Annotated in this window: 53 protein-coding genes, 4 tRNA genes and 3 pseudogenes (2 of these 60 only partly in view); 30 read left to right on the forward strand and 30 right to left on the reverse strand. The window is 68.7% G+C overall.

Annotation, left to right across the window (positions count from 1 at the left end):
- A protein-coding gene (locus AB0I38_RS00280; RefSeq protein ID WP_358459399.1) for an acyltransferase domain-containing protein crosses the window boundary here: on the reverse strand, positions 1-620 show its 5' portion. 358 nt of this gene lie to the left of the window's left edge; the window shows 620 of its 978 coding nt (coding positions 1-620); the start codon lies at positions 618-620; its stop codon lies off the left edge, out of view.
- 208 nt (positions 621-828) lie between these two features.
- Between AB0I38_RS00280 and AB0I38_RS00285 the strand changes: the two genes are divergently transcribed.
- Positions 829-1,584 (forward strand): hypothetical protein, encoded by a 756-nt coding sequence (locus AB0I38_RS00285; RefSeq protein WP_358459402.1) that lies wholly within the window; start codon positions 829-831, stop codon positions 1,582-1,584.
- 59 nt (positions 1,585-1,643) lie between these two features.
- Here AB0I38_RS00285 and AB0I38_RS00290 read toward each other — a convergent pair whose 3' ends face one another.
- From AB0I38_RS00290 to sigJ, 6 genes are all read right to left on the reverse strand, one after another.
- Positions 1,644-2,081, reverse strand: a complete 438-nt coding sequence (locus AB0I38_RS00290) for a hypothetical protein (RefSeq protein ID WP_358459405.1) — start codon at positions 2,079-2,081, stop codon at positions 1,644-1,646.
- Between the two features lie 10 nt (positions 2,082-2,091).
- Complete coding sequence (locus AB0I38_RS00295) at positions 2,092-3,159, reverse strand: DUF6745 domain-containing protein (RefSeq protein ID WP_358459408.1); 1,068 nt, start codon at positions 3,157-3,159, stop codon at positions 2,092-2,094.
- Between the two features lie 116 nt (positions 3,160-3,275).
- Positions 3,276-4,208, reverse strand: coding sequence for a MerR family transcriptional regulator (locus tag AB0I38_RS00300; RefSeq protein WP_358459411.1), 933 nt, complete (start codon positions 4,206-4,208; stop codon positions 3,276-3,278).
- Between the two features lie 73 nt (positions 4,209-4,281).
- Positions 4,282-4,749, reverse strand: coding sequence for a hypothetical protein (locus tag AB0I38_RS00305; protein WP_358459414.1), 468 nt, complete (start codon positions 4,747-4,749; stop codon positions 4,282-4,284).
- Complete coding sequence (locus tag AB0I38_RS00310) at positions 4,733-5,533, reverse strand: PAS domain S-box protein (protein WP_358459417.1); 801 nt, start codon at positions 5,531-5,533, stop codon at positions 4,733-4,735. Before AB0I38_RS00310 ends, AB0I38_RS00305 begins: the two co-directional genes overlap by 17 nt.
- 54 nt (positions 5,534-5,587) lie before the next feature.
- Positions 5,588-6,472: an RNA polymerase sigma factor SigJ gene (gene sigJ / locus AB0I38_RS00315; RefSeq protein ID WP_358459420.1), complete on the reverse strand. Its 885-nt coding sequence runs from the start codon at positions 6,470-6,472 to the stop codon at positions 5,588-5,590.
- 105 nt (positions 6,473-6,577) lie between these two features.
- Between sigJ and AB0I38_RS00320 the strand changes: the two genes are divergently transcribed.
- A complete protein-coding gene (locus AB0I38_RS00320) occupies positions 6,578-7,339 on the forward strand; it encodes an SDR family oxidoreductase (RefSeq protein ID WP_358459423.1) in 762 nt (253 codons plus the stop codon).
- A gap of 19 nt (positions 7,340-7,358) precedes the next feature.
- Here the strand turns inward: AB0I38_RS00320 and AB0I38_RS00325 are convergent, their stop codons facing one another.
- Positions 7,359-7,952, reverse strand: a complete 594-nt coding sequence (locus AB0I38_RS00325) for a CGNR zinc finger domain-containing protein (RefSeq protein ID WP_358459426.1) — start codon at positions 7,950-7,952, stop codon at positions 7,359-7,361.
- Positions 7,953-8,070: 118 nt separating this feature from the next.
- Between AB0I38_RS00325 and AB0I38_RS00330 the strand changes: the two genes are divergently transcribed.
- On the forward strand, positions 8,071-8,523 hold the full coding sequence (locus AB0I38_RS00330; RefSeq protein ID WP_358459429.1) for a VOC family protein: 453 nt from the start codon (positions 8,071-8,073) through the stop codon (positions 8,521-8,523).
- A gap of 46 nt (positions 8,524-8,569) precedes the next feature.
- Positions 8,570-9,457 (forward strand): pyridoxamine 5'-phosphate oxidase family protein, encoded by an 888-nt coding sequence (locus AB0I38_RS00335; RefSeq protein ID WP_358459433.1) that lies wholly within the window; start codon positions 8,570-8,572, stop codon positions 9,455-9,457.
- A gap of 91 nt (positions 9,458-9,548) precedes the next feature.
- Here AB0I38_RS00335 and AB0I38_RS00340 read toward each other — a convergent pair whose 3' ends face one another.
- Positions 9,549-10,703: an RNA-guided endonuclease InsQ/TnpB family protein gene (locus tag AB0I38_RS00340; protein ID WP_358459436.1), complete on the reverse strand. Its 1,155-nt coding sequence runs from the start codon at positions 10,701-10,703 to the stop codon at positions 9,549-9,551.
- A 55-nt stretch (positions 10,704-10,758) separates the two neighbouring features.
- Here AB0I38_RS00340 and tnpA point away from each other — a divergent pair.
- A pseudogene (tnpA, locus tag AB0I38_RS00345) lies at positions 10,759-11,157 on the forward strand (IS200/IS605 family transposase).
- Between the two features lie 482 nt (positions 11,158-11,639).
- Positions 11,640-11,864, forward strand: a complete 225-nt coding sequence (locus AB0I38_RS00350; protein ID WP_358459439.1) for a hypothetical protein — start codon at positions 11,640-11,642, stop codon at positions 11,862-11,864.
- Between the two features lie 84 nt (positions 11,865-11,948).
- Here the strand turns inward: AB0I38_RS00350 and AB0I38_RS00355 are convergent, their stop codons facing one another.
- The 3 genes from AB0I38_RS00355 to AB0I38_RS00365 form a co-directional block, all read right to left on the reverse strand.
- Positions 11,949-12,386, reverse strand: a complete 438-nt coding sequence (locus AB0I38_RS00355; RefSeq protein ID WP_358459442.1) for a hemerythrin domain-containing protein — start codon at positions 12,384-12,386, stop codon at positions 11,949-11,951.
- Positions 12,387-12,464: 78 nt separating this feature from the next.
- Positions 12,465-13,649, reverse strand: a complete 1,185-nt coding sequence (locus AB0I38_RS00360) for a globin domain-containing protein (RefSeq protein WP_358459444.1) — start codon at positions 13,647-13,649, stop codon at positions 12,465-12,467.
- A gap of 60 nt (positions 13,650-13,709) precedes the next feature.
- Complete coding sequence (locus AB0I38_RS00365) at positions 13,710-14,153, reverse strand: RrF2 family transcriptional regulator (RefSeq protein ID WP_358459447.1); 444 nt, start codon at positions 14,151-14,153, stop codon at positions 13,710-13,712.
- A gap of 84 nt (positions 14,154-14,237) precedes the next feature.
- On the opposite strand from AB0I38_RS00365, the gene AB0I38_RS00370 reads away from it, so the two are divergent.
- Positions 14,238-15,395: a DUF5685 family protein gene (locus tag AB0I38_RS00370; protein WP_358459450.1), complete on the forward strand. Its 1,158-nt coding sequence runs from the start codon at positions 14,238-14,240 to the stop codon at positions 15,393-15,395.
- Between the two features lie 33 nt (positions 15,396-15,428).
- Here AB0I38_RS00370 and AB0I38_RS00375 read toward each other — a convergent pair whose 3' ends face one another.
- Positions 15,429-17,744 carry an excinuclease ABC subunit UvrA gene (locus tag AB0I38_RS00375; RefSeq protein WP_358459452.1) on the reverse strand — a complete coding sequence of 772 codons (2,316 nt, stop codon included), beginning with the start codon at positions 17,742-17,744 and terminating at the stop codon, positions 15,429-15,431.
- 62 nt (positions 17,745-17,806) lie between these two features.
- Here AB0I38_RS00375 and AB0I38_RS00380 point away from each other — a divergent pair, with 62 nt between their 5' ends.
- Positions 17,807-18,796: a helix-turn-helix transcriptional regulator gene (locus AB0I38_RS00380; protein WP_358459455.1), complete on the forward strand. Its 990-nt coding sequence runs from the start codon at positions 17,807-17,809 to the stop codon at positions 18,794-18,796.
- A gap of 106 nt (positions 18,797-18,902) precedes the next feature.
- Here the strand turns inward: AB0I38_RS00380 and AB0I38_RS00385 are convergent, their stop codons facing one another.
- On the reverse strand, positions 18,903-19,772 hold the full coding sequence (locus AB0I38_RS00385; RefSeq protein WP_358459458.1) for an ATP-grasp domain-containing protein: 870 nt from the start codon (positions 19,770-19,772) through the stop codon (positions 18,903-18,905).
- Positions 19,773-19,923: 151 nt separating this feature from the next.
- Between AB0I38_RS00385 and AB0I38_RS00390 the strand changes: the two are divergent.
- Positions 19,924-20,067: pseudogene (locus AB0I38_RS00390) on the forward strand (MerR family DNA-binding transcriptional regulator); the annotation flags it as partial.
- Here the strand turns inward: AB0I38_RS00390 and AB0I38_RS00395 are convergent.
- Entirely contained in the window at positions 20,044-20,592 is a 549-nt protein-coding gene (locus AB0I38_RS00395) for a hypothetical protein (protein WP_358460805.1), read from the reverse strand. The pseudogene AB0I38_RS00390 and the gene AB0I38_RS00395 sit on opposite strands and share 24 nt — an antisense overlap.
- 1 nt (position 20,593) lies before the next feature.
- Between AB0I38_RS00395 and AB0I38_RS00400 the strand changes: the two genes are divergently transcribed.
- Genes AB0I38_RS00400 through AB0I38_RS00410 form a run of 3 tightly spaced genes read left to right on the forward strand, consistent with a single transcriptional unit; the run spans position 20,594 to position 21,680 of the window.
- Positions 20,594-21,034, forward strand: coding sequence for a hypothetical protein (locus AB0I38_RS00400; protein ID WP_358460808.1), 441 nt, complete (start codon positions 20,594-20,596; stop codon positions 21,032-21,034).
- Between the two features lie 23 nt (positions 21,035-21,057).
- A complete protein-coding gene (locus tag AB0I38_RS00405; RefSeq protein WP_358459461.1) occupies positions 21,058-21,282 on the forward strand; it encodes a type II toxin-antitoxin system VapB family antitoxin in 225 nt (74 codons plus the stop codon).
- On the forward strand, positions 21,279-21,680 hold the full coding sequence (locus AB0I38_RS00410; RefSeq protein ID WP_358459464.1) for a PIN domain nuclease: 402 nt from the start codon (positions 21,279-21,281) through the stop codon (positions 21,678-21,680). Before AB0I38_RS00405 ends, AB0I38_RS00410 begins: the two co-directional genes overlap by 4 nt.
- A gap of 73 nt (positions 21,681-21,753) precedes the next feature.
- On the opposite strand, the gene AB0I38_RS00415 is transcribed toward AB0I38_RS00410, so the two are convergent.
- On the reverse strand, positions 21,754-23,049 hold the full coding sequence (locus AB0I38_RS00415) for an alpha/beta hydrolase family protein (protein ID WP_358459467.1): 1,296 nt from the start codon (positions 23,047-23,049) through the stop codon (positions 21,754-21,756).
- A gap of 542 nt (positions 23,050-23,591) precedes the next feature.
- On the opposite strand from AB0I38_RS00415, the gene AB0I38_RS00420 reads away from it, so the two are divergent.
- Both AB0I38_RS00420 and AB0I38_RS00425 read left to right on the forward strand, forming a co-directional pair.
- On the forward strand, positions 23,592-24,692 hold the full coding sequence (locus tag AB0I38_RS00420; protein WP_358459470.1) for a sensor histidine kinase: 1,101 nt from the start codon (positions 23,592-23,594) through the stop codon (positions 24,690-24,692).
- Positions 24,689-25,369 (forward strand): response regulator transcription factor, encoded by a 681-nt coding sequence (locus AB0I38_RS00425; RefSeq protein WP_358459473.1) that lies wholly within the window; start codon positions 24,689-24,691, stop codon positions 25,367-25,369. Before AB0I38_RS00420 ends, AB0I38_RS00425 begins: the two co-directional genes overlap by 4 nt.
- Positions 25,370-25,507: 138 nt before the next feature.
- Here the strand turns inward: AB0I38_RS00425 and AB0I38_RS00430 are convergent, their stop codons facing one another.
- Positions 25,508-27,955: a non-reducing end alpha-L-arabinofuranosidase family hydrolase gene (locus AB0I38_RS00430; protein WP_358459476.1), complete on the reverse strand. Its 2,448-nt coding sequence runs from the start codon at positions 27,953-27,955 to the stop codon at positions 25,508-25,510.
- A 782-nt stretch (positions 27,956-28,737) separates the two neighbouring features.
- Between AB0I38_RS00430 and AB0I38_RS00435 the strand changes: the two genes are divergently transcribed.
- A complete protein-coding gene (locus tag AB0I38_RS00435) occupies positions 28,738-29,316 on the forward strand; it encodes a dihydrofolate reductase family protein (RefSeq protein ID WP_358459479.1) in 579 nt (192 codons plus the stop codon).
- Here the strand turns inward: AB0I38_RS00435 and AB0I38_RS00440 are convergent.
- Entirely contained in the window at positions 29,298-30,008 is a 711-nt protein-coding gene (locus tag AB0I38_RS00440) for a helix-turn-helix domain-containing protein (protein WP_358459482.1), read from the reverse strand. The two genes, AB0I38_RS00435 and AB0I38_RS00440, sit on opposite strands and share 19 nt — an antisense overlap.
- Before the next feature lie 264 nt (positions 30,009-30,272).
- Between AB0I38_RS00440 and AB0I38_RS00445 the strand changes: the two genes are divergently transcribed.
- Positions 30,273-30,614 (forward strand): hypothetical protein, encoded by a 342-nt coding sequence (locus tag AB0I38_RS00445; RefSeq protein WP_358459485.1) that lies wholly within the window; start codon positions 30,273-30,275, stop codon positions 30,612-30,614.
- A gap of 416 nt (positions 30,615-31,030) precedes the next feature.
- Positions 31,031-31,690, forward strand: coding sequence for a hypothetical protein (locus tag AB0I38_RS00450; RefSeq protein WP_358459488.1), 660 nt, complete (start codon positions 31,031-31,033; stop codon positions 31,688-31,690).
- Between the two features lie 37 nt (positions 31,691-31,727).
- Here AB0I38_RS00450 and AB0I38_RS00455 read toward each other — a convergent pair whose 3' ends face one another.
- From AB0I38_RS00455 to AB0I38_RS00480, 6 genes are all read right to left on the reverse strand, one after another.
- Positions 31,728-33,140: a GOLPH3/VPS74 family protein gene (locus tag AB0I38_RS00455; protein ID WP_358459491.1), complete on the reverse strand. Its 1,413-nt coding sequence runs from the start codon at positions 33,138-33,140 to the stop codon at positions 31,728-31,730.
- Between the two features lie 634 nt (positions 33,141-33,774).
- The gene (locus tag AB0I38_RS00460; RefSeq protein ID WP_358459494.1) at positions 33,775-33,984 is read right to left on the reverse strand and encodes a hypothetical protein; all 210 of its coding nucleotides are present in this window, start codon (positions 33,982-33,984) and stop codon (positions 33,775-33,777) included.
- 124 nt (positions 33,985-34,108) lie between these two features.
- A tRNA-Phe gene (locus AB0I38_RS00465) sits at positions 34,109-34,182 on the reverse strand.
- Positions 34,183-34,187: 5 nt separating this feature from the next.
- Positions 34,188-34,262: transfer RNA gene (locus tag AB0I38_RS00470), tRNA-Asp, on the reverse strand.
- A gap of 81 nt (positions 34,263-34,343) precedes the next feature.
- Positions 34,344-34,416: transfer RNA gene (locus tag AB0I38_RS00475), tRNA-Glu, on the reverse strand.
- Positions 34,417-35,976, reverse strand: a complete 1,560-nt coding sequence (locus AB0I38_RS00480) for a metallophosphoesterase family protein (RefSeq protein WP_358459497.1) — start codon at positions 35,974-35,976, stop codon at positions 34,417-34,419.
- A 33-nt stretch (positions 35,977-36,009) separates the two neighbouring features.
- On the opposite strand from AB0I38_RS00480, the gene AB0I38_RS00485 reads away from it, so the two are divergent.
- Both AB0I38_RS00485 and AB0I38_RS00490 read left to right on the forward strand, forming a co-directional pair.
- On the forward strand, positions 36,010-36,360 hold the full coding sequence (locus AB0I38_RS00485; protein ID WP_436838699.1) for a metallopeptidase family protein: 351 nt from the start codon (positions 36,010-36,012) through the stop codon (positions 36,358-36,360).
- A 109-nt stretch (positions 36,361-36,469) separates the two neighbouring features.
- Positions 36,470-37,768 (forward strand): MFS transporter, encoded by a 1,299-nt coding sequence (locus AB0I38_RS00490; protein ID WP_358459500.1) that lies wholly within the window; start codon positions 36,470-36,472, stop codon positions 37,766-37,768.
- Here AB0I38_RS00490 and AB0I38_RS00495 read toward each other — a convergent pair whose 3' ends face one another.
- On the reverse strand, positions 37,769-38,068 hold the full coding sequence (locus AB0I38_RS00495; RefSeq protein WP_358459503.1) for a PspC domain-containing protein: 300 nt from the start codon (positions 38,066-38,068) through the stop codon (positions 37,769-37,771).
- A gap of 92 nt (positions 38,069-38,160) precedes the next feature.
- Here AB0I38_RS00495 and AB0I38_RS00500 point away from each other — a divergent pair, with 92 nt between their 5' ends.
- On the forward strand, positions 38,161-39,315 hold the full coding sequence (locus tag AB0I38_RS00500; RefSeq protein WP_358459506.1) for an acyl-CoA dehydrogenase family protein: 1,155 nt from the start codon (positions 38,161-38,163) through the stop codon (positions 39,313-39,315).
- Positions 39,316-39,372: 57 nt separating this feature from the next.
- Positions 39,373-39,448: transfer RNA gene (locus AB0I38_RS00505), tRNA-Lys, on the forward strand.
- A gap of 137 nt (positions 39,449-39,585) precedes the next feature.
- Here AB0I38_RS00505 and AB0I38_RS00510 read toward each other — a convergent pair.
- Both AB0I38_RS00510 and AB0I38_RS00515 read right to left on the reverse strand, forming a co-directional pair.
- Complete coding sequence (locus AB0I38_RS00510) at positions 39,586-40,338, reverse strand: site-specific integrase (protein WP_358459509.1); 753 nt, start codon at positions 40,336-40,338, stop codon at positions 39,586-39,588.
- 186 nt (positions 40,339-40,524) lie between these two features.
- Positions 40,525-41,055: a GNAT family N-acetyltransferase gene (locus AB0I38_RS00515; protein ID WP_358459512.1), complete on the reverse strand. Its 531-nt coding sequence runs from the start codon at positions 41,053-41,055 to the stop codon at positions 40,525-40,527.
- 1,077 nt (positions 41,056-42,132) lie between these two features.
- Between AB0I38_RS00515 and AB0I38_RS00520 the strand changes: the two are divergent.
- Positions 42,133-42,372: pseudogene (locus AB0I38_RS00520) on the forward strand (hypothetical protein); the annotation flags it as partial.
- Here the strand turns inward: AB0I38_RS00520 and AB0I38_RS00525 are convergent.
- Complete coding sequence (locus AB0I38_RS00525; protein WP_358459515.1) at positions 42,299-42,865, reverse strand: hypothetical protein; 567 nt, start codon at positions 42,863-42,865, stop codon at positions 42,299-42,301. The pseudogene AB0I38_RS00520 and the gene AB0I38_RS00525 overlap by 74 nt on opposite strands.
- Positions 42,866-43,223: 358 nt before the next feature.
- Positions 43,224-44,099: a polysaccharide deacetylase family protein gene (locus AB0I38_RS00530; RefSeq protein ID WP_358459518.1), complete on the reverse strand. Its 876-nt coding sequence runs from the start codon at positions 44,097-44,099 to the stop codon at positions 43,224-43,226.
- Positions 44,100-44,149: 50 nt separating this feature from the next.
- On the opposite strand from AB0I38_RS00530, the gene AB0I38_RS00535 reads away from it, so the two are divergent.
- From AB0I38_RS00535 to AB0I38_RS00570, 8 genes are all read left to right on the forward strand, one after another.
- Positions 44,150-44,515, forward strand: coding sequence for a MerR family transcriptional regulator (locus AB0I38_RS00535; RefSeq protein ID WP_358459521.1), 366 nt, complete (start codon positions 44,150-44,152; stop codon positions 44,513-44,515).
- Positions 44,516-44,924: 409 nt separating this feature from the next.
- Complete coding sequence (locus AB0I38_RS00540; protein WP_358459524.1) at positions 44,925-45,218, forward strand: hypothetical protein; 294 nt, start codon at positions 44,925-44,927, stop codon at positions 45,216-45,218.
- A gap of 937 nt (positions 45,219-46,155) precedes the next feature.
- Complete coding sequence (gene lanL / locus AB0I38_RS00545) at positions 46,156-48,906, forward strand: class IV lanthionine synthetase LanL (protein WP_358459527.1); 2,751 nt, start codon at positions 46,156-46,158, stop codon at positions 48,904-48,906.
- Positions 48,907-48,910: 4 nt separating this feature from the next.
- Entirely contained in the window at positions 48,911-50,605 is a 1,695-nt protein-coding gene (locus AB0I38_RS00550; RefSeq protein WP_358459530.1) for an alpha/beta hydrolase family protein, read from the forward strand.
- Positions 50,606-51,000: 395 nt separating this feature from the next.
- Positions 51,001-51,132 (forward strand): hypothetical protein, encoded by a 132-nt coding sequence (locus AB0I38_RS00555; protein WP_358459533.1) that lies wholly within the window; start codon positions 51,001-51,003, stop codon positions 51,130-51,132.
- Positions 51,133-51,202: 70 nt separating this feature from the next.
- Positions 51,203-52,255 (forward strand): radical SAM protein, encoded by a 1,053-nt coding sequence (locus AB0I38_RS00560; protein WP_358460767.1) that lies wholly within the window; start codon positions 51,203-51,205, stop codon positions 52,253-52,255.
- Positions 52,233-53,939 (forward strand): ABC transporter ATP-binding protein, encoded by a 1,707-nt coding sequence (locus AB0I38_RS00565; protein ID WP_358459536.1) that lies wholly within the window; start codon positions 52,233-52,235, stop codon positions 53,937-53,939. Before AB0I38_RS00560 ends, AB0I38_RS00565 begins: the two co-directional genes overlap by 23 nt.
- Positions 53,936-55,663, forward strand: a complete 1,728-nt coding sequence (locus tag AB0I38_RS00570) for an ABC transporter ATP-binding protein (protein ID WP_358459539.1) — start codon at positions 53,936-53,938, stop codon at positions 55,661-55,663. The genes AB0I38_RS00565 and AB0I38_RS00570 overlap by 4 nt, the downstream gene beginning before the upstream one ends.
- Here AB0I38_RS00570 and AB0I38_RS00575 read toward each other — a convergent pair whose 3' ends face one another.
- A protein-coding gene (locus AB0I38_RS00575; RefSeq protein ID WP_358459542.1) for a hypothetical protein crosses the window boundary here: on the reverse strand, positions 55,664-55,675 show its final stretch. Its footprint extends 1,875 nt past the window's final position; the window shows 12 of its 1,887 coding nt (coding positions 1,876-1,887); its start codon lies beyond the right edge, outside the window; its stop codon occupies positions 55,664-55,666.

The raw sequence follows: 55,675 nt of genomic DNA on the forward strand, positions 1-55,675 counted from the left end.
AAGTCGGGGATGTGCAGCTGCAGGGCGGGGTCTCCGGGACCGAGCGGCAGGGCCGCGGCGACCGCTTGCCCGGTGCGCCCGCCCAGCGTCCCGCGCTGGAACTGCAGGCGTCCCAGCTGGTAGAGCTCGCCGCGGAAGTGCAGCTTGATCCAGAAGGGCTGCAGCACGCCGCCGGTGCCGTGCCGCCTGCGGTGCAGGGCGAGGTTGCGGCCGAGGTCGGCCAGGGTGTGCCGCGACACGTCGGCCGGCACTCCCCTCTCGCGGTGGTAGGCCCGAACGTAAGGAAGCGTGGCGGCGAACACGTAGGCCGGGAAGTAGCGGCCGATCGGGCCCAGCCCCGCCGGCAGGTAGGGCAGGTCGAAGGCGTCGCCGATCGTCCCGATGGCGGCCGTCATCCGGTGGACGCAGCGTCGCAGCAGCCACCACAGCTCCGGGTCGGCCCGCAGCTCGCCGGCCAGCGCGACGAGCTCGTTGACGTCCTCGTGCGGCACGGCCAGGTCGAGCAGGGTGCTGGGGTCCGGCAGGACGATCTCGACCTCCGGGGAGTCGCCGGCTTCCACGCCGGCCAGCCAGCCCGCGGTCCGCGGGTCGGAGCGGAGCAGGTCAAGCGCGTTCGCCACTCGGGCCCCCTTTTCGTTCGACCTTCTAGGTTTACCGGAGGTTGACGGGTGCTTAAACCGCGCATCACCGACACAGAGGAAAGGCGCCCGGAAAGGTCCATTGGTCCGCATTCGGAACCATATAAAGGGCTCTGTACGTCACACTCACGCAAACTTCGTGACTCCTGATCCTGGTGAGGCCAAAGTGACATTAGGCAGATCCTTGGTAGTGGCCGTACTCGCCGCCATGGCCTTCGGCGTCGAGGGAGCCGCGGCGAGCGGTGCGGCCCGTCCCGAGGGCGAGGCGCCGGCGGCGGCGCCCGCCACGGTCGCGACGCCCGCCGAGACCGGCGAGACCCGCGCCGACGAGCCCGAATGCGTACGGGTCAAGGGCGCGGCGGCCTGCGTGGGAGACGACGAGAGCAGCCGGCCGGGCGTCTCGATCGAGGACACGAGGAACGACCGGCTCCATCCCGCGGTCGAGTACTACCTGAACGGCTACCTGGGCACGAAGTACGTCATTCACAATCTCGCCCGCGAAGGCGAGATTCGCGGAAGCCGCGAAATCGGCAAAACCATCACGTTCAGAGCGGCACTGTACAAAGGCGACAGACGGGTCAAGGTCAGCCGATGGAAGACAGTCCGCGACGTCACCAAATATCCAGTGAAAAGAGATACACGCGTCACCCCGGCCGGCGCCCGGGCCAGGTCCGCGATCTGCGTGTCGACGAGAGGCGCCGCCAGCACCTGCTTCGCCGAGAAGAACACGTTCGTCTTCGCGTGTGACACGGGCGCCGACGAGCACCAGGCGCGGGCCGAATACTTCGTCGGCGGCGACCCGACGGCCCGCTACGAGATCCACCAGCTGGCCGGGGTCAACACCTGCGGGAAGGCCGAACACGGTGACCTCGCCATCAGCATGTACCGCGCCTCGGTGTTCGACGACGACCACCAGGTGGCCACCAGGCTGTACAAGTACAACTAGGAATCAGAGCCCGCTGGTGTGATCGCGGCACGCTGCCGGCGAACCAGCGGGCGACTGAATCAGTCCGCGACGACGCGCGCCCGCTGCCCGTCGCGCTCGCGCTGCCGCCGGACGACGTACGTCCCCGGCGCGCAGCCCGTGGCACCGTGCTCGGGATGCAGCAGGTAGGCCGGGGCCGAGGTCTCGAAGACCCCGATCGCTAGCCATTCGGAGTCCATCACGCGAGTCGTCCACCGGCAGGTGCCCGGGTCGGCGACGAGCGTGTGCGGATTGCCCCCGGCCGCTCCGCGGAGCAGTTCGACCCCTTCCGGGGGCACGTCCGTCCAGCCGCGGTCCGGCCAGAACGTCACCGACGACGCGACGACGGCGTACGGGATGACGATGAGGTCGCCCTGGGCCTGGAGCCCGTCGACGACGGGGATGCGGACCGACCGTTCGAGGTGGTCGAGCACGGCGAGTCCGGTCTGCTGGGAGAGCGAAGCGAGAGTCACAGTCATGGAATTCACCTCAGGTTCGTCGGAGGAGCAGGGAGTACTGCGCGGCGGACAGCCCGTAGGTCCAACCGGCGGCCTCGACGGGATCGTCGAGGAAACCCGGCACGGTCAGCCCGTACTTCCGGCGATGCCCGTCGCGTTCGACGGACCCGTTGACGGTCAGGAGCACCCTCGTCTCCGCGCGCATGTCGAAGAGCCATAGTTCGGAGCCGGGATTGCCGGGGTCGGGCGCGGTGGCGACCAGCCGGAGCCCGGCCCCGTCGATGTAGGCCTCCCAGCCGATGCGCTCGATCGCGCACCGCCTGACCTCGACGTTGGCCTCCCGCGCGATCCGCTCGACACTGGGATCCGTGATCACCCAGGCGGGCACCCGGGTCCCGTGCCAGACGTGGACATCCCACCCGTCCGAGTAACGCACCGCGGGGCCGTCCGCACAGTACGGGCGTACCTCGCCGTCATCTCCCCACACCTCCGTGCGCAAGGCGACGGGCCGCTCGGAGATGACGCACACGTCTTCGCGGGGCCACCACCAGCCGCATATCCCGGTCACCGCCGCCCAGAGATCGAGCCGCCGGGTCTGCTCGGGGGTGAAGACCACGCCGGCCGCCCTGCGCAGGGCGTCGTAGTGGGCTATCCAGGAGGCGCACTGCACTCCGTACCAGGTGCCCCTCTGGTGCGGGGCGTTGTGCGCCGCCCGGAGCGGCATGGTGAGCGAGCTGTCAATGGATCGTGAGAGCGAGTGGCGAACCTGCTCCCGGATCAGCTGATCCAGCGGCTGCTGGACCCACTTGACCTGGACGTCGAGTTCGTGGCACAGCTTCCTCATCAGGAACGCGAGCTTGGCCGGCACCGGCCATTCGGACACACGCTCGATGGTCTCGGCGGGCCGCGGGCGCACACCCGGAGGCATGGTCGCCAGGGCCATGACCGGTGACGAGACCCAGTGGAACCGTGGCGGAGCGAGGCCGATCAGGAGGTAAAGCTCGGAGATGGCGGCCTCTGCGGCCGGACGGTCGGCGGGCAGCGTCGACAACGCCCGGCCCAGCCATTCTTCGCGAATTTCGGCAGCTTCCCGCTGCACGAGAACGCTCACCATATGAGGGTGGCGTCGTCCTTTCCGATGATCATACGAAAAATAGTGACAGATCACCCGAGCGTCTGTCCACCGGTCCGGCGCCCGTCAACGAGTGGGCCCACCTACTCCCGGGCCCGCAACGCCCGGATGAACCAGTCCAGCACCGGCGTCAGGCTTTCCGGCGCCGGCCAGCCGTTGACCACCGCCAGCAGCCGCAGATACACCTCTCTGCGCGGGTCGTTCGCGCTCTCCAATCGGGCCAGCAGGTTGCGGCGCAGGCCGGCGTCGTCGGGGCAGCCGAAGACGCGCGCGTACTCGGCGGTGACCGCCGCGACGACCGGATCGGCCCGGCGTGAGACGGGGTCGATGCCGGCCGCGAGCGCCGGGGCGACGTGGTCACGGACCATCGCCGCGGAGTCACGGCGCAGCATCCGGGTGTCGCCCTGGGCCCGCTCGGCCGCATGGTGCTCAGCGAGGTGCCGGACACTGGCGCGGAAGTCCGGGTCCTGGGAGAGCTCGGCGAGCTCCACCCACGCCTCGACCTGCTCGGTCTCGGGATCGTCGGGCAGCTCGGGGGTCATCGAGCGGCTGATCCCGGCGAATCCGGCGCCGTCCTCCAGGCCGCCGAAAACGGCGTCGAGGAATTCGCCGATCAGCCGCCGTCGTTCGTCCTCCGAAAGCCTCGCCAGCTTGTGCATGAGATCCGTCTCCTCAGAGTCTGCGCCGCGTCTGGCCACCGCCGTCAGCACCGCGCGCCGCTGACGCAGGGTGCGGATCTGCACCGCCAGGGCGTCGGCGTGCGCGGCGGCGACCTCGGGAAGCGAGATCTCCCGGTTCAGGACCCTGCGGATCGCGGGCAGGCCCACTCCCAGGTCGCGCAGCGTTCGTACGAGGTCCAGGCGGGCGACGGCGTCGCCGCCGTAGAGGCGGTGACCGGCCGGGCCACGGTCGGTCGGCGGCACGATCCCGCTGTCGGAGTAGAACCTGATGGCCTTGACCGTCAGCCCGGTCCGCCGGGCCAGATCACCGATCGAGTAGAGCGTGTCGCCGTGCATGCCCCCACCTTCGCGCCTCCCCTTACGGGAGCCGCAACTCCCCTGGCCGGGACCGGAGCGCGTACGCCGCGCGTCACTCCGGCGACCGGGCGCGGGACGAGCGCCTGATCGGGAACGGCCCGGTCGGCTCGGAGGCGGGCGACGGGGAGAGCCCCGCGGCGACGAGCTGGGCCCGTAACGCGGCCACAGTGCGTTCCAGGGCGCGGATCTGCGCCTGGAGCCGGCGGATCTGGTCGCCCATCGCGGTGGCGGTGGTCTGTTCGGCGATCAGGTCGGTGCTGAACTGTGCGGCCTGACTCTGCACGCGGGCCACCTGCTGCTCCATCTGGGTGAGCGCGGCTTCGTAGATCGTCTTCGCGCGGGTGAAGGCTTCGGCGTCGACCTTGGAACGCTCTAACTCGGCCTGGCGCTCGGCCTGCTGCAGCGCGGTCTGCTGCGTCTTCTTGTTGGCGTCGGTCGCGGAGCGGAACGCGAGGTAGGCCACGCCCAGCGGGACGATGGCGATGGCGAGCTGGACGATGATGTCACTCAGCCCGGACACTGCGACCTCCTGCTGGTCGGATGACTCCTGTGTAGGTGATGCCGTCGTCGCTGTGCCAGGCGTTGACCGTGAGGGTCATCGCGAACTCCGTGCCGTCGCGGTGCAGGCCCGCCACCGGGATGACGCGCCCGGCCAGGTCGGAGCGGCCGACGGAGCACACGCGGGACAGAGCGGCGGCGTGCTGTTCGCGGAAACGGGACGGCATCAGGATCGTCAACGGCCGCCCGACCGCCTCTTCGGTGGTCCAGCCGAACATGGTCGCGGCCTCAGGGTTCCACGACCGGATGATTCCGGCGGCGTCGGCGACGATGACCACCGCCGCGTCGGTCGCGTCGCCCGGCAGCCGATCGACCACGACGGCCTCGGGCCAGGTGGCGATCAGCGCGATCCAGCCGCCGAAGGCGAGCCACACGGCGCCGCCGACCCAGCCTCGCGGATTGTCGCCGGTGAACGTCGAGATCAGATAGATCAGGCCGTACAGCAGGAGGAGGGCGGTGGCGACGGCGAAGGCCACCCGGTCGGAACGCATGAACATCTGCACCAGGCACAGCGCGCCGGTGAGGCCCCAGACCACCGCCCAGACCTTCAGCGGAGCGACAGAGGCCAGCGTGGCGTAGCCGGGAGTGCCGAGCTGCTCGACCGGCACGAACTCCAGAGACGCGGCGATGACCAGACCCAGCAGGCCGACGAACGCCAGCGAGGCTCCCCGCCGTCCGATGCGCCGCAGCACCCGAGCGGCGGTGCGATGGACCAGGGGTGGTCCGGCAACGTCTCCATTACTCACAGTTGCCAAACTAGTGCATGCAGTTAACTTTAGATGGGTTTCAGCCCCTCGTCGTCAGTCGTCGAGCCCGGGGAGAGCGAGCCGGTGGAGGCGCTCCGGGTCCGCGATCACGTCGATCTCCACGATCCTGCCGTCCGTGACGACGAAGCCCATGACCGACAGCGGGCGTCCGCCCGCGGCGACCACGACCCCGGCGGCCCCGTTGACCAGCGCCGGCCGGACGAACGGGGAGAACCGGCCGAAGGTGACCGCCTGTTCGGCCACGGCCCGTGCGCCGCGGATCGTGACGGTGTGGCGGGCGCGCCCCGCGCCTCCGTCGGACCGGAGCACGACGCCGGGGTCGAGCACGGCGACGAGCGCGTCGAAGTCCCCGTCGCGCGCGGCGGCGAAGAAGGCGTTGACGACGTCGCGCTGACGGGTGAGATCGGGGTCGGGCGCCGGCGCCTGCCCCCGCACCCGGCGGCGGGCGCGGCTCGCCAGTTGCCTGGCCGCGGCCGGCGACCGCTCGATCATCGGGGCGATCTCCTCGAACGGCACGGCGAACATGTCGTGCAGCACGAAAGCCAGCCGCTCGGCCGGCGACAACGTCTCCAGCACCACCAGCAGCGCCAACCCGACCGAGTCGGCCAGCAGCGCCTCTCGCTCGGGGTCGGCCCCGTCCTCGACGCTGATGATCGGGTCGGGCAGGCGTGCTTCGAGAGGTTCCTCGCGCCGCTGCTCGCGCGAACGCAGCACGTTCAGGCACACGCGCGCGACCACCGTGGTCAGCCACGCGCCGAGGTTCTCCACGCCGCCGGTGTCGGCGCGGGCGAGCCGCAGCCAGGCGTCCTGCACGGCGTCGTCGGCCTCGCTCACCGAGCCGAGCATCCGGTAGGCCACCGCTCGCAGTTGCGGCCGATGCTCCTCGAAACGTTCGGTCAGCCAGTCGCGCTCGTCCACCGTGTCACGTTCCTTCCTCGCCGCGGGTCGTAACAGTAGACCCGCGGAATCCGGTGGATGTGACCGGAAGCCCGGCGCTCCGTACGGAACGACCTTGGAGAAGCGATGACGTCACCCATTCTGATCACCGGCGGCACGGGCACGCTCGGCCGCCTTGTCGTCCCGCTCCTACAGAACGCCGGTCACGACGTGCGGGTGCTCAGCCGGCGTGGTCACGCGCCCGGCGACGGCATCGAGTACGTAACCGGTGACCTGCTCAAGGACGAGGGGATCGAGCCCGCGGTGGACGGAGTCGAGACCGTCCTGCACCTCGCGGGCGGCCCCAAGGGCGACGACGAGGCGGCCCGCGCCCTGGTCCGGGCCGCGTCGCGCGCCGGGGTGCGGCATCTGGTGCACATCTCGGTGATCGGGGCGGACCGGGTCCCGCTGGGCTACTTCACGTCCAAGCTGGGCGCGGAGCGGGCCGTGGCCGACTCCGGGCTGCCGTGGACCACGCTGCGTGCCGCCCAGTTCCACGACCTGGTGCTGAAGGTGGCGCAGGGCATGGCGAAGCTGCCGGTGATCCCGGTCCCGGGCGGGCTCCGTTTCCAGCCGGTCGACGCGCGGGAGGTGGCCGAACGACTGGTGGAGCTGACGCTCGGCACACCGGCCGGCCTGGTGCCCGACCTGGCCGGCCCCAGGGTGTACGGCATGGCCGAACTGATCCGCGGATACCTGCGGGCGCGCGGCCGGCGCAGGCCGATGATGCCAGTCCGGATGCCGGGCAAGGTGGGCCGCGTCTACCGGGCCGGCGCCAACCTGACCCTCGAAGGGGCCACCGTGGGCAAGCGCAGCTGGGAGGACTTCCTGGCCGAACGGCTGCGCTGACCCACCGGCCGGCCGGGGCTCAGGGCTTGCGTACCTTGGCGTAGTGGCGGGCCGCCCGCGCGCGGTTGCCGCAGCCGGGCGAGCACCACTCGCGTCGCGACGAGTCGCGGACGAAGTACAGCACACAGCCGGGGCCGTGACAGGCGTGGATCTCGTGGCGTAGTGGCCCGCCGAAGAGGCGGATCGCGTCCTCGGCGAGCGCGGCGAGGACGGCCGCGACCGGCCGGCCCGCGGTGCCCACCGTCACGTGCGGCTCAGGGGCGATGCGCAGTTGGGGCCATCGCGGAGCCTGTCGCGCGTGGCGGTTGAGCGTCGCGACCGCGTCGGGGTCGGCGTCCTGCCCGGCCACGGCGGCGTCCGCCAGTAGCCGGATGGCGTCGCGAAGCTCCCGGCCGGAGATCAGGTCGCCGTCGGTCACGCCGCGCAGGTCGGCGTCCGAGAGGGTGACCGCGAGGCGTGCGCGCACGTCTCGGAGCCAGGCGGCGAGGTGCTCGGCGGTCTCCAGACCGTCGCGGGGACGGCCGCGCACCGCGTAGACGGTGTTGCCGAACTCGAGCGGCAACGGCTCACCCAGGACCGGGGCACCACCGTCGGCGAGATTGGCCACATCCATTTTCTCATGGTATCGGCATGTTGACTCCGTTAGAGCCATAGGGCATTCTAGCGTCACATCCCTCCGCTAGCCATTAGAAATGGCTGACGTCTCTCCCATGAGCTCCTGGAGTCGCCACATGAGCACGCCCACTCTGCAGACCGGCCACGTCGGGTTGAACGTGACCGACCTCGCCCGCTCGACCGCCTTCTACTGTCAGGTCTTCGGCCTGGAGGTCATCGGCGCGCAGACCGACGGTGACCGCAGGTTCGCCCTGCTCGGCCGCGAAGGCGCCCTGCTGATCACGCTGTGGCAGCAGAGCGACGGCACGTTCGCCACCGGCCTGCCGGGGCTTCACCACCTGTCGTTCCAGGTGGCCGACATCGACGCGGTCCGCCGCGCCGAGACCACCCTGCGCGAGCTCGGCGCCGAGCTGGTCTATGACGGGATCGTCCCGCACGCCGAAGGCGCGAGCTCCGGCGGAGTGTTCTTCACCGACCCGGACGGTATTCGCCTGGAGATCTTCACCCCGGCCGGAGCGGGCACCGCACCGGCCCCCACGCAGGGCGCGCCGACCTGCGGCTTCTTCTAACCACCCACGCACCTGACCCGGCCCCACGAGCCACAAGGAGTCCCCGATGTTCCACGCGGGCGAACGCGCGGTACGGCACCGCGCCGGCCTCACCGCCGACGGCCGGGGATCGGCCACTGTGGGCGCCGTCATCCCACCGGTGGCCGCCGAGTTCCTCAGCCGGCAGCACCTGCTGGTGATCGCGGCCGCCGACGACAGCGGGGCGGTCTGGGCCGGCGCGCTCACCGGCCCGCCCGGGTTCGTCACCACGCCCGACGACCGCACCGTCGTCGCCGACCGGCTGCCCGGCGACGGCGACCCGCTCGCCGGGCGGTTCGCCACCGAACAGGACATCGGCATGCTCGCCATCGAGCCGGCCAGTCGCAAGAGGATGCGGGTCAACGGCCGAGCCCGCGAGGACGGCGGCCGGCTCACGGTACGCACCGAGCAGGTGTACTCCAACTGCCCGAAGTACATCCAGACCCGTACGGTGACCGAGACCGAGGTCCAGGCGGCGAGCAGGACGGCGCGCGTCACCCGCGAGCCGACCCCCGCCCAACGGCGGTGGATCACCGCGGCCGACACGTTCTTCGTCGCCACCCACGCCGCCGGCCTGGGCTCCGACGCCTCGCACCGCGGCGGCAACCCCGGGTTCGTCACCCTGACCGGCGACCGGCGGCTGACCTGGCCCGACTACACCGGCAACTCCATGTACATGACCTTGGGCAACCTCGCCCTCGACCCGCGCTGCGGCCTGCTCTTTCTCGACTGGGAGGGCGGTCACACCCTGCACCTGACCGGCCGCGCCCGCATCGACTGGGACCCGGACCGGGCGGCGGCGGTGCCCGGTGCGCACCGGCTCATCGACTTCGACATCGAGCAGGTGGTCCAGATCACCGGCGGCCTCTCGCCGCGCTGGTCGTTCGGTCAGTACTTCCGCTTCAATCCCGCCTGAGGGGCGAGCGTCTGTCGTAGTCAGCTTCTCAGCCCTGAAGGGCTGAGCTTGCAGTTCCTCGCCGTCGGTGGTTTCGACGGTCTGGTCCGCGTCAGGCAGCGTGACTCACTGCCCAGCTGGTGACACCGCGTGCGGCGATGTTACGAGCTGCGTTGACGTCGGCGTGCTCAGCGAAGCCGCACGACGTACAGGCGAAGCGGGCCTGGCCGGGCCGGTTGTCCTTGTCCACGTGCCCGCAGGCCGAGCAGGCTTGCGAGGTGTAGGCCGGGTCCACCCAGACCAGGGCGACACCGGCGCGGGCCGCCTTGTAGGCGATGAAGTGGCCGAGCTGGTGAAACGACCATGAATGCAGCGTGACCCGCTGGGGGTTGCGGAGCCGTACCCGGTCGCGGATGCCCTGGAGATCTTCCAGGGCGATGCCTCGCCCGGTGCGTGCAGCCTCGGTCACGATGCGCTTGGCGATGGTGTGGTTGAGGTCGGCGGCGAAACGCGCTTCCTGGCGGCGGCGTTTCTTCAGCAGCCGTTTCGCGGACTTGGTCTGCTTGGTCTGCAGGCGGCGGCGCAGCTCCCGGTGGCGGTGGCGGACCGCGTTCAGGGTCTTGCCGCTGTGGCGGACACCATCGCCGGTGCCGGTGGCGGTGGTGGCGATGTTGGCGATCCCCAGATCCACCCCGGTGAATCCGTCCGGCGCGCGCACCGGCACGTCCGGCAGGTCGCAGGTGGCGATGAGGAACCACATGCCATCGCGGTGGACGAGGTCGGATTCGCCTTTGCGGTGAGCGGCCAGCATGGTGAGCTGATCGGGCGAGGCGGTGAACGCCACGCCCTTCATCCGGCCGCATGTGGTCCAGATCGACACCGTGCGGGCGTTCAGCTGCCAGGACAGGCAGCGGTCGTCGAACGGCTGGGCCGCGCCGGGGCGAAAGACGATCGGCCTGGCCTGGACCCGTTCACGCCGGGCGGAGCCGGGCCTGCCCAGATGGCCGTTGCGCAGGTTGGCGTGCAGGGTGGCGTAGGCGTCGGCGACCTTCTTGATGACATGCTGCGCGGCCTGAGCCGCCAGCCCGTACCTGTCCTTGACCTGCCCGTAGGCGTGCTTGCGCAGATCGTAGTTGCGAAACACCCGCCGGTCGTGGGCGAGCGCCGCCACCCAGGTGGCCGCGTCGTTGGCCGCGCGCAACGTCGCCTCGAGCGCCGCCGCCTGTTCAGGTGTCGGCAGCAGCTTGACCTGCACCACCAGCTTCATCTCGAACACATTATCGCCAAGCCCACGCCGCCGGATCGGAAAACCGAACCCCGGCATGAGAAGAGGCCGAAGCGTCGTCCGCGCGCTTCACGCACATATGGCCTTCACCCCGAAAGTGTCGGCAGGTGTGTTCACCGACGAGATTCCGCCTCGCCGCGAAGACATCATGATCGAGGTATGCGACAGTTTCGGGGCGGAGCCGGCCGAGTTCAACGGCGAGGAAGATCACGTGCACCCTGCTCGTGCACCACCTGCCCAAAGTCGCCCTCTCGGCGCTGGCGAACAGCATCAAGGGCGTGTCCGCCCGGCTTCTGCGCAAGGAGTATCCGGCAGACATCCGTAAGTACCTGTGGGGCGGGCATTTCTGGTCGCCGTCGTACTTCGCCGCCTCCTGCGGCGGCGCACCACTATCGATCATCAAGAGTACATCGACAACCACAAACGCCCGGGCTGAGCCACTCGACGGCCACCCGTCACCACACCGCCCGGCCCCTGACAGCCCTCCCGCGCTGTCGTTTCCTCCCAGGCGTGAACGCCCGGGGTTCCACGCCAGATCACGCTGAAAATGCCGGTCAAGCCTCGTTGAAACCTCAACCACACCTCGTGATTTATCCCGATCTGGGTGTTAGCGTCCGAATTGAGGAAGAAGCCAATGGGGGAGGCATCATGACAAGGACGTGGGGCGGCTGCGGCCGTCGCTGGCGTCGCCGTCGCTTCTGCCACCGTAGGCGCTGGTGGGGCGGTGGCTGGGGCCACTGGAACAACTGGGATAACTGGGATAACTGGGACGACTGGGGTGGTTGGTAGACCAGCCCCGGTTGTCGCGAGTCGAGGCGGCCTCCGCTCAGGCGCCATCCTGATGGCGCCGATGAGGAGGCCGCCTCGGCCCTTCCTCGGTGACTTGCCCGGATCCACGGAGTAGGGCGAGACTGCGGTGTGCACGACGAAGAGCAAGCCGCGCAGGTCGTCGACGAGTTGAGAGACCGGATCTACACGGCGTTGCGCGACGGTGGTCTGGACGTCGAGCACATCGTTGAGCTGGCCTGCCTCCTGGAGGAGTGGGAGGTGAGCACCCCCGCCACGAGGGAAGTCCTCGAACGTCCTCTCGCCCAGCTCACAGGGGCCGACCTGACACGACTGGGTGAGCGTCTGCTCAAGTAGGCATGGATGCCGGCGTTGCCGTCTGGCGATGCGCGAGCGCCGGAGCCCACGTTGTCGCGCCGGTAGGTCAGCTGTCACCCCCGGTCACCGGGCGGGCTCGGTGGTGATGCGCTCCCAGGCGGGGATGGGGAGCATGATGACCGCCGCGGGGAACAGTCCGTGCTCCTCCTTGTCGATGTGCCGCTGCAGCAACTCCAGCGCTCCCAGCACTCGCGGCCAGTCCGGCGACGCGCGGTCGATCCCCGTGAGCACGCCGTGGATGTCGGTGTGCTCGCCGCACAGCCGTTCGACCTCGTCGGCCAGCGACCCCTCCGCGCGCAATTCGGCGAACAGGCCGCGCTCCTCGTCGGCGGTGTGCGGGAGCAGCTCGGCCAGCAGCGGGTCGAGCAACGGGAGGGCCTCGTCGTACCGGGTCGCCCTGATGGCCCGGCGCAGCGCGCCGGCCAGCTCACTGATCCGCACATGCTCCTCGGAGAGCCTGCCGATCAGTGGGAAGTCCCGGCACCCGCAGTAGTTGCACATCCTGGCCTCGATCCGTCGTCCTGCCTCTTGCAGGGTGCCAGCCGCCGGATCGGGGCCAGTAGGGTCGTTGGTCCCGGTTCAGGAGGCCGGAAGCCACAGGTCAGGGCCGAACACCTCGTAGTGGATGTCCCGCGGCGCCACTCCTGCCCCGATGAGCTGGGCCCGCGCGTCCCGCATGAACGGCAACGGACCGCACAGGTAGACGACCGCGCTGGCGGGGATCTCGACGTCGGTCAGGTCCATCCGGCCGTCCTCGCCACGGTCGCCGTCCTCGTACCAGAAGATCTTCTCGCCGCCGGGCAGCGCGGCCGTCAGCGACTCCATGTCGTCGCGCAGCGCGTGGTCGGACGCGGACCGGTCGGCGTGCAGCAGCAGCACGCGGCGGGTGCTGCCGGTGTCGGCCAGGTGCTGGAGCATCGCGGTGATGGGGGTGCAGCCGATGCCGGCCGAGGCGAACACCAGCGGCGCCTCGCCTCCGGCGAGCGTCACGTCCCCGAACGCAGCCGACAGGATCAGCTCGTCGCCCTCCTTGACGGTGGCGTGCAGCAGGTTGGACACCTCGCCCTCGGGTGCGCCCTCGCCACGCACCCGCTTGACGGTGATCCGCCGCAGCCCGTTGGCGCCGTATCCGGACAGCGTGTACTGCCGCAGCTGGCGCACTCCGTCGGGCATCAGCACCTGGACGCTGACGTACTGACCGGGGAGCGCGGGCGGGACGGGCTCGTCGCCGATGGGCGCGAGCAGGAGCGACATGACGTCGGCGGTCTCCTCGCGGCGCTCGGCGACCCGCCACGGCCGCCAGGTGCGACCCTCATGCGCGCCGGCGTGGGCGTAGATGCGGGCCTCCATCGCGATCAGGGCGCCGGCCATCAGCCAGTAGACCTCGTCCCAGGCCGCGGCGACCTCCGGCGTGACGGCCTCGCCCAGCACCTCGACGATGGCGGCGAAGAGGTACTTGTGCACGATCACGTACTGGTCGTCGGTGATGCCGACGGCGGCGTGCTTGTGCGCGATGCGGGCGAGCAGGGCGTCGGGACGCTCGTTCGGGTTGGCCAGAAGTGCCCCGGCGAACGAGGCGATGGACCCGGCCAGCGCCCTGCGCTGCTCGCCGCTGCGCTGGTTGCCGCGGTTGAACAGCCCGTCGAGCAGTTCGGGACGGTCGCCGAACATCGTCTCGTAGAACCGCGTGGTGATCGTGTCGAGCGACGCGCCCACGGCGGGAATGGTGGCCCTGATGATCGCGGCGCTTTCCGCGGACAGCATGGGGAACCTCCAGATAATTGGCATCTGGAATGCATATTAAGTGGGCCGGTGGCCGGTCCCTCACCCGGGAGGGGCGGTCAGCGTGAGCAGCACCGGCCCGGTCGGCTCGGCCACCAGCTCGGCGACCGTGAGCCTGTCAAGCGAGGCGTAGAAGGCCTCCTGCGCCTGGCGCAGCGCGCCGCGCAGGCGGCAGGCCGCCCGCAACGGGCACGGCATCAGCGCGTCCTCGCACCCCACCACCTCGTGCTCGCCCTCCAGGCGCCGCACGAGCGAGCCCACCGTGACGCCACGCCCCTCCGCGGTCAGCTGCAGCCCACCGCCGCGCCCCCGCCTGGCCTCCACCAGCCCCAGCTCGCTCAACCGCGCCACCGCCTTGGCGGCATGTGTGTACGGCACCGCGAGCGCGTCGGCGACCGCCCGCGTGGTCAGCAGCTCGTCACCGCGCACCACGGCCAGGCGCATCACGATCCGCAGCGAGATGTCGGTGAAGGCGGTCAGGCGCATGCCCCCAAGGTAGGCGCTCGCACCACCATGCTCCTACCGGCCCGATGCTACGGTTGGCTCCGCAATACGCACATAAGGGGACGCATGTTCGGCATTGTCCGCCCGTGTCGGCATGTCATGCGCGAGGGGCTCTACGCGGACTGGATGGGCCACCTGTGCGGGCTCTGTCTGGCGCTCCGCGACGAACACGGACAGTTGTCCCGCCTGGTCACCAACTACGACGGCCTGCTCGTGTCCGTCCTCACCGAGGCCCAGTCCCCTGCGTCCGCGCCACGCCGCCGGGCGGGCGCGTGCGCGCTGCGCGGCTTCAAGGGCGCCGACGTGGTCGAGGCCGAAGGGGTACGGCTGGCAGGCTCGGTGTCGCTGCTCCTGGCCGCCGGAAAGATGCGCGATCACGTGGCGGACGGCGATGGCGTCTACGCTCGCCGCCCGGTGGCCGCCGGCGCCACCCGCCTGGCGCGCCGCTGGTCCTCGGCCGGCACTGTCACGGCCGGCACGCTGGGGTTCGATCCCAGCCCTCTGACAGGGGCGGCCCGTCGCCAGGCCCTTCTGGAACGCGGCCGGGCGGCCTCGGGGAGCGCCGCGACGCCCGGGTTACCGGAGTTGACGAGGCCCACCGAGGACGCCGTGGCCGCCGCGTTCGCGCATACCGCGGTGCTCACGGGAAGGCCGCACAACCTGGAGGCCCTGGAAGCGGCCGGGCGCGGGTTCGGGAGGCTGGCACACCTGATCGACGCGGTGGAGGACCTGGCCGACGACCGTGCGTCCGGGGCGTACAACCCGCTGGCCGCCACCGGCACTGACCTGGACCAGGCGCGCCGTCACTGCGACGCCGCGCACGCCGATCTGCGCGCCGCCGTGGCCGAGCTGGACCTGCCGCGTCCCGGACTGACGCGGGCCCTGCTGGTACGGGAGACCGGCAGGGCCGTCTCCCGAGCCTTCGCCACCGCCGGGACGCACGGCGCCGGCCACCCGCCCGGACACGCGCCTGGACCTGATCCCGGCGCGCCGCCGGATGGACGGCCACCGAAGCGGGACCCCGGCGGGCTGCTGTCGCTGGCCTGCGCCGCGCTGACCTGCTGCACGTGCGGCCTGTATCGGCCCGCCTGGGACGAGGAACATGAGAACTCCTTCTGCCAGCGTTGCGACTGCTCCGGCTGCGACTGCTGCGGCAACTGCGGCTCGTGCTGCCCCGGCGAGGACGGCTGCGGCTGCGACGGCTGTGGCTGCGACTGCGGCTGATCGCAGCGGAGACAGGTCAGCCCCCACGCACGCTCAGTGAACGGACGGCCTACGCCCGGGGCTCCAGGGCGCTGATGTGCCCCGAACCGCCTCGGCCCAACTCCGGCCCGCCCGATCGTGGGCCGCGAGGGCTCGTGCCGTCGGCGTGCCGGCGTCCCGCGGGTAGCCCGCGACGGGGCCCTCGTAGAGGACGGTCCCGCCGTGCCTGCCGGGCCCCGGCCCCAGGTCGATCAACCAGTCGGCGTGGCGGACGACGTCCAGGTCGTGCTCGATCACCACCACGGTGTGGCCCTGCTCGACCAGCGCGTCCAGCACGTGGAGCAGGGTGTCGATGTCGCTGGGATGCAGGCCCGTCGTGGGCTCGTCGAGCAGGTAGGCGGTGGGCCGTTCGGTGTCGCGCAACTCCTTGGCGATCTTGACGCGCTGGCACTCCCCTCCCGAGAGCGTGGTGAGCGCCTGGCCCAGCCGGAGATAGCCGAGACCGACCTCTGACAGGTGCCGCAGGGCCTTGACGATGTGGTCGTCGGGCAGCCGGTCCCTGGCCTGGTCGACGGAGAGAGCCTCGACGTCGGCGATGGACAGCCCGTCGACGGTGTGGGCGAGCACCTCGGGAACGAAGCGCCGCCCCTGGCAGACCTCGCACACGGCCTCCTGACCGTCCATGAAGGCCAGGTCGGTGTGCACGATCCCGAGGCCGCCGCACTCGGGGCAGGCCCCTGCCGAGTTGGCGCTGAACAACGCGGCGGGCACCCCGCTGTGCCGGGCGAACAGCTTGCGGATCGCCGGTGCGACGCCGGTGTAGGTGACGGGCGTGGACCGGCGGTTGGTGCTGACCGGCCGCTGGTCGATGACGGTGACCTCGTGCTGCTCGACCAGCTCGGCGGCGAGGCTGGACTTCCCGGAGCCGGCGACGCCGGTGAGGGCGGTCATCACGCCGACGGGAATGCCGGTGGTGACATGCCGCAGGTTGTTACGCGTCGCGTCGGTGATCGTGATCGTCGCCTTTGCCGTACGCGGAGTGCGTCTGGCAGGCCGGGGCTGGGAGAGCGCGCGACCGGTGTGCGTGTCGGCGCGCCGGAGCTCCTCGAAGCCGCCCTGGAAGACGAGCCTGCCTCCATCGGCCCCGGCGCCGGAACCGATTTCGATGATCTGGTCGGCGACCGCCATCACGGCGGGGTCGTGCTCGACGACGAGGACGCTGTTGCCGCTGTCGCGCAGTCGTCCGAGCAGTCTCGTCACGGACTCGACGTCGGTGGGATGCAGCCCGACCGTGGGCTCGTCGAACACGTAGATCATCTCAGTGAGGCTGGAGCCGAGATGTTTCACGATCTTGACGCGCTGGGACTCGCCGCCCGACAGTGTCGTGGTCGCGCGCGCCAGGGTGAGGTAGCCCAGCCCGATGGCGTCCATGGCGTCCAGCCTGGAGACCAGCGCGGACACGACGGGGGCGACGTGCGGCGCGTCGATGCCCCGGATGAGTTCGGCGAGCTCGGCGACCTCCAGGTGGGACAGCTCGCCGAGCGTGTGTCCCAGAACGGTCGCGGAGCGGGACCGCTCGTTGAGCCGGTCCCCACCGCAGTCCGGGCAGACCTCGGACCGGGTGAACCGGCGGATCGTCTCCTGCTTGCGCTCGGAGGTGTTGTCCGAGGTGTGCAGGTAGATCCGCTCGAATCGCTCGACGACCCCCTCGTAGTCCTTGGGCGGCCGGTGCCCCAACCCGGCCGCCGCCTCGCCGCCGTAGAGCAGCGCGTTCCGCTCGGCCTGGCTCCACTCCCGCAGTGGCGTGTCCGGGGTGAAGGACCCGATGTCGGCGTACTTGGCGTACCAGTAGCCCCCGTCACCGAAACCGGGCAGCCGAATCGCGCCCTGCTGGAGTGACTTGTCCAGGTCGAGGAAGCGCTCGACGGCGGAGGCGACGATCTCGCCGAGTCCCGAGCACCTCGGGCACATCCCAGCCGGGTCGTTGAACGAGAAGTGGTTCGACTCCCCCACGTGGGGCTCGCTGAGTCGCGAGTACAACAGCCGCAGGTAGGTCCAGGTATCGGTGATCGTGCCGAGCGTGGAGCGCGCGTTGCCGCCGATGCGCCGCTGGTCGATCACCACCACCGGTGAGAGCCCGCTGATGTGCTCCACGTCGGGACGGGTCCACTTCGGCAGCCGATTCCGGGTGAACGGCGGAAAGGTGTCGTTGAGCTGGTAACCGGCCTCCGCCGCGATCGTGTCGAAGACCAGCGACGACTTGCCCGCCCCCGACAGGCCGGCGAAGACGACGAGGTGGTTGCGTGGGACCTCCACGTCCACGTGGCGGAGGTTGTTCGTACGGGCGCCCTTGATGGAGATGTTGCGCATGCTCCCGACGGTAGGACCAGATGTGGCCGGATTCTGACCGCAATTGCGCCCATGATGGGGTCATGGCCGATGTGACCGAACGCATGCTGGCCCTGCTGTCGACCCTGCAGACGGGCCGGCCGTTCAGCGGGGAAGAGTTGGCCTCCCGGCTGGCGGTGAGCCCGCGGACCGTCCGCCGTGACGTCGAACGACTCCGGGGCTACGGCTATCCCGTTGAGACACAACCGGGGCCCGGTGGCTACTACCGGCTCGTGGCGGGCCGGACGATGCCTCCGCTCGTCCTCGACGACGACGAGGCGATCGCGGCGCTGCTCGGTCTCGCCACTCTCGCCTCCGCGGGCTCGGACGAGGACGGGACTCTCGACGACGCGGCCACCCGTGCCTACGGCAAACTCGACCAGTTCCTCCCGGCGCGGCTACGTCCACGCGCGACCGCGTTGCGCGCCAGCCTGGAGACCGGCCGGCAACGCGCACCCGGCGTGAACACGGAGGTCCTGGCCGGCCTGGCCGAGGCGATCACCGGCCGGGAGGTCGTGTCGTTCGACTACACGGACCAGCACAAGAGGTCGAGCCGGCGACGGGTGGAGCCGCACCGGCAGGTCCACCTGCATCTGCGCTGGTACCTCCTGGGCTGGGACCTGGACAGATCCGACTGGCGGGTGTTCCGCCTCGACCGTGTCACCGACCTCGTACGCACCGGCGTCCGTCACTCCGCCCGCAGGTTGCCGGCCGACACGGCCCTGTCGTACCTCCGGCAGGGCCTGAACGCCGACCGTCGTCGCGTCCAGTTCGTCGTGCAGGCGAAGCCGCACGAGGTCGCCGACGCGTTGAAATATCAGGACGCGCAGATCCAGCGCGTCGACGAGCAGGAGACCCGGGTCACCGTCTGGCTCGACTCCTGGGAGTGGCTCATCCTCCACCTCGCCTTCCTGGACGCCGACTTCTCCATCATCGAGCCCTCGGATTTCCGCGACGCCTGTGCCGCCTTCGCCCGTCGCCTGCTCACCGCCGGCGGTCCGCCTGCGAATCCGAACGGTGACCTGACTTCATAGAGGCCATCACAGATGATCAGCCGGGACCTGCACGCCGCGGGGAGCACCGCTGTGACGGATGGCCCCTGTATCGGCCGTGAACCAGCCTGGCCCGCGGGCAACCGGATCATTTCGGATCGGCCGCCAGCAGGTGAGGGAGGAGGTCGGCTGGTTCGGCGCCGCGGGGCCAGTCGCTGACCTGGCCATCGCCGACCTCGATCACCCGCCACGCGCCGTCGGCCCGCCGTACCAGGTCCGTCGTCACGAACCGAGCGCCCAGCTCGCGAACCGCACTCCGTACGTGCCCCAGGTCCGAGGGGGCCTCAACTGCCTCGCCGGGGGTGTCGGGATGCGGGCCGGCGACGACCGGCTCCCCGTCTACCCACCAGATCCGGGTCTCGGAGCCCGAGAAAAGTTCGAAGCGGCGGATGACGAGCCCGCCCGCCAGGTACTCGCCCTGCAACTCCACGAACCGCGCCGCCACCCGGGGCAGCGCGGCCAGGTCAGGGGCGTAGCAGGCCTCCAGCCACTCCCGCTTGCGCGACTTGACGTAGTCCTTCACCACGAAGCCGCCCTCGCCCAGGCCGGTGACCGCCCGGGCCAGTTCCCGCGGGCCGGGCGGCGCCTCCCCCGGCGTCATCGGCACGACGACCGTCTCCGGGGTCAGCTCGCGGAAGCAGTCGATCCACCCGGGAAGCTCATGACCCGACCGATACGCACGCCAACCGGTCAGCAGCCGGCAACCACGCCGCCCGAGCGCCTCCTCCAGCGCGTGGTACGCCTCGACGTCCAGCATCCAGCCGCGATACCACACCGGCCCGAACCCCTGCGGCACCCGTGCCACCGCGTCCGCGACCCGTCCCAGAGTGAGCGCGTCATGGTCGACCAGCGCGACCTGGCCGCCGAGCTCCCGGACGGCTCGCGCCTCGCCCTCGAAATGCCCATCGACCTTGCGCGGCCGCAGCGGATCGGCACAGAACAGGAATCCCACCACCATGAACACAAACTAGAAGCCCCGCCACCCGGCCTGCCATCCATATAAAGATCTTGCGACCGGTACGAACGCGGCGTCCCCCGGCCAGCCTGCCGGAGCGCAGCCGGGCAGCCGGCTTGACCTTGACGTAGCGTCAACGTGTCCAATGAGGGGCATGAGGATCGGCGAGCTTGCCGCGCTGGTCGGGGTGTCCATCCGGACCGTACGCCACTACCACCACCTGAAACTCCTCCCCGAGCCCGAACGCCTGGCCAACGGCTACCGGGAGTACCGGTTACGGGACGCGGTGACTCTCGCCCGCGTACGCCGGCTGGCCGAGCTGGGCCTGTCGCTGGACGAGATCCGCGACGCCCTGGCCGACGACCAGGGCCGGGAGCTGCGGGACATGCTCCTGGAACTGGACGCCGACCTGGCCCGGCAGCAGCAGGCGATCGGCGTCAAACGGAACCGGCTGGCCGCGTTGCTGGCGGAGGCGGACTTGCATCCCGACTCGACGGTGTCGTCCGACATGGCGGCGGTGCTGCGCGATCTCACCGCCGAGGGCTCGAAGTCCGCGGCGATCGACCGCGAGTTGCTGGCTCTGCTGGACACCGTGGCCGACCCGGCCGACCGGGCCGAGTTCATCGAACTGTTCCGCCCGCTCACCGAACCCGACGCGGTCGCGCGGGGGCACGCCCTCTACGCCCGGTTGGACGAGCTCGCCGACGCCGGCCCCGGCGACCCCCGCGTCACCACGCTCGCCGCCGACCTCGCTGCCTACCTTCCGGACGAGATGGCGGCTGCGATGATCGCGAGCCTGCCCCACCCGCGCGCAGACCACCACGATGGCGATCTTCCTGTTCGCGATGATCGTGGAGCTGGTGGGCGCGGAGATCCTGCTGCGGGCGTTCGGCGCCCCGGTCGGCCTGCGCACCGTGATCCTGGTTGTCGACGCCTACACGGTTCTCATCGTGCTCGCGGTCATCGCGGCCTGCGTCACCCGGCCCCATGTCGTCTCCGCCGACGAGGTGCGCATCCGCTACGGCGCGTTCTTCGACCTGCGCGTCCCGCGCGAGCAGATCGCCCGAGTGCGACATGTCCGCAACTACAACGAGAACGGCACGGTCAAGGTGGAGGACGACCGGCTGGCCGTGGCGGTGGCCTCCCAGACCAACCTGATCCTCGAACTGACCGAACCGATCACCGCCGTCCACGCGCTGCGCTCCCGCCCTGAACCCGTGCCTCGAGAATCGCCAGGGCCAACTCCCCCTGATATACTGATCTGAATTCGTATATACAAGGGGGTGGCATGACGAAGACCCTGATCGATCTCGATGACGAAGCCTTGGCCGAAGCCGCGAAGTTGCTCGGCACCTCATCCAAGAAAGACACCGTGAACGCCGCTCTACGAGAGATCGTCGATCGGCGCAGGCGAGCAGCGGCTGTGGCTCGCATGCGTGCGATGGTGGCCGAGGGAGAGATCGACTTCTCAGCCATTGACAAGGGTGACGGCGCACAGCAGGCCGTTGCGTGACAGAGGTCTACCTCATCGACACCAGCGCCTTGGTCCGCTTCTACCGTGGTCAGGTCGGTGCGGAATGGGACCAGACAGTCTGCGCCGGACTCGTCGGCATCTGTGAGCCGGTCAGGCAAGAGTATCTTCGGGCCGTCGGCGGCCGACCGGCCTTCTACGAGGCCGGCAACCTCCTTCAAGAGACCTTCCCGCACTACGGGATCCCTGATTCCGCTTGGCACGAGACGAGCACGTTGCAGCGCGAATTGGCCGACAAGGGGTGGCACCAATGCGCTTCACCGGTCGATCTCCTCATGGCGGTGACGGCTCGGCATCACAAGCTCACCGTGCTGCATGCCGACGCCGATTTCGAGACCATCTCCCGCCTGACTGGACAGCCGGTGCGCTGGATCAGCTAGGGCACCTCACACATGCTGCGCGACGACGACGAGAGGGTGGCCGCCTGCGCGCTGGCCCGCACCGGGCAGCGTCCTACTGGCAGGTTTTCGTCTCGGGCGAGCAGTGCTTGACCTCGGGGTAGCGGGTCGACGGCTTGTTCAGCAGGGGTTGGGCTTTCTTGCGCAGGTGCAGGTCGAAGAAGGCCGCGACGTACCTGCGGGTGATGTCCATGGCGCGGACACCGGGAATGTCGGCGCCGACGTCGATGCCTAGCTGGTCGACCAGCACACCCAGGTCGGTGAAGGAGGTGTGCTCCGCCCCGGTCACCAGGAGCCAGCGCTTCCAGCCGTTCATCTGCTTCCAGTCGCGTTCCCAGGTGGCGGCCGCCTCTCCCTCCCCCGGGGTGTAGGTGGCCGGCTTGCCCAAGAACAGGAACGGCCGCGCCAGTCCGCCGTCCGGGATCCGGACCTCTGTGGTGCCGTCCATGTTGATGCCGGCGCGTATCCGGGAGTCCTTGAGCATGGCCGCGATGGTGCTCGCTCCTCCGACGGAGTGACCGGCCATGGCGATCCTGGAGGTGTCGATCAGGCGAGCGCCCTTCCACTTCGACCGCGACCCGGTCAACTGGTCGAGCACGAAGGAGACGTCGGCCGCCCGGCTGTTCGCCAGCTTCTCCCACCATGCCGGATTCTTGTCCATCTCGCAGGTGACGCAGGTGGTCACCCGTCCGTCGGGGAAGGTGGTGGCGACATTCTCGTAGGTGTGGTCGATCGCGACCACCACATGGCCTCGGCTGGCCAGATCCTCGGCCAGTGCCGTGAGTTCGGTCCGGGGCTTGCTGTGGCCGGGGGAGAGCACGACGAGGGGTAGACCGTGCTTACGACCTGCCGGCTTGGCGTCGGTGAAGGCGTTGGTCCGCGTCTTGCTCAGCGTGTCGGCCGGCACGCTGGTGATCTTCCCGCTCTTCAGAAGGAGCTCGGATTCCTTGGGTGTCATGTACGGGGCCCGCTTACGGCCCGGCGACTTGGCCGGGTACCACAGGGAGGCCATGAGCTCCCGGGCATTCACCGAAGGGACCCAGGGGTCGGGGCGGGAGGTGTCTTTCAGGTACAGGGACGTGGTGCCGACCGGATGCGAACCGGTCGGCTTGGGCAGGTAGGTTGTGCTGCTCATCGTCGTCGAAAGGCCGGCCGAGGCAGGCGCGGACCGCGCGGACGCGGCCGACGTGATCGACGTGGTCGCCACGAAGGCGAGCACCCCGGCGGCGACCACACCGCCGCGCAGGATCCGGGAGATGCCCCGCTCGGTGGCGGCCGCCCCTCCCCCGGCGGCGTGCGCCGGGGCACCCGCGCCGCCGTACCGCCTGCCTGTGTCCACTGGCTCTGTCACATGCCCCATGAACGTGTCCGTCCTTCCGATCGAAAGGGCCGCTCAGGCGGGAAGTCCCGCGGCGGCCTGATGGCAGGGACGAGGCTAGATGCGGCTGATGTCCATGCGCGTCGGCCGACGTACCCATATCGGATACCTCCAGAGAACGACCCGCCTGCGGTGTCATCCCTGCGATGTACTCCCAGCGGACACCGCCGTGGTCACTGAAGCCGATGTGCGGCGGACCACGTGAGCGCGACAATGTGCCGGTGGCAACAGACGAACGACGGCTTTGGCGGCAGTACGTGCGGGACATGTTGCGTCCGGAACCGCGAACCGTCCGTCCGTCTCGCAGGGCTCTCACCGCCGACGCACTGCTCGCGATCTTCCTGACCGTCATCGCGCTGATGGCGGCGGCAGGACTCCAAGGCCCGTTTCATAGAGTCGACGTGCAGTCACACCCTCTGGCCGAATGGCTGCAACTGCCGTCTCCCCCGGTGGTGCCCTCTCCTCCGGTGGTTCCGTCTTCTCCGGTGGTTCCGTCTCCTCCGGAGCTACCGGGCGTGAGGACCGACGTCCAGCCGTCCGCCCCTGCGCGGATCGACCCGCCGCATGGCGCCGTCTCCGAGGAGCCGCCCCTGCTCCTGGTGGCGCTGACCGCCTTGCCGCTGGCGGCCCGGCGCCGGTATCCGCTCACCACCTTCTGGGTGGTGGTGTTCGCGGCGCTGGCCACGAACGGCGGTCAGACGTGGATCACCGTGCTGACTTGCGCGATCGCCGGCTACAGCGCCATCGCCCACAGCCGCAACCGAGTGCCCGCGGTGGCCGGCCTCCTGCTCGCGGCCGTGCTGGCCGGTGCCCTGGACCGAGACCTCGCGTCCAGCCTTCCCAGTCTTCCCAGTTGGCTGGGGCCTTACGTCGTCCTGCTGAGCGCCGGGGTCTGCGCGAGCATCGTCCGCTTCCTGCGGCGGAGCCGGGATCGGCTCACCGAACTTCAGCAGGCCCAGGAGGACGCCATGCGGCAGGCAGTCGAGGCCGAGCGTTCCCGGATCGCCGCCGAACTCCATGATGTGGTGACCCACAATGTGAGTGTGATGGTGATCCAGGCGGGCGCGGCGCGCAAGGTGATGGACGTCGAGCCGGAGCTGTCCAAGCAGGCACTGCTCGCGATCGAAAGCAGCGGTCGAGCCGCCATGGCCGAACTGCGCAACGTCATGGGCCTGCTCGCAGGACCGGAAGACGGGCACGTGGACAGCCGGAGCGATGGCCTCGAACCGCAACCTGGACTCGACCAGCTCGGCGGCCTCGTCGAGCGGGTACGCGCCGCGGGGGTGCCGGTGGACATCGCGCTCTCGCCGCCGAGCCCCCTGCCCGACGGGGTCGGCCTCACCGTCTACCGCGTCGTGCAGGAGGCGTTGACCAACACGATGAAGCATGCGGTCGGCGCGGCGGCGTCCATCGCGATCGGCCACAGCGGCAACTGGCTGGAGATCGAGGTCACCGACACCGGCGGCGTGCCGGGCCCCCAGTCGCGGGCCGGCAACGGCCGCGGGCTGATCGGGCTACGTGAACGGCTGGCCGTCTACGGCGGAACCCTGGTCGCCGGCCCCAGAACCGAGGGCGGGTATCGGATCACGGCCCGCCTTCCGTGGACCGGCGCATGAGCGGGCCGCTGCGCGCGGTGATCGCCGACGACCAGGCGCTGGTCCGCACCGGGTTTCGGATGATCCTCTCCGCCGATGGCATCGAGGTCGCGGCGGAGGCGGCCGACGGTGCCGAAGCGGTCGCGGCCGTACGGAGCACCAGGCCGGACGTCGTGCTCATGGACATCCGGATGCCGCGGATGGACGGCATCGAAGCCACCCGTCAGATCATGAGCGGTGGAGCGAACGAGACCCGCGTCGTCATCCTGACCACGTACGATCTCGACCACTACGTCTACGCCGCCCTCACCGCCGGCGCCAGCGGCTTCCTGCTCAAAGACGTCAGCCCCGAGCACCTGGTGGCCGCGGTACGTCTGGTGCGCTCCGGCGACGCCCTGCTCGCACCGACCATCACGCGCCGCCTCATCGAGCGGTTCGCACCCCGAGACGAGGCGAAGGCCGATCTCCACCGCGATCTGTCCGAACTGACGCCACGCGAACTGGAAGTACTACGCCTGCTCGCCACCGGCCTGAGCAACGCCGAACTCGCCGACCGGCTGACGCTCAGCGCGACGACGGTGAAAACCCATGTCGCCCGCATCCTGTCCAAACTCGGCCTCCGCGACCGTGTCCAAGCCGTCGTGCTGGCCTACGAAACCGGACTGATCTCCCCAGGCGGCCCATCGGGCACCAGTTGACCGGGGCGGCCCTCGGCCCGATGGATCAGACTCGCGGTCGCCGCCGCCTCGGCGGCGGGACGTGGTCACGCTGCGCTCTCCGCGTTACCCGGGCGGGCTCGGCCCTCACGCCGAGCCCGCCGCTCCGACTCCACGCCATTAGCGCTGCTGTGTCAGCACTCCCGGCCGGTAGGGCAGGAGCCCATAGTCGCCGCCGGAGCTGGGGTTACGCCCCTGGTAGAGCAACTGCAGATTGCAGGGATCAACGGTCATGGTCTGATCGGGATCGCTGCGAACCAGTTCGCCGTGACTGATGTCGTTGGTCCAGGTGGCGCCACTGTTGGCCTTGCCGGCGAAGGGATTGCTCTCGGTCGCGGCCTGCGGTGTCCACGAACCGTCCAGACTGGTGGCCGTGAACGAGCGGAAGTAGCGACCCTGCGAGCCGATCGCCTCGACGAGCATGAGGTATCGGTTCTGGCCCTGCAGCTTGTAGACCTGAACTCCTTCGAACAGATTGTTCGTCGTGTCACTCATGATCACTGTCGAGGTCGTGCCAAAACTGCCCGGGAAATTCCCGATGGGCATACTGGCCCGGTAGATCTTGCCGTTGTCCCCGGCGAAGAACAGATACATGTTCGTGCTGTCACCGATGAGTGTCTGGTCGATGGGTCCTGTTCCGGAGCCGGAGATGCTTCCGGAGAAGAGCACCTGCTGCGATGACCAGCCATTCGGATTGGTGGGGTCGCTCGACGTCCTGTAGGAGAAAGCGGTCCCACCCCACTGGTAGGCGAGCACCCAGATGTTCCTCGGTGCGAAGTAGAGGAGCGTAGGCGCGACAGTGGCGGAAGACATCGTGTTCTGGCTGGCCGAGGCCATGTCGGACCAGTTGGTGAAGAGGCCGAAGTTCATCGAACCCCACGTGGTTCCGGTGTCGTGCGTCGTCGCATAGACGAGATGCCTGCCGTTGTAGGGGACGATGGTGAAGTCCTTGAGCGAGACCCACCCCGACTTCGGGTTCGCCAGCGGGCCCGTTGATGTCCATCGGTACGTCGACGGAAGAGCACACGTGCCGGTCGGTGTCGGCGTCGGGCCGGGGGTTCCCGGGGTGCCGTTCCAGGTCCATTTCTGGTTGTTGCCGCCATAGCAGGTATAGAGCTGGATCAGGGTGCCGTTGGCGGTTCCGGTGCCGACGGCGTCCAGGCACAGGCCGGACTGCACGCCGGTGATGCTGCCGTCGGCGTTGATGCGCCATTTCTGGTTGTCGCCGCCCCAGCAGGTGTAGATCTGAGCCTTGACGCCGTTGGCGGTGCCGGCGGCGTCCAGGCACTTGTTGCCGTAGACCCTGAACTCACCGGCGGCGGTATAGGTCCACTGCTGGTTGGGATTGGTGTGGCAGTCCCAAAGGTTCACCTGGGTGCCGTCGGTGGTGCTGGAGCCGGGCACGTCCACGCAACGTCCGGAGGCCACACCCTTGATCTGCCCGGTACCGCCACCCGAGGTCGGCGTGGGGGTGGGCGTCGGGGTGGGATCTGGGTTCGGGTCCGCGGCGTTGAGGGCGTTGAGGACCGAGGTGTAGGCGGCCTTCTTGTTGCCGTTGCCGTCGAAGAGCAGCGGGCTGGTGTTCGCGCCCAGCCAGGAGTCGCTGTCGCGGACACCCCACACGGTGATGCCCGTGCAGCGGGAGACGGCCAGGCAGTCGTTGGTCACGTTGGCGTAGGTGGTCGCCGAGCCGCCCTGGATGTCCAGCTCGGTGATCTGTACGTCGACGCCGAGGGCGGCGAAGCTCTGGATGGTGGTGCGGTAGTTGCTGTTGTAGGGGCTGTTGCTGTTGAAGTGTGACTGCAGGCCGACGCAGTCGATCGGCACGCCGCGCGACTTGAAGTCGCGGACCATGTTGTAGACGCCCTGGGTCTTGGCCCAGGTCCAGTTGTCGATGTTGTAGTCGTTGTAGCAGAGCTTGGCGGCCGGGTCGGCGGCGCGTGCGGTGCGGAAGGCGACCTCGATCCAGTCGTTGCCGGTGCGCTGCAGGTTGGAGTCGCGCCGGCCGCCGGAGTTGCCGTCGGCGAAGGCCTCGTTGACCACGTCCCAGGCGTAGATCTTGCCCCTGTAGTGGGCCATCACGCCGTTGATGTGGTCGATCATCGCCTGGCGCAGCGTCGCACCGGACAAGGACTGCATCCAGCCCGGCTGCTGGTTGTGCCAGGCCAGGGTATGCCCGCGGACCCGCTTGCCGTTCTGCACGGCCCAGTTGTAGACGCGGTCGCCGTTCGTGAAGTTGAACTGGCCTCGGTTGGGTTCGGTGGCGTCGATCTTCATCTCGTTCTCGGCCGTCACCATGTCGAACTCGCGGTTCGCGATCGTGGTGTACGCCGAGTCGCCGAGCTTGCCTCCGGCGATCGCGGTGCCGAAGTATCGTCCGCTCTGCTGGGCCGCCGCGCCGAGCGTGCTCGCCGCGGCAACGGCGGAAGCGGCACCGGCAGAGACCGGGCCGGTCACCGTCGTGATCGTGCCGAGTACGAGGGTGCCGATAGCGCCGGCGATCAGGGCCCGGCGTAGGCCGCTGAAGGGCCGCCTGGTTCCGGGCGGGGGTATGGCATTCGTGCCCATGACTGAGCCTCCATTTTTGATCATGGAAAGCGGGGGAAACGCGGGGACATCCCATGGACCGACGCCACGTCCCTCACCGGGGACGCACACCACCGGGCGTCGCGGACGGCGATCCCAGCCGCGCACCACCGACTGGCAGGAAGACCGTCTCGGTGACTCAGTGTGGAAACCATTACGAAATGTGTCAAGCATCCCCAGAAAGTTTCGGTTTACCTATCCGACACATCTGCGACGGACATGCTCCGACGTCCGTCCGATCCTCCTGAAAGTTGCGGCGCCGTCACCCGAGCCACGACATCGCCGATGAAACGTTCATCACGAACAACCTTTCACCGGCCAGGTGCGGCCGCTCTTGAAACACCAGATAGACCGGCACACCTCCCACTTCTCCCGGCCCGGCACTCGCGGGGCCCTTGACAGCTCCTTCCGCCTGAGATTTGCTCCTCTCCGCCACCACAACCCGCTCGACAGAGATGAAAGCACGATCGAAAGGCGGAATGTTAGCGTTAACAAGTATAGGGACTCGCCCGAAGGCGCGACCCTCCATCCGTGAATCCCGGAGAGACACCCCATCCGCGGGTTCTAGTCGTGCCGCCTCCGGCAGCCCTGCCGGAGGCGGCGAGGTCGCATCACGCGACGGCGGTCCCCTCAAGCTCGACAGGTTCAGTAGCGGCGGTGTTCCGGTACGCATGTGGACCCGCTGTCGTTTCCGTCCAAGACGGCCGCCGCGGCTGGGTCTAGCGTGGACCCAGCAGTTCGCCCGAACATGAGGAGACAGCACAATGCGTGACCTGGTCTACACCGGTTTCATGTCGCTAGACGGCGTTGTTGACTCGCCCGGCGGCGGTCCTGAGGAGGAGCACCGCAGCGGCGGGTGGGTGGTCAAGGACCTCGATTTCGTCCCAGAAGCCTGGTCGCTGAAGGGCGAGGAACTCACCGACACGACGGCGCTGATGTTCGGCCGCCGCAGCTACGAGGCGTTCGCGCCGTTCTGGCCCGGCTCGGAGGACCACGCCGACTACAAGGAGCTGCCCAAGTACGTGGTGTCGACCACGCTGTCTGACGACGCCCTCGTCGACGGGTGGGGGCCGACGACGATCCTGCGCTCGACCGAGGACGTCGCCGCGCTCAAGGAGGGCGAGGGCGGCGCGATCTTCATCCACGGGAGCGCGGAGCTGGCCCGGCGGCTGTCGGATGCGGGCCTGATCGACCAGTACAACCTGCTCGTCTTCCCCGTGCTGCTCGGTGCCGGTAAGAGCCTGTTCGGCCGGGCTGACCGAGACAAGCACATGCTGACGCTGCGGGAGTCGGAGAGCTACTCGAACGGGATCCTGAAGCTGGTCTACGACGTCAAGCGCTGATCCAGGTCGAGGGCGATCGCGCCGCCGGCGCCCTCGCGCAGCTGCCTGACGGTGCGGCCGACGTAGGAGCGCAGTGCCCGGGCCAGGTGCGGCTCGTCGAAGTAGTCGAGCTTGGCAACGACGTCGGCGGCCGGGTCGCCGGCAGCCAGCAGCTCCGCCGCCATGCGGGCCCGCTCGATCTGCCGGACCACGCCCCGCGTCAGTCCAGTCGCGGCGCGGAACCGGCGTTCGACCGTGCGCCCCGAGGCGGCGGGGCGGTGACCACGCAGCACCTCGGCGACGAGCAGGTCACGGACCACGGTCCCGGCCCGGACGAGACTGCCGACCAGGGCCTCGGCGTCGTCGGGGCCGGGCGTCTCCCAGCGCGCGCCGTCCAGCCGGAACGTCCGGCGCGTGGTGTCGAGGAGCCCGATGCCGCCGTCGACCAGCGCCGGCGTGGGCACGGCCCGCAACGAGGTGCCCACGGCGAACTCGATGCCGGTAAAGGTCGCGCCCTCCGGCACCGGCGCCGTGCCGGTCCGGGTCTCGGGACCGGTGATGCCCGCGTACGTCCGGCCGGCCTGCTCCCAGAACACCAGGCCCCAACACACCCCTGCGACGGACGTCATCGCAGTGACCTGCTCGCTCCTGCATGTCCACACGGTGTCGACCCACGGCGAGTCGGACCGGCGCATCTCGAACCGCAGTCCCACGGGCGAAGGATACGCCGCTTCGCATTCTGGTGACTCGCCGGGGCTATGCGGCTTTGCGCTACGGCGAGCTGTGCGGGGTCGGACCGGCGAACCAGATGACCCCTTGCCTCAGGGGTACCTGTGGCCATCCTTCCTAGAGCCGATCTTTCGCATGGCCACCAGAATGGGCGTCCCTGAAGAGGGCGTTGTGCGAGTTGACGCCCCTTTCGTCCATCGCCTTGCGGAAGGCGGGCTGGTCAAGGTGTTATCAGCTGGCCTGGGTGCATGGCTGAGCGAAGTCTTACGGGTGATCCGCAGGTGCTTGATCGCTTCGTATATTTCGCCGAGGTGCACGGCCATGGCGTCAATCTCCGCCTGGGTCTGCTCGATCTGGCCGGTAAGGCCCGCTCGCGGGCGTCGATCTTGTTCAACAGCCACGCGCCGGGGTCCGGTTCCTGCGCATCTGGGCTGGCTTCCACCGGCAAGCAACGACGAGCTTACGAACAGCAAGATCCACCGCTACGTCACGGCTTCACCTCCTGCTCTGCTGGGCGCACGAAAAGGCTCAATGAGAACATTTCTGTAGCAGACGTTCTAGGGTTTCAACACTGTCACCGAATTCCATGAGCAGGTATGAGGCTGCACCCACTTCCTCCTGGCCGACCTCTCTAGGACGTGCCCCCTCCTGGTCAAATGCTCTGCAAGCGGCATGCAAGTCCTTCCAACATCATTGAGGATGACGCCGCCGGTAATCCCTTCGGGGGAGGGAGACGTAGTTCGATTGACGTGCCGGGTCGAGAGAAGTTTCTCCCCAGCAAGACAGCGACGGTAGGTGGCGTTCGGATGATAACGCGAACAACCGTGACAGACGGGATACCCGAATCGGGATACGGGAGGAATGCTTGCAGTCATCCTACTCGCGCGTCCTCGCCATAATGCTCCGCCCATGGCTCGCCGCCAAGCTCGTGTTCAAACCCAAAGTCGGTCCACTCAGAGAAGACCGGATACTGGATCGGCTCGCATTCTGGCGAGCAACGGTCGGCATGGCCACCATCGTGGTGATCACCTCCGGTTACCATGGCTTTCTTTACCCCTGGGCCAACTCATTCATGAAGATGTTGCAGACTGGAGGCACTGCTCTTCTTCTGCCGCCGCTGTCGCTTCTCCTGATGCTCGTCATCACCCGCCCCGGCCACCGCGCCCGACTCCTGCCCGGTGCGCGGCGTCTCCTGGTACGTGCGGCGCTCGCACTGACCGTCATCTGCCTGCCGTTCCTCCTAATGTTTCTTCACCCCAACCCCTCCATCAACATCGACGGAGAGGGAGTAGAAGTACTCGCCCTCATACTCGGGCTACCATTCCTTCTCCTCTGGTACTGCTGCTTCTGGGGCTGCACCGTCTACTGGGCAGCGCGTACCGGCATGTGGACCGGCGAGATCCACCCGCTGCTCGCGCCGATCGGCACAACGCTCATCATGCTGCTGATCAATGTCTCAGAGCTCTGGGAAGGCGACTCCAATGGGGTGTCCCACTGGCTATGGCTGACGCTGAACCTCTGCGGGACCGTCACGTCCCTGCTGCTGTCCTTCGCGGAATATCGACACCTGCGGTCAATCGGTTACCGGTTCCGCAATGGACCGGAACCGATTACCCGCAGTGCGCCCGTACCGATGATCCACGGTGAACCGGAACCGGCACAGTGAGCACCTTTCATTCCAAGTGACACGATCGGGTCAGCGGCTACTCGCCGCCGTCACCACCATCCCCGTCACTACCGCCCCCGTCACCTCGACTTCTCCGGGAAATGCTCACAGCAAGCATTGCGCTGGTTTCCCTCATCTCTTCCGGCAGTGCCCCCGCCGCTCCGTTTCCGTGGGCGCGGTCGAATCGTTGGCTCGTGCTCGAGGTCAGTCCCAGTTCCTCGTTCAGCCCGGCCTCCGCCACGAGGTTCAGCAAGAGCAGCATGTGCTCGTCCAGGGGGACCCCTCCGTCGCCGACGGCACGAAGCCGGCTGATCAGCTCGTTGCGCACGGAGGGATCCGGGTAGTGGCGTTCTTCCTGTCTCGGCCGAAAGCCTGGACTGTGGAACAGCACACGACGTTCGGTCAGCGCCTCCCTGTGCAGGAGGAGTGCTTTGTCGCCGCGCAGCCGAAGCCACTTGTCCAGGCTTACCAGCCTGCTTTCGGAGCTTGTCCGAGCCGTAGCAAAGGGCATGAGGCGTCGCCGCGAATTCCCGAGGCGCTCCAGCTCTGCCATAAGCTCGTCGGCCCAGGCAAGTCCGGTGGGAGCAGGGTCCAGCACACGGATCGCACCTGACCAGACGTACACCTGGACGCCGAAAAGCCTGAACTTCCGAGCCGTGACCTGCACCCTACGGCGCAACGCGAGTTCGCCGAGTTCCGCCCCCGCGCAAGCAATCGCGCTCCGCTCGTCATCGTAGGCGACCCCATAGCGATACGAGAGGAGGAGGATCTCTTCGGGAAGGGATAGCCGCACTGGAGCGGACACGGGCACCGCGCTGCCCGACGCCGTCCCGCCGCTCTCGTAGTCACTTCCGGACTCGGCCCCCGCCCTCGTGTGGTCCTCGGTGACCTGCGATTCCTCATCGCCGTCGCCTCCCCAGAGTTTGCGCAGCGGGCGGCCCCAGCAGCACCACCCAAGCCCTCCGGCCAGCAGGAAAGCGGCACCAGCTCCCAGCACCGTGCCTTCGGACAGCAAGACCACCCCCCCGATGAAGGAGATCAGCGTCAGCGGCACCAGGAGGAAAAGAAGAAGCACGGCGATGACGCGACGCATGAACAACTTGAAGTCTTTGACGACCTCCCCCGTTGCCAGCAGTTCATCCGGGTGATCCGTTCGCGCAGGCGGTGGCGGCGTGTCGAGCGCCCTGTCGCCCAAGGCTGAAGGGGAGGAAAGCACGTCGGGCGCTTTCTGGGGCCCCGCCGAATCCGCCGGTGTGAGGGGGGACGGGGCCGGCGTCTGCGAGGGTTCGATCCTGCCCAGAAAAGCTATGATGCCCTTCCAAACCAGGAACGCTGCGACGGCCCACAACATGAGCGAGTTGAGCAAAGCCTCGCTGACCCAAGCAAGCCCGCCAACGACTCCGGCCAGCGCGAAAAGGGCTAGGCCGACATCCATCCGGAATTTTCGCATGCACACCTCTCTCGCTGGATGCGGAACCTCAGAGAGGCGGGTAGCGACTGCCCTGTGGTTGCGGAACGACGGCGACAGGCGTCCGGCCCCCCAATATCGATTCTGTCCAACGGGTGGCGCGGTCAGGTGCGCTCTCGAAGCCGCCGTTGCAAGGCGCGGTATCGCTACCGATGTCACACACGAGCCTGCGAAGGACATCGCCAGGGTTGCCGTCAGCAGACACAGAAACGCCCGGAGCGATCACCGCTTCGGGGCATTCTTGCTGGTCGATTGAGGTGGTCAGGGGCAGGGTCGAACCGCCGACCTTCCGCTTTTCAGGTGTAGCAGTCGCTCTGCTCCCCGATGCCGACCAGGAGGTGGCAAGCGGTCGGCGGTGTCCCGCATGTGGTTTCGGTCGCTGAGGTTGCCGTCACCAATGCCCTGCATCTGCCGGATCATCGCAGATGAGCGGGCCTACACTCAATGACATGACAGCCGCATCCGAAGAGTACGAGGATATGCACCGGCTGGTCGACCAGCTCACACCGGACCAGCTCCGTGAGATCCGTGCCCAGACTCTGCGTCTTGTCCACTCCTCGGAGCACACAGAAGACTGAAGCGCCCCGGGATCTCCTGGGGCGCTTCTTCATGCTCGCTAGTAGAGCCATTTCTCGCTGTGGCGGTGCCTCGTAGGCTCCGGCTGATCGCCCCTTAGCAGGATCAGCCGGACGCGCTGTCGAGCCTTCCGCTCCGCGATGTTCGTGTCCACGCCGATGTCCTTGTAGGACCCGCCCACGTCGTGTCTGTAGCGGCGGCCGTCCTGCTCTTGGATGCGCAGCGGCATCGTGTTGTCGGTCCGGTTCACACGGAGATTCTGCAGCAGCTCAGGCACGGCTGCTACTGCCGGTTGTCGTCAGGGCTGTCGTCAAGACAACAAAAACGCCCCGGAGCGATGATCGCTTCGGGGCTTTCTTGCTGGTCGTGTGAGGTGGTCAGGGGCGGGGTCGAACCGCCGACCTTCCGCTTTTCAGGCGGACGCTCGTACCAACTGAGCTACCTGACCAGAAGCGGTCCTGACGGGACTTGAACCCGCGACCTCCACCTTGACAGGGTGGCGAGCACTCCAAACTGCTCTACAGGACCTTGCTTTGCGACTCGCTTAGCTTACCAGTCTTCCGGAGGTCTTCGACCTACCGTTTTCCTAGTGGCGCTAGACGCTCGCCGTGCCCCCAACGGGATTCGAACCCGTGCCGCCGCCTTGAAAGGGCGGTGTCCTAGGCCGCTAGACGATGGGGGCTTAGGATTCCCGGTCGCCTTCCGTCGGAGACCTCTGAAGCATAGGGGACGATCGCCCCTGATGCCAAAGTGGCGGACCGGCGGCCGGCGTTGGCGTGCCACTCACGGATCCCGTTGGCGACGGGGCGCTCGATGGCTCTGGAGAAATCATACGTCCCGGGTTCTCCTCCACGTGACGCTGGATGTACGCCGACTGCTCCCCCAGCCCGCCGAGCGTGATGTCGTCCCAGGCCTGGAGGCGTTTGGTCTCCTTGTCGAAGTACAGAACCGAGGCCTGCACGGGGGTGGGCTCGGCGTGTTCGAGGGCCCGCAGGCCGGCGCCGCCCGTAGAGCCCTGGACGAGCACCCGGGTGCCGCTGGGCAGCACGCTGGTGGAACGGGCGTGGGCGTGGCCGGCGAGAACCATGGGGGTCGCGCCTGAGAAGCCGCGGCCGATCAGGGAGTCGTGGACGGCGACGAGGTCGGGTTCGTCCAGGCTGCCGAGATGCGAGCGGCCGAACTGGGCCAGGGCGTCGGGGTTCGAGTCGACCGCCGTCGTCTTGTCGGGGGTGAAGCGCGGGTCGCCGAGGCCGTAGATCTTGAGTCCGGCCACCGTCTCGGTCTTGTCGTCCAGGACGATGGCGTTCTTCTGGGCGGCGACCGCCTTCTGGGTGACCTTCGAGTCGTGGTTGCCGCGGACGAAGACGTACGGCACGCCGAGGCGGCTGATCTCCTCGACGAACTTGTTCTCCGCCTTGGTGCCATGGTCGGAGATGTCACCCGTGTCGATGATCAGGTCGACGGCGAACTGTTCCTTCAGGGACCGGATGACATTCCAGGCGATCGGGTTGATGTGGATGTCGGAGACGTGCAGGACCCGGATGGATCGCGGGTCGGCGTCGTACACGGGCAGGGTGGAGACCGTGTCGTACAGCTTGGAGACGTTCGTCACGAGCTTGGTGAGCTGCGACCGGTACGACTCGAACTTGGTCACGATCGACTCGGCGCTGCCGACCAGGGACGGCGCGGCGGCGACCAGGCCGGTGTAGCGGGGTTCGACCAGGGAGTTGGGGCGGAAGGTGAGGGCGGCGAGCGCGCCTGTGGCGGCGAGCGCCACGGACGCGGCGACCAGGCCGAGCAGTGCGACGCGCGGGCGCCGGAACACCATGAGGACGGCGATCAGCGCGCCCGCGCCCGCGCACAGGAGCGAGCGGATGATCAGGGCACGCGTACCGTCGAGCAGGTCACGTTCGATGATCTCGGGGAGCCGGTCGGCCAGGCGCGGGTCCTCGAAGAGGGTCTTGGCACGTTCCTGGTCGATGTTCTCGAGCGTGATGCGGAGCCGCAGCGGCGCGTCGTGGGTGTTGAACGTGAGCGTGCCGAGGGGGCTGGCGTCGACGACGGTCTCACCATCCCAGGCGGGACGGAGCGACATACCGGTCTCGACGGGGCCCACCTGGGTGCTGAGCGTGCCACTGAGGAAAATGCCCAGCCACGCGCCGATGGCGGCGACGACGAGCACGACCAGCGCTTTGGCCAGGCGTGACTGAACAACGGCGGTCAACCTGTCAACGAACTTCATACGGTTTCTTGCTTACCTGACCAGCGGGGCAGAATGGGTAACGTGATCGAGGTTTCGCGGGAGAAGTTCGAGGAGCTCGTGGCCGAGGCGTTGGACACGATCCCTCCACAGCTGACCCGCGCGATGAGCAATGTCGTCGTCACGGTGGTCGACGATCCGCCCGAACCCCACCTGTTGGGCCTGTACACCGGCGTCCCCCTCACCGAACGCGGCGACTGGTACTCAGGGGTTCTGCCCGACCGGATCGAGATCTACCGCAATCCGATATGCCAGATCTGCGATACCGAAGCGGATGTAGTCGACGAGGTGCGCATCACCGTCGTCCATGAGGTCGGCCACCACTTCGGCATCGACGACGACAGGCTGCACGAGCTGGGCTGGTAACCGTTCGCAGCGGGTTGACTGCTTTGGGTTGCGGCCTGCCAAGTGTTCAGGCACCTTAGGTGACATACTGAACACTCTGAGTCAGGCACAGCGGAGTTCAATGGGGGCCATGCGGACGCGACGGCTGCCCGGGCGGCATCGCCGTGATCTGGAACGTCAAGCCACCTATGGCGAGGTCATCGCCATCAGGGAGTTTCGCGCACTCTGGTACGGCCAGAGCCTGTCGCTGCTCGGCGACCAGCTCGCCCAGGTGGCGCTGGCCGTGCTCGTCTACGACCGTACGGGATCGGCGCTCGCGACCGCGTCGGTCTACGCGCTGACCTACCTGCCATCCATCCTCGGCGGCCCGCTCCTGGCGGGGCTGGCCGACCGGTTCGCGCGCAGGGGCGTCATGCTCGCGTGCGACCTGCTCCGCGCCGCGCTCGTCGCCGTGATGGCGCTGCCCGGCGTGCCGTTCGCGGTGCTCTGCGCGCTGGTGTTCTTCGTGGTGCTGCTCAGCGCGCCGTTCTCGGCCGCTCGCGCGGCGCTGCTGCCGGAGATCCTGGAAGGCGACCGCTACGTCGCCGGCTCGGCGTTGCAGAACATGACGAACCAGGCCGTACAGATGCTGGGCTTCGCGGTGGGCGGCGCGATGATCGCCACCATGGGTCCCTACCGGGCCCTCGCGCTCGACGCGGCCACGTTCCTGGCGTCGGCGCTGATCCTGGTCACGGGTGTACGGCGGCGGCCGGCCGCGAGCGGAGACGGGGCCAAGCCGTCCATGTGGGCGATGACGAGGGCGGGAGCGCGGCTGGTCTTCGGTGACCGGAAGCTGCGCATGCTCGTGCTGTTCGCCTGGCTCTGTGGCTTCTACATCCTGCCTGAGGGCCTCGCCGCGCCCTACGCCGCCAAGCTCTACACGGGCACGCTGCCCGTTCCGGTGATCACGGGATTGCTCATGGCCGCGATGCCGACGGGGACCGTGCTGGGGGCGTTCGTGTTCAGCAGGTTCGTGTCGCCGTCGGGGCGGCTGCGGATGATGGGCTGGCTGGCCATGCTCAGCTGCCTGCCGCTGATCGTGACCGCGATGCGGCCACCGCTCGCCGTGGTGCTGCTGGCGTGGGTCGTGTCGGGCATCGGCGGGGCCTACCAGTTGGCCGCGAACGCCGCGTTCGTTCAGCGGGTGCCCCCCGAGCGGCGCGGTCAGGCGTTCGGTCTCGTGCACGCGGGGTTGATGGCCGCGCAGGGCATCGGCATCCTGGCCGGCGGACTGGCCGCCGAGAGACTCGGCCCGGAGCCCGTGGTCGCGCTGGCCGGCGTCATAGGGGTGACGTGTGCGGCCATGCTCGCCATGATCTGGACCGAGTCCCGCCTGGAGGGCGGTGAGGAGGCCACCGCCGACCGCGGCGGCGCGCAGGCCACCGCCTGATCACTGCTGCGGCTTCTGCTCGTCTTTCCACGGGTCGGTGCTGCTCTGCCAGGTCGACTTGGCCTGCTGCTTGCTGATCAGGTCCTGGACGATCGAGGTGTCCTTGCCCTCCTCGGGAATGAGCAGCCAGGCGATCGCGTACACACCGATCCCGACGCCGCCGAACAGCGTCGCGATGGCGAGTCCGATGCGGATGAGGTTGGCGTCGATGCCGACGTAGTCTCCGACGCCTGAGCAGACGCCGGCGATGATCCGGCCGTTTTGGGTCCTGCGAAGATGCTTGATGTTCTGTTCGTTCATACCTCAAGACTGCCCCTGGACCCGGTGTTCGCACATCAGGATTGCCCCTGGTACAACCCTGGTAGCCCCCTAATCCGAGGAGAGGACCCGCGATGGACGACCTGCTGCGCCTCGACGACCGGCTCAGCGGCGACCAGAGGCTGATCCGCGACACGGTCAGTTCCTTCGTCGCCGACCGCGTCCTGCCGTACGTGGGCGACTGGTTCGAGGAGGCCACGTTCCCGGCGCGCGAGCTCGCGCCCGCGCTCGGCGCGCTCGGCCTGCTCGGCATGCACCTGGAGGGCTACGGCTGCGCGGGCACGGACGCCATCTCGTACGGTGTGGCCTGCCGCGAGCTGGAGGCCGCCGACTCGGGCCTGCGGTCGTTCGTGTCGGTGCAAGGCTCTCTGGCGATGTTCCCCATCTGGCGGTACGGCTCCGACGAGCAGAAGGACGAGTGGCTGCCCCGGATGGCGGCCGGCGAGGCGATCGGCTGCTTCGGCCTCACCGAGCCCGACCACGGCTCCGACCCTTCCAACATGCGCACCCACGCCAAGCGCGACGGCTCCGACTGGGTGCTCAACGGCTCCAAGATGTGGATCACCAACGGCTCCATCGCCGACGTGGCCGTGGTGTGGGCGCAGACCGACGACGGGGTCCGCGGCTTCGTCGTGCCGACCGACACCCCGGGCTTCTCCGCCCCTGAGATCCACAAGAAGATGTCCCTCAGGGCATCCGTCACCTCGTCCCTCTACTTCGACGACGTCCGGCTCCCGGCCTCCGCCGTGCTGCCCGGCGTCTCCGGGCTGAAGGGGCCACTGTCGTGCCTGTCGGAGGCGCGTTTCGGGATCCTCTGGGGGGTTGTGGGGGCGGCCCGTGCCTGCCTGGAGGCCGCGGTGTCGTACGCCAAGACGCGGGTGCAGTTCGACAAGCCGATCGGGGCGTTCCAGCTGACTCAGGAGAAGCTGGCGTGGATGTACGTCGGGGCGGCCCAGGCCGGGCTCACGGCGCTGCACCTGGGGCAGCTGAAGGACGCGGGCAAGCTGGAGCCGCGGCAGATCAGCTTCGGCAAGCTGGCCAACGTACGCGCGGCCCTGGACATCGCCCGGCAGGCCCGATCGATCCTCGGGGGCAACGGGATCACGCTGGAGTACCCTGTGATCAGGCACATGAACAATCTGGAGAGTGTGCTGACATACGAGGGCACACAGGAGATCCACACGCTGGTGCTGGGCGAGGCGCTGACTGGGCTGTCCGCTTACCGCTGAGGGGGCGGGAAGTGCGTCGCGTGGAGGGCGGTAGTCTCTGTACCCTTGCTGTTGCAGGGGGCGTTAGCTCAATTGGCAGAGCTGCGGACTTTTAATCCGTAGGTTCCGGGTTCGAGCCCCGGGCGCCCTACCAGCAAAAACACCTCTCATTGATCTTGTTTGATGAGGCTGTACAGCCACCTTTTACAGCCAAGAGGGCCGGAATCCCGTTGCGTGGAGTCCGGCCCTTGGTCGTTTGAAGATCATCCGAAGAGCTGCTTGGCGACCGCATCAACTGCCGCCCGCTCGATATCGGGAAGCACGTGGGCGTACGTGTTCATGGTCAGTGCGATCTGGCCCGAGAGTCTTCATGACCGTCCGAGGCGAGGCACCGCAGGCCAGCAGATAGGACGCACAGGCGTGGCGGAGATCGTGGAGCCGCAGCCAGCCGAGGCCGGCCTTTTCCCTTGCCTTGCGCCATCGGGTGCTGAGGTTCCCTGGCTCCAGCGGAGTGCCGATGGACGTCGAGAAGACGAGCCCATGATCCTTCCACCGCTCCCCCGCCGCCAGTTGCTCCGCTGCCTGGACGCGCCTGTGCTTGCGGAGCGCCGCAAGGGTCGGTTCCGGTACGGGAACGGTTCGGCGGGAGCGATCGGTCTTGGGATCGACGAGCTGAAGGCTTCCGTCCGCCCGCTGAAGGGTCTGCCGTACCGCGAGATGCCCGTTGCCGAAATCGATATCGGTCCAGCGGAGGCCGAGCAGTTCGCCGCGTCGCAGGCCGAGCGTGAGAGCGCAGATCCAGAACGCTTCGAGCCGGTCATCCTTGATCGCGTCGAGCAGTTTCTTAGCCTCCTCGATCGTCAAGCGGCGGCGCGGCGCGCCGCCGTAGCCCCGGCCCTCCGCCCGCCCGCCGTCCTGGCGTGCGGCCTGGGGGCCGGTCCCGGACGGCGGCGGGACACCGGCCGGGCACCGCACGCCCGCCCCGCCGTACCAACCGAACGCGCCGGCCGGGGTTGCCGCGCCGCCGCACAGATGCAGCCCCACGATCGCGACTGCATGGCCGGTCGCCGTAGATTGCTGGGGGGCGATCGACGATCCGTGCTTCGTTCCTCAGTACGGCTCACTGAACAGGGTGGTTGCTGTCTGCTCCGTTCAAGGTCTGGCGGTGATGCGCATGACTGCGCTGGCGTACCGGACGGTCGTTTGAAGGTGAGCCGGGTCCCGCGTCGACTACGCGATCGGCATCTGAACAGGGGTTGGATCTTTGCGTAGTCTGCTGTAAACCCAGGCGTCGCACCACTGGCCTTCGCGAAACTCGATGGAACGCAGCTTGCCTTCGTGCTGGAACCCTGCCTTCTCCAATGATCTCTGTTCCGCGATGTTGTTCGGATGGGTACGCGCCTCGATCCTTTCGGCTGGTGTGTGAGCGAACAGGTAGTCACACAATGTCGCCTGCGTGCGCCAGCCAATGCCCCGACCGCGCCAGTCGGGCAATAATGCGATCCCGATCTCCCAGAATTTCGATACGTCGTACCCTCTCGAACGCCAGTCAACAAACCCTGCCGCTCTGTCATCGTCTACAGCGACGATGAGTCGACTGTGGTCAGGACTGAGATATCCGTCGGTGGCGAATCGCCGTACCGGGGCCTGTGCATCACGAAAGCCAGCCCAGTCAAGTCCGATCAGACCAGGCACCGTGGCGAATCGCCGGAACATCTCCAAGTCGTCCTCGTTCACCGGGCGCAGCCGCACGACAGTCATCCGCTTCCCTCTCCTCGCTATGTGGTGATCCACAGACTTCCAAGACAGCATCATTGCCGCGTCGGTGCTGACGCGTCGCCGTACGACTCATCGTGCAGGTACGTAAGAGGGCTCGCCAGACGGATCACTTGAGGAGCATTGATACTCACGCGGCCCCGGCAACCAGTCTGGGAGCCACCTTGGGAGCCACCCGGGCAGACGATCATGAACCGGGCCGAACGGAGCCGAACGGCAAGATGACCGATGACCAGCAGCGCGAACTGTTGTGAACGATCCTGGAGATCGTTTGGGGACCTTGTAAACAGAAGGCGAGTGATGGCGCCCTGGCTGTACAGCCACGAGTACAGCCAAGAAGGCAAACGAGGGCGGAACCCGGCGAACGTCCACGGACACCGGGCCCGCAGGTCGAAGCCTCGGACTCACTTGGACCGACGCTGTCTGGGGCGATACTGAGCAACACGTTCCGCCGCCATACGTTCCCGTCGCTCTTGATCCGCGCTCTCCCGGGCAGTCGGCAGTCGCCGCTTCTCATGCCTGATCGCCAAGCGGATCGTCCAGTAGAGGAAAAAGAACAACAGCGCGGCCGGAACAGCCCATATGATCAACACGAGCAAAATCTCGGTTAACCCGATCCCCATCTGATCCTCCACTATAGGAGGAACCAGCATGCCTGATCTTGCAGACGGCGTCCATCGACGCTCACCGCCTCCAGGAGATACGGGCTTGATCGCATGCCAGATCCGTGCCAGAACGGCCGGGGAACCGCGGTCACTCACGGGACTCGCGGTCAACCGGCCCGCCCTGACCTGCCCCCCCGTTATCCCAGCTCAACCCAGCATGATCAGTAGCTGGTTCCCGAGCTGACAATTCATCGGCAAGACGCCGCGTTGCTGCGCGATCATTGGGCGATGAGGGCACGAGTGAGCGACTTTCTTGGGTGATCTTGAGGCTGGGCAGAGCATCGAGGACCGGACCTACGCCTGCGAACTCCTAGAGATACATATCGGCCCGCAGGGCGAGCCAGCCGAGGAACAATTCCAGCTCACCGTTGGCACTTCATAGGCCCTCGCGGAACAGCTCCAGCTTCATCCCTTTCTCATCGGCCGGCACTGGCTTTTCGTGCCCGAACTCCATCCCGACAAGGTGACCGAGTGGCTGAGTGATCAGATTGCGGTGTTGGAGGCTCCGACATGGAGCGAACTCGCCGAAAAGATCGGTCGCAGCGACACTGCACCGTCGAGAATCAACGCTCTGGGGGATCGCCGCCGACTGCGTGGAGCGCATCGATGTACCCGCCACCGACGTCGAACCGTGTGATGTCCGTCGTCTTGTTCGTAGAGCATATGAGTGCCCAGTCCGCCGCCGGACTGATCTCTTGGAGACGCAATCGCTTCTTCCGGGTGATCCCGCGAGCACGGCCGATGTAGCAGACTTGTGGGTCGATCCTCTCGATGTAGACAGCCATGAGAGGAAACGCCTTGGTCAACGTTGTGATCAGGCCCGTGGTGGAATCCAGGTCGATCCCCGCCAGAGGCTGGGGATGCTCCCCGCGCAAGATAAGGGCGCGATGGGTCATGGTCGAACCCTTCCAGCTTGAACGCGTCGCGTGCTCGATGTCGCGAAGGCGTATAACCGAATAGCCATCGAGATGAAGTTCGTCAGAGATGGTGTGCAGCAGTGCCCACTTGCGGCCAATGCCCATCACGTAGGCATCAAGTCGATCCGCACATTCGATCTCACGGCTGACCCTCACGGGTTCACCGGAGCGCCTTGCCCTCTTCAGGTCCGTGAGAATCGTCCTCTTAGCCATGGCTCCGGATCGTCCCACTTCGGGCATCTGATGCTCATCTGATTTCCGGGCTGTCCTGGATGATCAGGGAATATCGGTACTGCAACAGAGGCACACAACGACTCACAGCCACTTCCGTCCAGTACCACTCTGGACACGGTCGAGAGCTCCTGATCACGGCTTGGTCGACCACACGATCTTCTGCGCGGTGCGGGCCAGCCCATCGCAGCGGTGGCTGACAAGTCCTCCAGCGCCTGGGTGGGGTTCTCCGGCCGGATGACGCGTAGGTCGGCGACCTGGAGGTCGTGCTCGAGGTGAGTACGGTTCAGCCGGGTCCAGGTGACTCCGGCCAGGGCGGGATCGGCGAACGTGGCGTTGATCAGCTACGGCGCGCGTCGGCTGTACGCAGGTAGTGCTCGGCGATCTCGTCGCTGGTGGTCAGCCAGACATCCGGCTGCGCCGCCAGGTACGCCAGCGCCCGGTCAAGGTACTTCGCACGGAATGCCTGGCCGATCGAGAACGGGTGCAGAGCCAGCGCCATCACCCGGCCGCTGTGCGCGGACTCGGCGTGCAACTGCTCGTACTGGTCGGTGACGATCTGGAGGAACTCCGGCCCGGTCGTGCCGTTGCCGAACAGCATCAGGTCGTTGAGCTCGACCGAATACGGGACACTGATCATCCCGGGCACCCGCAGCGGGTACGGCTGGTCGTCGTTGGTCCAGTCCAGCAGGTAGCGGAAGCCGAGATCGGCCAGCAACTCTGGGGTATGGAACGTCTCGGTCAGGCCGGGCCCCATCCAGCCGCTCGGCCGGCGGCCGGTGCCCTCGGCGATGGTGTCGGTGATCTCGGTGAGAACGCGGCGCTCGTCGTCGCGGTCCATACCGGTGTGCAGGATCGAGTTGGTCCGCCCGTGCGCCAGCCACGCCCAGTCGCGTTCGACGCCGGCCTTGACGATCTGTGGGTAGTGGTGGACGACGTCGGAGTTGAGCAGCACGCTGGCCCGGACGCCGTGCCGGTCCAGGATGTCGGTGATGCGCCAGATGCCGACCCGGGCGCCGTAGTCACGCCAGCCGTGGTTGAGCGCGTCGGGCACCAGATTGGCGGTGCCGGGCCAGATGCTCGTGGACGGGCGACCGAGCAGGAAGTGCTCGACGTTGAGCCCGACGTACACGGCGACCCGGGCGCCACCGGGCCAGGTGATCGTCGGCCGCTCGGTGATCGGGTTGTACTCGAAGAGATTCAGGTCCTGTGCCATGCCGGAACGGTAAGACCTAACATTAATGTCAAGTTCAAGCGAGGGGTGACATGCGCATCGGCGAGCTGGCGCGGCGGACTGGGGTGAGCGAGCGGTCCCTGCGGTACTACGAGCAGCAGGGCCTGCTGGCCGCCGACCGTACCTCGGGGGGCCAGCGCGACTACCCGGACGCCGCGATCGACCGAGTCATTCGCATCCAGGAGCTGTTCGCCGCGGGGCTGCACAGCAGGAAGATCGTAGAGCTGCTGCCATGCATGCGCGACGCCGACGGCGGCCCCTCCATGATCGCCGACGCGAAGCTGGTCGCCGAGCTCACCGCAGAACGTGACCGCATCGACCGCATGATCGGCGACCTCATCACCTCCCGCGAAGTCCTCGACGACGTGATCACCGCGGCCTCGCAACCCGTCGACTGACCGGTCAACCCGGGCCGTCCCAGGTACGGCCGGTTTCCGCCACCATGGCGTTCCAGCAGCGCGCCGGTGTGCCGTACATCCCACCGCAGCATGGTCCGGTTATGGAGGAGGTCGTCCTCGCCCGCGACGGCGCCACCATGCTCCCGGGCGATGTCGGCCAGGCCGAACGCGACGTCGACGTTCGCGGCGGCGCAGGCGCCGCGCCCATCTCCGTCGAGCCGTCGCTCGGTGGTCCGCTCGATCATCCACCGGGGACCGGCGTACCGCAGGATCCGCCGTCGACTCGACGCCTTGTCCGGTGGGCACGACGACGGCGTGCGGCGCGGCGCCGCCTCGGCCGCGGGTGCACCGGCCGTGGGGACGGGGACTGGCGTGCTGACAGCGTTCACTCTTCCTCGGCGAGTTCCGGATGCTCGCGTTCGATCCGATCCGCGACGAAGTCCAGGTCATCGCGACCGAGCCACTCGATCAGGCTGTAGAGCAAGACGGGATCGCCGTGGATCTCGCCGGTCAGGTCTCCACGCTAGAAGGGGAAGTCCACCGCACCGCCGCCAAAGGGCCGCTCTGCTACCGCCTCCTGCTTGCTATGACAGAGGTCCACACGGCCATCCCCGCCAGCATCAGCATGCCAAGAGCCATGGTGGTGTATCCCGCCCCGCCGATCGATCTGACTGAGAACGAATCTCCCCATCCGTTGAGCTAAGAGTCATGAAGATCGACCCGAGCCCCAGCACCGCGCACGCCAGCATGCCCCCGGACAGGACCGCATACCTTACTGGCCTCTCGGCTGCTTCCCCTGATGACGACACACCACGCTTCTGCTCCAGGCCCGCCCTGAACAAGCCCCACGCAGCCGCACCCAAGGCCGCAGCCACGCCGAGAGCCGCCGTAGCAATGAACACCCAGTCGAGCGGTCCACGCACGTTGTAGGGCCCAGTCATCCACTTGAGAACCTTGACCACCAATGCCAGCGCTGACACCGCCAGCGTTAACTTGATCAGCTTAGGCACTTGGGACATTCGGCGATTATGTCGCCTGCCTACTCCCGTTCCAAGAGATGCCACCGGCGGGGGCCTCGGCTCCGGGTTGATCGACGTTCCATGGCCGAGGTTCGTGAGTGGCTGAGGTAGTTCCTGATCTTTCCTGTCTGCCATGTCCCAGGCAAGCCCAACATCTCGACTCCTCCGGATCAAAGGCCGATCGCGGCGCTCGCCTCGGTGGCCGTGTGGCCAGCTTCGGTAGCACCGTCGTGTACGTGTTCTCGGTCAGATTGGTCGAGCTGTGGCGCAGCATCGAGAACACCATCTTCGTGTCGGCGCCGGCGGCGTAGGCGTGCCGACGATCCGAGCGGCCGCCTTGCCGCAGAGGAGTGACACGCCCCTGTCCGGGGCTCTCCTGGTGGCCACCGACCACGCCAGAGACGCGCTGTGGGGCGCCGCCTCCGTCACCCGGGAGTCAGCCTGATCGGCCGGTTGTCTCCCCACGCGGGCTCATGCGGGTCACCTGACCCACCTCGCCGGCCTTGATCGGGCTCACCGGAGAGCAATCCACCGGGGATGTTCCAGGACCGTTCCATCTCCTGTCACGACATGTCACGCCTCTCCAATCGAGGTGTCACCGTCTGATGGGAGAGGACCCCGATGCGCGAAGTGGACGACTCGCGACTGCTGGTGGACATAGCCCGTGCCGTACTGGCGCGGGAGGAGGCCGAAGCGTGGCAGATCGAGCCGGGTGAGTTCTGGTGCCTGCTGACGCCGCCCAAGCACCGTCGCCGAGACCAGGGCTGGAAGCTGCACGTCTCGGCGACGCTGCTGTCCGCGCCGGTGGTGCTGACCCGAGCCGCCGAGGTCCTGGTCCGGGAGGGCTGCTCGTTCAAGTTCGCCCGGGGCCTGGACCAGCTCGACGCGCTGCTGTCGGTCAACTGTGACCGCGGCAGCGGGGGGAAGTTCATCACGGCCTATCCCGCCGACGATGAGCAGTTCCGCCGGCTGGCGGCGGAGCTGGACCGGGTGACCGAGGGGCTCCCCGGCCCGGTGGTGCTGTCCGATCGCCGGCTGCGCCCCGACAGCCTGGTCTTCTACCGCTTCGGCGTCTTCGGAGCCCAGCCGGTCTTCACCAACGACGGCAGTTTCGAGTCGATGGTGGTGGGCCCGGAAGGGGAGCGGCGCAAGGACGAGCGGCTGGCCTGGTTCAGCCCGCCGCCGTGGGCCAGGTCACCACTGCCCGAGCCTGAGCCGACCGCGCCGCCGACCGCGCCGTCGAGCACGCCGTCGAGCACGCCGTCGAGCACGCCGGAAGCGGTGCTGATCGGGGACCGCTTCGTGGTACGCGAGGCCATCCGGCAGTCCTACCGCGGCGGCGTCTATCGCGGAGTCGACCGGCAGACGGGCGGCGAGGTCATCCTGAAGCAGGCACGGCCCCAGGTGATGGGCCTGCTGGACGGGAAGGACGCCCGTGACAGGTTGCGCCACGAGGCGGACATGCTCGACCGGCTCGGTCCGCTGGGGGTCACGCCGGCCAACGTGGCGATGGTGTCCCAGCAGGACAATCTCTTCCTGGTCCAGGAACAGGTCCCCGGTGTCACGTTGCGAGCCTGGGCCGCCGCGCGGGCCGGCGAGGAGAAGGGCCGGGGCGTCCCGCTGGCCGAGGTGGTCGACAAGGCCGGGCAACTCGTGGAGATCATGGCCGCCGTCCACGAGCAGGGACTCGTGCTGCGTGACTTCACCCCCAACAACGTGATGGTCACGCCGGAGGGCCGGATCCGCCTGATCGACCTGGAGTTCGTCGTCCCTGACGGCACCCGCGTGCGCAGGGTTTTCACCCCCGGGTACGGCGCGCCGGAGCAGATCTCGGCAGCGAGATCGGGCCGGGCGCCCACCCGGCAGGCGGATCTGTTCGCGCTGGGGGCGTCGATCGTCTATCTCGCCTGCGCCGTGGATCCGCTGCTGCCTGCCGACAAGCCCGCCGACCGGCCGGGCGAGGAGCGGATGGCCGAGCTCGTCGCCCTCCTCGGCGCGGACATGCCCGCGCTGCGACGCCTGTCCCCGCTGGTGCTCGGCCTGACGAAGGACGACCCGGAACAACGGTGGACGCTGGGCCGCGCCCGCGCGTTCCTGGCGACCCTCGACCAGACGCCGGGCCCGGTGCAGGACGGCGGCCTGTCGACCGGTCGCACCGACCGGCTGATCAGCGACGGGCTGAACCACATCCTGCGCACCATGGATCCGGCGAGCCCCTGGCTGTGGACGGCGGGCGAGTTCGGCACGACGACCGATCCGCTCAACGTGCAGCACGGAGCCGGCGGGGTGCTGAGCGTGCTCACCCGCGGCGCCCAGGTCCTCGGCAACGCCGAGCTGCTCGCCGGGGTCGCGGACGTGGCCGGCTGGATCCGGCCACGTCTGTTCACCATCCCGCGCATCCTGCCGGGCCTGTACTTCGGCCGTTCCGGAACAGCCTGGGCCCTGTACGACGCCGCCCGGCTGCTGGGCGATGAGGAGATGGCCGCGCAGGCGGTCGAACTGGCCAAGAAGGTGCCGGTGCAGTGGCCTAACCACGACATCTGCCACGGCGCCACCGGCGCCGGCATGCTGCAGCTGCACCTGCATCGCTCGACCGGCGACCCCGAGCTGCTGGACCGGTTCACGCTGGCCGCGGACAGCGTGCTGCGCTCCGCGCATGAGCGGGAGGACGGTCTGCTGGTCTGGCCGATTCCCAAGACGTTCGACTCGGTGCTGGCCGGGCTGGTCCACTACGGGTTCGCGCACGGGGTCGCGGGGGCGGGCACCTTCATGCTGTACGCCTGGCTCGCCACGGGCGGCGCCGACTACCTCGAGGCCGCCCAGCGCGCGGCGGAGACGCTGGAGGCGGTCGCCATCACCGAGGGCGATGCCGCGTGGTGGCCCAGTGGCGAGAAGGAAGAGGCCGCGGATGACCGGGCGCGGCACTGGTGCAGCGGCTCCTCCGGGGTCGGCACCTTCCTGATCCGCCTGTGGGCGGCGACCGGTCAGCAGCGGCACCGGGAGCTCGCGGAGGCCGCCGGTACGGCGATCCGCGAAAGCCGGTGGTATTCGGGCACCAGTTCCTGCCACGGCCTGTCGGGAGATGCCGACTTCCTGCTGGATCTGGCCGACTTCACCGGTGAACAGCGTTACCACCGCTGGGCCTCTGAGCTGGCCACCGCGATGTACGCGCGCAACATCCTCCGGGACGGCCTCATGGTGCTGCCCGACGAATCCGGCGTCGAGGTCCACGCCGGCTACAACACCGGCCTCAGCGGCGCCATGGCCTTCCTGCTCCGGCTCCGCCACGGCGGGCCCAGGTGGTGGATGCTCGACGCGCTCCTGACCTCCAGGCGAGAAACACCCCAGCACGCGAGCCACGGGACGGTGTGACGCCGTGCCGGCCGCCGCACTGAACCGGATCAGCTTCTCGTTCGCCGCCGACGGCAGCCACGCGGCCTGCCTGACTCGTCAGGGCGACGGTCCGCTGCGCGTGGAACGGTGGTCCTTCTCCGGACGGACACCGCTGCGCGAGACGCTGAGCGGCGAGCAGTCGATCTGGACGCAACTGCTCACCCTGACCGACGGCCGGATCCTGTTCACCAGGCCAGGACGTGACCACAACCGGCTGATGCTGGCCGAGGACGGCCTGGCGGAACGGACCCTGCTCACGGTCGCCTGCCCGGCGGTGCGGCTGATCGCCTCTCCTGACCCCCGGCTGCTGGCCGTGGCGGTCGGTACCGCCGGCGAGCGCTCGACCATCTGGCGGGTACCGGGCGACGGGTCGAGCCTGGAGACGGTCGCCGAGCTGCCAGGGGTGCTGACCGGCGGACACCCCCTGGACACCGGCGGTGCCCTGGGATTCAACCAGCGGCTGGGTGACACGGTCAGGCCGGTCGTGGTGGATCTTCACTCCGGTGGGGTGATGCCGCTGCCGGGCACCTCACCCGGGCAGCACCTGCTGCTCAGCGCGCCGAGCTCGGGCCGGCAGATCCTGGCCGGGACAGTGGGGCAGCGGTTACGGCTCGGCCACGCGGACGCCGGCTCCCTGAGCTTTCCCGGCGTCCTGGACACGATCGACGGCAGCGTCGCTCCGATGGCCGCCGACCCCACCGGCGAAGACGTCGCGCTGCGGGTCAACCGGGGTGCCTGCTCGCAACTGATGGTCTACACCCCCCGGATGGAGCGGATCCGCCAGGTGCCGATCCCGCCCGGTGTCATCGGCCACGGCTGCGCCTGGGGCGCGCAAGGACTGCGCTTCCCGTTCTCCGCACCCGCCCAGCCCGGCGGCATCGCCACCGTCGACCCCGCCACCGGGCGGTGGGACCTGGCCGCCGACGACGCCCCGGGCTGGGCCGGCGCCCGCGTCGAGCAGTTCGCCGGGCCCGGCGGGCCGATCGAGGCCGTGGTCTACGGCGACCCGCGCCGTGCTCGCCGCCTGCTGATCTCCCTGCACGGCGGTCCTGAGGCAGCCACCCAGCTGGGCTTCGACCCGCTCATGCAGGCCGTGGCCGGCGCCGGGATCGCCATCGTCGCGCCCAACTACCGGGGCAGCATCGGGTACGGCTCGGCGCACCAGCGCGCCCTGCTGGGCGCCTGGGGCGGGCCCGACCTGGCCGACATCCGGCATCTGGCAAGGCGCCTGGCCCGTCCAGGCCAGGCGCTGCTGGTGCACGGCACCAGCTACGGCGCCTACCTGGCGCTGCTGGCCGCCTGCGCCGATCCCGACCTGTGGTCCGGCTGTGTCGCCGTCTCGCCGTTCCTGTCCGGGCCGCGCCTCTATGCGGAAGGTTCACCCGGAGTCCGGGCACTGCTGGACCGCCTCGGCGGCCGCACCGTGATCGACGACGATCTCGGCCCGCGGGATGTGGCGCGGCTCTGCGAGCGGATCACGGCCCGGCTGCTGATCGTCCACGCCCGCAATGACGAGGTGATTCCGGTCAGCCAGTCGCGTGAACTGCGCGCGCGCCTGCTGTCGGCCGGGCGTCACGAAGGCCGGGATTTCACCTATCTGGAAAGCCCGACCGGCGGCCATGACCTGATTTCCGGTCACATCGTGGACGCCTTACTGCGCTTCCTTCTGGCCGCCTAGAACAAGCGAAAGACGAAAGGAGGTGACAACCATGGCTGTCGACATCAGCGCGCTGGATCTGCTCCCGGCGGAAACCCAGGGACTTTTCCCGTGCCACGACTCGTGCGGCTGGCTGGTGACATGTGATTTCTCCTGTCTCCCGTCGTGCACGAACACCTGCAAGCAGACGGACGGCTGAGCCCGGCCGCTCATCCGGAGAGGAGGTGACACAAATGTCGATCGACATCAGCGCGCTGGACCTGCTGCCGGCGGAGCCGCGCGGACTCTGGCCGTGTGGCGGGATCACCTGCAGTCGCTCGTGTATCACCACGTGCACGTGGACTGACCCGAAGTGATCTGACAGAGGCCGCGGGCGACCGGACAGGGCGCCCGCGGCCAATCAGGAGGAGAAGAAAGTGACCGTCGACATCAACTCGCTGGACCTGCTTCCAGCCGAAGCCAAAGGCCTGTGGCCGTGCCAGGTCACCTGTTACGGATATTCCTGCGGTGAATGGCGTACCTGCGGATACACCGATCCGCTGAAATGAGCATCGGGGATGGGCGGCCCGGCCGGGCCACCCATCCCCGAAGAAGCGGGGAGAAATGAACGCCAGAGAAATGCCGGACGAAGTGATCTGGGATATCACCTACGCCTGCCCCTTGCGTTGCATGCACTGCTACTCCGAATCCGGCAGGAGGCCGTCCCGCCGATTGAGTCACGCGGACATGCTGCGCGTTGCCGACGCCATCGTGGCCATGCGCCCGCGGGGCGTCGCCATCGCCGGCGGAGAACCACTATTGATCAAAAATCTCGCCGAGGTCGTCGCACGGCTGGCGGACGGCGGGCTCAGCGTCGCCCTCTACACCAGCGGCTGGCTGATGACCGAGGAGATGGCACGGAGCCTGGCCGAGGTCTGCGACCGGGTGGTGGTGAGCCTGGACGGGGCGAGCAGCGCGACCCACGACCGGATCCGCGGCAGGAACGGCTCGTTCGGCCATGCGATGCGAGCCCTGCGCCTGCTGGACGACCTGTGCGCCGAACGCAGAGCCCAGGGGCGCGAACCCGTGTCCTTCGGGATCGACTGCGTGCTGCTGCAGAGCAACTTCGCCGAGATGCCGGCGTTCTGCGAGGACATCGCGCGGCGATTCCCCGAGCTGGGGTTCATCGCCTTCGGCGCCGCCGTACCCGGCGGGCTGGCCAACCGGCGCGGCTTCGACGAGCGCGAGCTGCTCACCGAGGAGCAGGTCGGGCTGCTCAACGACCCCGCCTTCGCGCACCGGCTGCGCGAACAGGCCCCCGGCTCCGTCATGGTCACCGCCACCGACAACCGCATCCTGCAGATGCATCCCCAGCTCATCGCGCGCGGCGTCGTCTTCAACGCGCTCCAGATCGAGCCGGACGGCGAGGCTCGGGCGATGCCGATCTACGAGGGCACGGTGGGCAACATCCTGACCGCGTCACCCGAGGTTCTCTGGCGCCGGGCCAGAGCCCGGTGGAGCGATCCGTTCGTGGTGGAGGCGCTGACTCCGGCGTTCACCATGCGGCAATGGGCGGAAGCCGCCCGGCGGATCGACTACCACTTCGGGTCCGACGCCGTGCGGGCCAGGATCGACCGGCGCCCGGCGTACCACGGCGGGGAGGTGGCGAATGGCTCCGCTCAACGCACGTGAGGTGGACACCCCGGCACGCATGTTGCTCTATTCGGTCCGCGGGGCGCCGGGGTGGACGGTCGTGTCGGTGCTGTCGACCGCGGCGGGGATCGCGGTGACGCTGTCGGTTCCCGCCGCGCTTGCCCGGGCGGTCGACTCGGCCCTTGTCGGTGCGCCAGGCCCGGCTCTGGCCTGGCTCGGAGGACTGATCGGGGCCGGCCTGCTGATGGGGGTGCTGGAGGTGCGGGCGAGCGCGGCGGGCAGTATCGCCGTCGAGGTGTCGCTGCGCAGGGGGATGTTCCGGCGGGTGCTGGAGGCCGGGATCGCGGGGCAGCGCCGGTTCTCCGCCGGCGACGTGAGCAGCCGGCTGGTGAGCGGGGCGGCCGAGGCGTCGGGCCTGGTATCGGTCGTGCTCTCCGTGGCGGGCGCGGTGACGCTGTCCACCGGCGGCCTGGTGGCGCTCGCGGTGATCGACTGGCGGCTGGCGATCGCCTTCGTGGTGTGCGCGCCGGTCGCGGCGGTGCTCGTGCGGCGCTTCATCGCGGAGACGACGGGGCTGATCCAGCGCTACCAGGAAGTTCAGGGCACGCTGTCGGCCCGCCTGGTGGAGACGCTGGCCGGTTCGCGCACCATCCACGCCAGCGGCACCCTGGAGCGTGAGGTGGAACGGGTGCTCGCGCCGCTGCCCGAGCTGGCCGCGGCCGGGCGGGCGACCTGGGAGGCCCAGCGCCGCACCGTGTGGAAGGTGGGGCTGCTGGCCCCGCTGACCCAGATCGTGGTGCTCGCCGTCGCCGGGATCGGCGTGTCCGACGGGCGGATCACTCCCGGCTCCTGGATCGCGGTCGCGGGGTACGTCAGCATCGCGCTCGGCCTGCTCGGCGTGGTGGACACGCTGATGGGCCTGGCGCACATCCGCGCCGGAGCGGCCCGGCTGGCCGAGGTGCTGGATCTGCCCGCCGGGCCGGGCGGCTGCCTGCCGCTGCCCGACGGCCCAGGCGCGATCACCTTCAGGTCGGTGACGGTGCACGCCGATGGTGACGCCGTACTGGACGGGCTCGACCTGGAGATACCACCCGGACTCGCCGTCGCCGTCGTCGGCCGGTCGGGAGCCGGCAAATCCACCCTCGCCGCGCTGGCCGGCGGACTGCTCGCGCCCGAGCGCGGCGAGGTCTCACTGGACGGCGCCGCCGTGGCCGAGATCCGCTCCGAGGAACTGCGCCGCGCGGTGGCCTACGCGTTCGAGCGGCCCGCCCCGCTGGGGGAGACCGTCCACGACATGATCGCGTACGGCTGCGCGGACGTCTCCCGCGACCAGGTGAGGCTCGCGGCCAGGTCAGTGTCGGCCGACGGCTTCATCAGCCGGCTGCCCGCCGCCTACGACACCGCGCTGGAGCTGGCGCCACTGTCCGGCGGGGAGGCGCAGCGGCTCGGGCTGGCCCGTGCCGTGGTCCGCGAACGCCGGGTCCTCATCCTCGACGACGCCACCTCCAACCTGGACACCGTGACCGAGGCCGAGGTGACCACCACCCTGAGAAACCTGCTGGCCGGCCGTACCAGAATCATCGTGGCTCATCGCCTCACCACCGCCGCCCACGCCGACCTGGTCGTCTGGCTGGAGGGCGGGCGGGTGCGGGCGACCGGCCGGCACCACCGGCTCTGGCGGGAGCCGGACTACCGGGCCCTGTTCGGCAAGGAGCCGGCATGACGGACCGCCTGGTGAGCCGGGCCGGATGGCGGCTCCTGACCGAGGAGCTGTCCAGGCGCCGCCGAGGGCTGACCATTCTGGCCGGATGGTCAGTCGTGGAATCCCTTCCCGCCCTACTGTCGGGCCTCGCCGTGGCCGCGGCGCTGGACCAGGGCTTCCTTGCCGGACATCCGCTGGTCGGGCTCGGCTGGCTGGGACTGCTCGGGCTGGCGATGGTGGTTCAGGCGCTGGCCACCCGCAACACCTTCCCGTGGCTGGCGGACATGGTGGAGCCGATCCGCGACGTACTGGTCAGGAAGGTGGTCGCCGGAGCGCTGCGCCGCGCGACGCAGGAGGGCCGGAGCGGGGACGGCTCGGTGGTGGCCCGGCTCAGCGGCCAGACCGAGACCGTGCGGAACCTGGTCGCCGCGCTGCTGCGCACGCTCCGGCCGACCGTCGCGTCGCTGATCGCGGCCCTGGCCGGTCTGATCGCGCTCGCGCCGGTCGTGGCGGCGATCGCCGCCCCGCTGATCGCGGTGAGCCTCGGGCTGTTCGCGTGGCTGACGCGGGCCCTTGCCGTACGCCAGCGCGAACTGATCCTGGCGGGGGAGAGAATGGCGCGGGAGGCGACCGGCGTCATCGAGGGCCTGCGCGACGTGGTGGCGTGCGGCGCCGCCCCGACCGCGCACGACGCGGTGGAGCGGGCGGTCATGGCGGAGGCTCGGGCCGGTATCGCGATGGCGCGGACCTCCTCGGCACGTGGCCTGATCATGGCGGTCGGCGGGGTCGTCCCGCTGATCCTGGTCCTGCTGCTGGCTCCGTGGCTGATCGCTTCCGGCCGGTTGACCTCGGGTGAGCTGGTCGGCGCGGCCACCTACCTGGCCGGCAGCCTCGACCCGGCGTTGCGCTCACTGACCGGGACGGTCGCCTCCTGGTGCAGGCAATTGGGCGTGCTGCTGCACAGGATCGCGGAGACGAGCACTCTCCCCGACGTGCCGGCGCGGCGGGGGCATGCCCGGCCGGACGCCGGAGACCTGCGGGTGACCGGGCTGACCTTCGGCTACGGCCCGCAGGTCGAGCCGGTGATCGACGACCTCACCCTGAGCATCGCGGCGGGCGAGCACCTGGCGATCGTGGGAGCCAGCGGGATCGGCAAGTCCACGCTCGCCGCTCTGCTGGCCGGCCTGACGCGCCCGCAGTACGGCACCGTGCGCCTCGGCGGTGTCGACGTCAACGAGATCGACGAGGCGCACCTGCGCCGTTCGGTGGCGCTGGTCCCGCAGGAGGCCTACGTGTTCACCGCGAGCCTGCGGGACAACCTCACCTACCTGCGGCCGGAGGCGAAGGACGCCGACCTGGACCTGACCGTGACTGCGCTCGGGATGTGGCCGCTGGTCAACCGGCTAGGCGGGTACGACGCCCCGCTGGGGATCGGCGGCCCGGTTCTGTCGGCGGGCGAACGGCAGCTGATCGCGCTCGGCCGGGTCTACCTCTCGGCGGCGAGCGTGCTCGTGCTCGACGAGGCGACCTGCCACCTCGACCCCGGCGCCGAGGCCAGGGCGGAGGAGGCCCTGGCCGCCACGGGCCGCACGCTCGTCGTGATCGCGCACCGCATCAGCTCCGCCGGCCGTGCGCAGCGGATCCTGCTGCTGGACGGGAACCGCGCGCAGGCCGGAACCCACCGGGAACTGCTCGCCGCCTCATCCGTGTACGCCGCTCTGGTGGGACACTGGCAAGCCCCGTGATCACCGAGGCAG

The organism is Nonomuraea cavernae (genome assembly GCF_040655715.1).
In the GTDB taxonomy this organism is placed as follows: domain Bacteria; phylum Actinomycetota; class Actinomycetes; order Streptosporangiales; family Streptosporangiaceae; genus Nonomuraea; species Nonomuraea cavernae_A.

Excerpts from the sequence above, each read along its gene's own strand:
- AB0I38_RS00400 (WP_358460808.1), top strand. The coding sequence starts at position 20,594 with ATGGCGATCTTCCTGTTCGCGATGATCGTGGAGCTGGTGGGCGCGGAG.
- AB0I38_RS00565 (WP_358459536.1), top strand. The coding sequence starts at position 52,233 with ATGGCTCCGCTCAACGCACGTGAGGTGGACACCCCGGCACGCATGTTG.
- AB0I38_RS00535 (WP_358459521.1), top strand. The coding sequence starts at position 44,150 with ATGCGCATCGGCGAGCTGGCGCGGCGGACTGGGGTGAGCGAGCGGTCC.
- AB0I38_RS00375 (WP_358459452.1), bottom strand. The coding sequence starts at position 17,744 with ATGCGCAACATCTCCATCAAGGGCGCCCGTACGAACAACCTCCGCCAC.
- AB0I38_RS00325 (WP_358459426.1), bottom strand. The coding sequence starts at position 7,952 with ATGGATGTGGCCAATCTCGCCGACGGTGGTGCCCCGGTCCTGGGTGAG.
- AB0I38_RS00570 (WP_358459539.1), top strand. The coding sequence starts at position 53,936 with ATGACGGACCGCCTGGTGAGCCGGGCCGGATGGCGGCTCCTGACCGAG.
- AB0I38_RS00525 (WP_358459515.1), bottom strand. The coding sequence starts at position 42,865 with ATGGCTAAGAGGACGATTCTCACGGACCTGAAGAGGGCAAGGCGCTCC.
- AB0I38_RS00530 (WP_358459518.1), bottom strand. The coding sequence starts at position 44,099 with ATGGCACAGGACCTGAATCTCTTCGAGTACAACCCGATCACCGAGCGG.
- AB0I38_RS00365 (WP_358459447.1), bottom strand. The coding sequence starts at position 14,153 with ATGCGCCTGACCGCCTTCACCGACATCTCGCTGCGGATCGTGATGCGC.
- AB0I38_RS00385 (WP_358459458.1), bottom strand. The coding sequence starts at position 19,772 with ATGGTGGTGGGATTCCTGTTCTGTGCCGATCCGCTGCGGCCGCGCAAG.
- AB0I38_RS00445 (WP_358459485.1), top strand. The coding sequence starts at position 30,273 with ATGGCTGAGCGAAGTCTTACGGGTGATCCGCAGGTGCTTGATCGCTTC.
- AB0I38_RS00560 (WP_358460767.1), top strand. The coding sequence starts at position 51,203 with ATGCCGGACGAAGTGATCTGGGATATCACCTACGCCTGCCCCTTGCGT.
- AB0I38_RS00335 (WP_358459433.1), top strand. The coding sequence starts at position 8,570 with ATGTTCCACGCGGGCGAACGCGCGGTACGGCACCGCGCCGGCCTCACC.
- lanL (WP_358459527.1), top strand. The coding sequence starts at position 46,156 with ATGCGCGAAGTGGACGACTCGCGACTGCTGGTGGACATAGCCCGTGCC.
- AB0I38_RS00435 (WP_358459479.1), top strand. The coding sequence starts at position 28,738 with ATGCGTGACCTGGTCTACACCGGTTTCATGTCGCTAGACGGCGTTGTT.
- AB0I38_RS00355 (WP_358459442.1), bottom strand. The coding sequence starts at position 12,386 with ATGTGCAACTACTGCGGGTGCCGGGACTTCCCACTGATCGGCAGGCTC.
- AB0I38_RS00320 (WP_358459423.1), top strand. The coding sequence starts at position 6,578 with ATGACGTCACCCATTCTGATCACCGGCGGCACGGGCACGCTCGGCCGC.
- AB0I38_RS00495 (WP_358459503.1), bottom strand. The coding sequence starts at position 38,068 with ATGAACGAACAGAACATCAAGCATCTTCGCAGGACCCAAAACGGCCGG.
- AB0I38_RS00300 (WP_358459411.1), bottom strand. The coding sequence starts at position 4,208 with ATGCACGGCGACACGCTCTACTCGATCGGTGATCTGGCCCGGCGGACC.
- AB0I38_RS00405 (WP_358459461.1), top strand. The coding sequence starts at position 21,058 with ATGACGAAGACCCTGATCGATCTCGATGACGAAGCCTTGGCCGAAGCC.
- AB0I38_RS00340 (WP_358459436.1), bottom strand. The coding sequence starts at position 10,703 with ATGAAGCTGGTGGTGCAGGTCAAGCTGCTGCCGACACCTGAACAGGCG.
- AB0I38_RS00455 (WP_358459491.1), bottom strand. The coding sequence starts at position 33,140 with ATGCGAAAATTCCGGATGGATGTCGGCCTAGCCCTTTTCGCGCTGGCC.
- AB0I38_RS00290 (WP_358459405.1), bottom strand. The coding sequence starts at position 2,081 with ATGACTGTGACTCTCGCTTCGCTCTCCCAGCAGACCGGACTCGCCGTG.
- AB0I38_RS00370 (WP_358459450.1), top strand. The coding sequence starts at position 14,238 with ATGTTCGGCATTGTCCGCCCGTGTCGGCATGTCATGCGCGAGGGGCTC.
- AB0I38_RS00425 (WP_358459473.1), top strand. The coding sequence starts at position 24,689 with ATGAGCGGGCCGCTGCGCGCGGTGATCGCCGACGACCAGGCGCTGGTC.
- AB0I38_RS00480 (WP_358459497.1), bottom strand. The coding sequence starts at position 35,976 with ATGAAGTTCGTTGACAGGTTGACCGCCGTTGTTCAGTCACGCCTGGCC.
- AB0I38_RS00330 (WP_358459429.1), top strand. The coding sequence starts at position 8,071 with ATGAGCACGCCCACTCTGCAGACCGGCCACGTCGGGTTGAACGTGACC.
- AB0I38_RS00450 (WP_358459488.1), top strand. The coding sequence starts at position 31,031 with ATGGCCACCATCGTGGTGATCACCTCCGGTTACCATGGCTTTCTTTAC.
- AB0I38_RS00515 (WP_358459512.1), bottom strand. The coding sequence starts at position 41,055 with ATGACTGTCGTGCGGCTGCGCCCGGTGAACGAGGACGACTTGGAGATG.
- AB0I38_RS00500 (WP_358459506.1), top strand. The coding sequence starts at position 38,161 with ATGGACGACCTGCTGCGCCTCGACGACCGGCTCAGCGGCGACCAGAGG.
- AB0I38_RS00430 (WP_358459476.1), bottom strand. The coding sequence starts at position 27,955 with ATGGGCACGAATGCCATACCCCCGCCCGGAACCAGGCGGCCCTTCAGC.
- AB0I38_RS00540 (WP_358459524.1), top strand. The coding sequence starts at position 44,925 with ATGCTCGCGTTCGATCCGATCCGCGACGAAGTCCAGGTCATCGCGACC.
- AB0I38_RS00490 (WP_358459500.1), top strand. The coding sequence starts at position 36,470 with ATGCGGACGCGACGGCTGCCCGGGCGGCATCGCCGTGATCTGGAACGT.
- AB0I38_RS00360 (WP_358459444.1), bottom strand. The coding sequence starts at position 13,649 with ATGCTGTCCGCGGAAAGCGCCGCGATCATCAGGGCCACCATTCCCGCC.
- AB0I38_RS00485 (WP_436838699.1), top strand. The coding sequence starts at position 36,010 with ATGGGTAACGTGATCGAGGTTTCGCGGGAGAAGTTCGAGGAGCTCGTG.
- AB0I38_RS00380 (WP_358459455.1), top strand. The coding sequence starts at position 17,807 with ATGGCCGATGTGACCGAACGCATGCTGGCCCTGCTGTCGACCCTGCAG.